At 56.4% G+C, this 57,671-nt stretch carries 49 protein-coding genes (2 of these 49 running past the window's edge); 26 read left to right on the top strand and 23 right to left on the bottom strand.

Features of this window, described 5'->3' with window-relative positions:
• From recQ to LMS44_RS19355, 6 genes are all read right to left on the bottom strand, one after another.
• On the bottom strand, positions 1-1,171 hold the 5' portion of the coding sequence (gene recQ, locus LMS44_RS19380; RefSeq protein ID WP_138799368.1) for a DNA helicase RecQ. Its footprint begins 659 nt before the window's first position; the window shows 1,171 of its 1,830 coding nt (coding positions 1-1,171); it begins with the start codon at positions 1,169-1,171; its stop codon lies off the left edge, out of view.
• A gap of 62 nt (positions 1,172-1,233) precedes the next feature.
• Positions 1,234-2,076, bottom strand: coding sequence for a carbohydrate ABC transporter permease (locus LMS44_RS19375; RefSeq protein WP_138799369.1), 843 nt, complete (start codon positions 2,074-2,076; stop codon positions 1,234-1,236).
• A complete protein-coding gene (locus tag LMS44_RS19370) occupies positions 2,073-2,957 on the bottom strand; it encodes a carbohydrate ABC transporter permease (protein WP_138799370.1) in 885 nt (294 codons plus the stop codon). The genes LMS44_RS19375 and LMS44_RS19370 overlap by 4 nt, the downstream gene beginning before the upstream one ends.
• Before the next feature lie 63 nt (positions 2,958-3,020).
• Positions 3,021-4,301 carry an ABC transporter substrate-binding protein gene (locus LMS44_RS19365; RefSeq protein WP_138799371.1) on the bottom strand — a complete coding sequence of 427 codons (1,281 nt, stop codon included), beginning with the start codon at positions 4,299-4,301 and terminating at the stop codon, positions 3,021-3,023.
• A 29-nt stretch (positions 4,302-4,330) separates the two neighbouring features.
• Positions 4,331-5,461, bottom strand: coding sequence for an ABC transporter ATP-binding protein (locus tag LMS44_RS19360; RefSeq protein ID WP_138799372.1), 1,131 nt, complete (start codon positions 5,459-5,461; stop codon positions 4,331-4,333).
• A gap of 114 nt (positions 5,462-5,575) precedes the next feature.
• The gene (locus LMS44_RS19355) at positions 5,576-6,994 is read right to left on the bottom strand and encodes a sigma-54 interaction domain-containing protein (protein WP_138799373.1); all 1,419 of its coding nucleotides are present in this window, start codon (positions 6,992-6,994) and stop codon (positions 5,576-5,578) included.
• A gap of 222 nt (positions 6,995-7,216) precedes the next feature.
• Between LMS44_RS19355 and speB the strand changes: the two genes are divergently transcribed.
• The 4 genes from speB to LMS44_RS19335 all read left to right on the top strand — a co-directional run bounded on the left by speB (position 7,217) and on the right by LMS44_RS19335 (position 12,779).
• Entirely contained in the window at positions 7,217-8,167 is a 951-nt protein-coding gene (gene speB, locus LMS44_RS19350; protein ID WP_039859507.1) for an agmatinase, read from the top strand.
• A gap of 103 nt (positions 8,168-8,270) precedes the next feature.
• Positions 8,271-9,653, top strand: coding sequence for a YjiH family protein (locus LMS44_RS19345; RefSeq protein WP_022521894.1), 1,383 nt, complete (start codon positions 8,271-8,273; stop codon positions 9,651-9,653).
• A 12-nt stretch (positions 9,654-9,665) separates the two neighbouring features.
• The gene (locus tag LMS44_RS19340) at positions 9,666-11,309 is read left to right on the top strand and encodes a 5-guanidino-2-oxopentanoate decarboxylase (protein ID WP_022521895.1); all 1,644 of its coding nucleotides are present in this window, start codon (positions 9,666-9,668) and stop codon (positions 11,307-11,309) included.
• A 9-nt stretch (positions 11,310-11,318) separates the two neighbouring features.
• Positions 11,319-12,779 (top strand): aldehyde dehydrogenase family protein, encoded by a 1,461-nt coding sequence (locus LMS44_RS19335; protein WP_022521896.1) that lies wholly within the window; start codon positions 11,319-11,321, stop codon positions 12,777-12,779.
• 28 nt (positions 12,780-12,807) lie between these two features.
• Here LMS44_RS19335 and LMS44_RS19330 read toward each other — a convergent pair whose 3' ends face one another.
• Positions 12,808-13,737 carry a hydroxymethylglutaryl-CoA lyase gene (locus tag LMS44_RS19330; protein ID WP_138799374.1) on the bottom strand — a complete coding sequence of 310 codons (930 nt, stop codon included), beginning with the start codon at positions 13,735-13,737 and terminating at the stop codon, positions 12,808-12,810.
• A 10-nt stretch (positions 13,738-13,747) separates the two neighbouring features.
• The gene (locus LMS44_RS19325) at positions 13,748-14,953 is read right to left on the bottom strand and encodes a CaiB/BaiF CoA transferase family protein (protein ID WP_022521898.1); all 1,206 of its coding nucleotides are present in this window, start codon (positions 14,951-14,953) and stop codon (positions 13,748-13,750) included.
• A 148-nt stretch (positions 14,954-15,101) separates the two neighbouring features.
• On the opposite strand from LMS44_RS19325, the gene LMS44_RS19320 reads away from it, so the two are divergent.
• From LMS44_RS19320 to hpaI, 5 genes are all read left to right on the top strand, one after another.
• Complete coding sequence (locus LMS44_RS19320) at positions 15,102-16,001, top strand: LysR family transcriptional regulator (RefSeq protein ID WP_022521899.1); 900 nt, start codon at positions 15,102-15,104, stop codon at positions 15,999-16,001.
• A gap of 309 nt (positions 16,002-16,310) precedes the next feature.
• Positions 16,311-17,291, top strand: coding sequence for a TRAP transporter substrate-binding protein (locus LMS44_RS19315; protein WP_138799375.1), 981 nt, complete (start codon positions 16,311-16,313; stop codon positions 17,289-17,291).
• 123 nt (positions 17,292-17,414) lie between these two features.
• Entirely contained in the window at positions 17,415-17,957 is a 543-nt protein-coding gene (locus LMS44_RS19310) for a TRAP transporter small permease (RefSeq protein ID WP_022521901.1), read from the top strand.
• Entirely contained in the window at positions 17,954-19,249 is a 1,296-nt protein-coding gene (locus LMS44_RS19305) for a TRAP transporter large permease (RefSeq protein WP_009287487.1), read from the top strand. Before LMS44_RS19310 ends, LMS44_RS19305 begins: the two co-directional genes overlap by 4 nt.
• Before the next feature lie 16 nt (positions 19,250-19,265).
• Positions 19,266-20,036, top strand: a complete 771-nt coding sequence (gene hpaI / locus LMS44_RS19300; RefSeq protein ID WP_498946149.1) for an aldolase/citrate lyase/malate synthase family protein — start codon at positions 19,266-19,268, stop codon at positions 20,034-20,036.
• 14 nt (positions 20,037-20,050) lie between these two features.
• Here the strand turns inward: hpaI and LMS44_RS19295 are convergent, their stop codons facing one another.
• From LMS44_RS19295 to LMS44_RS19285, 3 genes are read right to left on the bottom strand one after another with little or no spacing between them, the layout of a single operon-like run.
• Positions 20,051-21,475, bottom strand: coding sequence for an FAD-binding oxidoreductase (locus LMS44_RS19295; RefSeq protein ID WP_498946147.1), 1,425 nt, complete (start codon positions 21,473-21,475; stop codon positions 20,051-20,053).
• Positions 21,475-22,776, bottom strand: a complete 1,302-nt coding sequence (locus LMS44_RS19290; protein WP_498946145.1) for an L-fuconate dehydratase — start codon at positions 22,774-22,776, stop codon at positions 21,475-21,477. Before LMS44_RS19290 ends, LMS44_RS19295 begins: the two co-directional genes overlap by 1 nt.
• 46 nt (positions 22,777-22,822) lie before the next feature.
• Positions 22,823-23,986 (bottom strand): fumarylacetoacetate hydrolase family protein, encoded by a 1,164-nt coding sequence (locus tag LMS44_RS19285; RefSeq protein ID WP_190374597.1) that lies wholly within the window; start codon positions 23,984-23,986, stop codon positions 22,823-22,825.
• A 237-nt stretch (positions 23,987-24,223) separates the two neighbouring features.
• On the opposite strand from LMS44_RS19285, the gene LMS44_RS19280 reads away from it, so the two are divergent.
• From LMS44_RS19280 to nanR, 8 genes are all read left to right on the top strand, one after another.
• Positions 24,224-24,988 (top strand): SDR family NAD(P)-dependent oxidoreductase, encoded by a 765-nt coding sequence (locus tag LMS44_RS19280; RefSeq protein WP_022521906.1) that lies wholly within the window; start codon positions 24,224-24,226, stop codon positions 24,986-24,988.
• Positions 24,985-25,986, top strand: a complete 1,002-nt coding sequence (gene pdxA / locus LMS44_RS19275) for a PdxA family dehydrogenase (protein WP_498946142.1) — start codon at positions 24,985-24,987, stop codon at positions 25,984-25,986. Before LMS44_RS19280 ends, pdxA begins: the two co-directional genes overlap by 4 nt.
• On the top strand, positions 25,983-27,176 hold the full coding sequence (locus LMS44_RS19270; protein WP_476488529.1) for a four-carbon acid sugar kinase family protein: 1,194 nt from the start codon (positions 25,983-25,985) through the stop codon (positions 27,174-27,176). Before pdxA ends, LMS44_RS19270 begins: the two co-directional genes overlap by 4 nt.
• 199 nt (positions 27,177-27,375) lie before the next feature.
• Positions 27,376-28,377 carry a sialic acid TRAP transporter substrate-binding protein SiaP gene (locus LMS44_RS19265; RefSeq protein WP_009287493.1) on the top strand — a complete coding sequence of 334 codons (1,002 nt, stop codon included), beginning with the start codon at positions 27,376-27,378 and terminating at the stop codon, positions 28,375-28,377.
• Between the two features lie 128 nt (positions 28,378-28,505).
• Entirely contained in the window at positions 28,506-29,039 is a 534-nt protein-coding gene (locus LMS44_RS19260) for a TRAP transporter small permease (protein WP_498946139.1), read from the top strand.
• 38 nt (positions 29,040-29,077) lie between these two features.
• Positions 29,078-30,457 (top strand): TRAP transporter large permease, encoded by a 1,380-nt coding sequence (locus LMS44_RS19255; protein ID WP_022521911.1) that lies wholly within the window; start codon positions 29,078-29,080, stop codon positions 30,455-30,457.
• Positions 30,458-30,519: 62 nt separating this feature from the next.
• Complete coding sequence (locus LMS44_RS19250) at positions 30,520-31,596, top strand: Ldh family oxidoreductase (protein ID WP_498946137.1); 1,077 nt, start codon at positions 30,520-30,522, stop codon at positions 31,594-31,596.
• 64 nt (positions 31,597-31,660) lie between these two features.
• Complete coding sequence (gene nanR, locus LMS44_RS19245) at positions 31,661-32,383, top strand: transcriptional regulator NanR (protein WP_022521913.1); 723 nt, start codon at positions 31,661-31,663, stop codon at positions 32,381-32,383.
• Between the two features lie 56 nt (positions 32,384-32,439).
• Here nanR and LMS44_RS19240 read toward each other — a convergent pair whose 3' ends face one another.
• Positions 32,440-33,516, bottom strand: coding sequence for a TRAP transporter substrate-binding protein (locus tag LMS44_RS19240; RefSeq protein WP_498946134.1), 1,077 nt, complete (start codon positions 33,514-33,516; stop codon positions 32,440-32,442).
• Positions 33,517-33,843: 327 nt separating this feature from the next.
• On the opposite strand from LMS44_RS19240, the gene LMS44_RS19235 reads away from it, so the two are divergent.
• The 4 genes from LMS44_RS19235 to LMS44_RS19220 are packed head-to-tail and all read left to right on the top strand — an operon-like array spanning position 33,844 to position 38,396.
• Positions 33,844-35,646: an IlvD/Edd family dehydratase gene (locus LMS44_RS19235; protein WP_138799383.1), complete on the top strand. Its 1,803-nt coding sequence runs from the start codon at positions 33,844-33,846 to the stop codon at positions 35,644-35,646.
• A 17-nt stretch (positions 35,647-35,663) separates the two neighbouring features.
• Positions 35,664-36,608: a DMT family transporter gene (locus LMS44_RS19230; RefSeq protein WP_022521916.1), complete on the top strand. Its 945-nt coding sequence runs from the start codon at positions 35,664-35,666 to the stop codon at positions 36,606-36,608.
• A 31-nt stretch (positions 36,609-36,639) separates the two neighbouring features.
• Positions 36,640-37,410 carry a FadR/GntR family transcriptional regulator gene (locus LMS44_RS19225; RefSeq protein ID WP_022521917.1) on the top strand — a complete coding sequence of 257 codons (771 nt, stop codon included), beginning with the start codon at positions 36,640-36,642 and terminating at the stop codon, positions 37,408-37,410.
• A 35-nt stretch (positions 37,411-37,445) separates the two neighbouring features.
• Positions 37,446-38,396: a Gfo/Idh/MocA family protein gene (locus LMS44_RS19220; RefSeq protein WP_138799384.1), complete on the top strand. Its 951-nt coding sequence runs from the start codon at positions 37,446-37,448 to the stop codon at positions 38,394-38,396.
• Positions 38,397-38,444: 48 nt separating this feature from the next.
• Here LMS44_RS19220 and LMS44_RS19215 read toward each other — a convergent pair whose 3' ends face one another.
• The 5 genes from LMS44_RS19215 to LMS44_RS19195 all read right to left on the bottom strand — a co-directional run bounded on the left by LMS44_RS19215 (position 38,445) and on the right by LMS44_RS19195 (position 44,017).
• A complete protein-coding gene (locus tag LMS44_RS19215) occupies positions 38,445-39,341 on the bottom strand; it encodes an NAD(P)-dependent oxidoreductase (protein ID WP_498946131.1) in 897 nt (298 codons plus the stop codon).
• A gap of 67 nt (positions 39,342-39,408) precedes the next feature.
• Positions 39,409-40,464: an Ldh family oxidoreductase gene (locus tag LMS44_RS19210; protein ID WP_138799386.1), complete on the bottom strand. Its 1,056-nt coding sequence runs from the start codon at positions 40,462-40,464 to the stop codon at positions 39,409-39,411.
• A gap of 38 nt (positions 40,465-40,502) precedes the next feature.
• Positions 40,503-41,381 (bottom strand): NAD(P)-dependent oxidoreductase, encoded by an 879-nt coding sequence (locus LMS44_RS19205; protein WP_138799387.1) that lies wholly within the window; start codon positions 41,379-41,381, stop codon positions 40,503-40,505.
• A 112-nt stretch (positions 41,382-41,493) separates the two neighbouring features.
• Complete coding sequence (locus LMS44_RS19200) at positions 41,494-42,459, bottom strand: GntR family transcriptional regulator (protein ID WP_190374606.1); 966 nt, start codon at positions 42,457-42,459, stop codon at positions 41,494-41,496.
• A 28-nt stretch (positions 42,460-42,487) separates the two neighbouring features.
• Positions 42,488-44,017 carry a UxaA family hydrolase gene (locus tag LMS44_RS19195; RefSeq protein WP_159177375.1) on the bottom strand — a complete coding sequence of 510 codons (1,530 nt, stop codon included), beginning with the start codon at positions 44,015-44,017 and terminating at the stop codon, positions 42,488-42,490.
• Positions 44,018-44,568: 551 nt separating this feature from the next.
• On the opposite strand from LMS44_RS19195, the gene gbd reads away from it, so the two are divergent.
• The 4 genes from gbd to LMS44_RS19175 all read left to right on the top strand — a co-directional run bounded on the left by gbd (position 44,569) and on the right by LMS44_RS19175 (position 48,811).
• Entirely contained in the window at positions 44,569-45,702 is a 1,134-nt protein-coding gene (gbd, locus tag LMS44_RS19190) for an iron-containing alcohol dehydrogenase (RefSeq protein WP_498946127.1), read from the top strand.
• A gap of 188 nt (positions 45,703-45,890) precedes the next feature.
• On the top strand, positions 45,891-46,817 hold the full coding sequence (locus LMS44_RS19185; protein WP_498946125.1) for a tripartite tricarboxylate transporter substrate binding protein: 927 nt from the start codon (positions 45,891-45,893) through the stop codon (positions 46,815-46,817).
• Between the two features lie 9 nt (positions 46,818-46,826).
• A complete protein-coding gene (locus LMS44_RS19180) occupies positions 46,827-47,321 on the top strand; it encodes a tripartite tricarboxylate transporter TctB family protein (RefSeq protein WP_159177372.1) in 495 nt (164 codons plus the stop codon).
• Positions 47,309-48,811, top strand: a complete 1,503-nt coding sequence (locus LMS44_RS19175; protein ID WP_498946123.1) for a tripartite tricarboxylate transporter permease — start codon at positions 47,309-47,311, stop codon at positions 48,809-48,811. The genes LMS44_RS19180 and LMS44_RS19175 overlap by 13 nt, the downstream gene beginning before the upstream one ends.
• Positions 48,812-49,186: 375 nt before the next feature.
• Here LMS44_RS19175 and LMS44_RS19170 read toward each other — a convergent pair whose 3' ends face one another.
• From LMS44_RS19170 to LMS44_RS19150, 5 genes are all read right to left on the bottom strand, one after another.
• The gene (locus tag LMS44_RS19170; protein WP_498946121.1) at positions 49,187-50,761 is read right to left on the bottom strand and encodes an aldehyde dehydrogenase (NADP(+)); all 1,575 of its coding nucleotides are present in this window, start codon (positions 50,759-50,761) and stop codon (positions 49,187-49,189) included.
• A gap of 30 nt (positions 50,762-50,791) precedes the next feature.
• Positions 50,792-51,778 carry an AraD1 family protein gene (araD1, locus tag LMS44_RS19165; RefSeq protein WP_138799390.1) on the bottom strand — a complete coding sequence of 329 codons (987 nt, stop codon included), beginning with the start codon at positions 51,776-51,778 and terminating at the stop codon, positions 50,792-50,794.
• A 42-nt stretch (positions 51,779-51,820) separates the two neighbouring features.
• On the bottom strand, positions 51,821-53,122 hold the full coding sequence (locus tag LMS44_RS19160; protein WP_498946119.1) for a TRAP transporter large permease: 1,302 nt from the start codon (positions 53,120-53,122) through the stop codon (positions 51,821-51,823).
• Positions 53,122-53,733, bottom strand: a complete 612-nt coding sequence (locus tag LMS44_RS19155) for a TRAP transporter small permease subunit (RefSeq protein WP_159177370.1) — start codon at positions 53,731-53,733, stop codon at positions 53,122-53,124. The genes LMS44_RS19160 and LMS44_RS19155 overlap by 1 nt, the downstream gene beginning before the upstream one ends.
• Positions 53,734-53,830: 97 nt before the next feature.
• Positions 53,831-54,850 (bottom strand): TRAP transporter substrate-binding protein, encoded by a 1,020-nt coding sequence (locus LMS44_RS19150; RefSeq protein WP_022521929.1) that lies wholly within the window; start codon positions 54,848-54,850, stop codon positions 53,831-53,833.
• A gap of 238 nt (positions 54,851-55,088) precedes the next feature.
• Here LMS44_RS19150 and LMS44_RS19145 point away from each other — a divergent pair, with 238 nt between their 5' ends.
• Positions 55,089-56,834 carry an IlvD/Edd family dehydratase gene (locus LMS44_RS19145; RefSeq protein ID WP_498946116.1) on the top strand — a complete coding sequence of 582 codons (1,746 nt, stop codon included), beginning with the start codon at positions 55,089-55,091 and terminating at the stop codon, positions 56,832-56,834.
• Here LMS44_RS19145 and LMS44_RS19140 read toward each other — a convergent pair.
• Positions 56,831-57,671: the 3' portion of a LysR substrate-binding domain-containing protein gene (locus LMS44_RS19140; protein WP_138799392.1), read on the bottom strand. Its footprint extends 101 nt past the window's final position; 841 of the gene's 942 nt are visible here — the last part of the coding sequence; its start codon lies beyond the right edge, outside the window — the gene reads right to left on this strand; it ends in the stop codon at positions 56,831-56,833. The genes LMS44_RS19145 and LMS44_RS19140 overlap by 4 nt on opposite strands.

Here is a 57,671-nt window from a genome sequence, read left to right as displayed (position 1 = left end):
GATCGCAAAAGTAGTGCAACAGCGCCTGGCGGCGGCAACTGATGATCTCACACAGCCCCAGCATGGCGTCGAGCTTCTGCTGTTCGATGCGCTTTTGATGGTCGGCGGCGCTGGAGTCCTGCTGCATCTGGCGCAGCGTGATCACGTCCTGAAGTCCATAGGCCATCCAGGCATCGGCGGGCAGGCCGTCGCGCCCGGCGCGGCCGGTCTCCTGGTAGTAGGCTTCGATACTCTTGGGCAGGTTGAGGTGGGCCACAAAGCGCACGTCCGGCTTGTCGATGCCCATACCGAAGGCGATGGTGGCCACGACGACCACGCCATCTTCACGCAGGAAGCGGGTCTGGTGGTGCTGGCGCTGCTCGGGGGGAAGCCCCGCGTGGTAGGGCAGTGCCGTCAGCCCCTGGCGCTCCAGCCAGGCGGCGGTCTCCTCCACCTTGCGCCGGGAGAGGCAGTAGACGATACCCGCCTCGCCGTCGTGGTGCTCGCGAATAAAGCGCAGCAGCTGTTCCTTGGCGTTGCCCTGATTCTCGGCGATATGGTAGCGAATGTTGGGGCGGTCAAAGCCGCTGTTGTAAAGCGCCGCCTCCTGGAGCTGCAGATGCTCCATGATATCGCCCCGGGTGGGCACATCGGCAGTGGCAGTGAGGGCGATGCGGGGCACCTGGGGAAAGCGCTGATGAAGCTGGGAGAGCTGGCGATACTCGGGGCGAAAATCGTGGCCCCACTGGGAGACGCAGTGGGCCTCATCAATGGCGAACAGCGCAATTCGGGTCTGCTCCAGCAGCATTTGCATACGCGGCGTGGCCAGCCGCTCGGGCGCGATATATAAAAGGTCCAGCTCGCCTCCCCGCAAGCGGTTCTCCACCTCGACCGCCTCGTGATAATCGAGACTGGAGTTGAGATAAGCCGCCCTGACCCCGTTCTGCTGAAGTGCCGCCACTTGATCCTGCATCAGCGCAATCAGCGGCGAGACCACAATCGCGGTGCCTTCGCGCAGCAGTGCAGGGATTTGATAGCACAGCGACTTGCCTCCACCGGTGGGCATTAGCACCAGCGCATCGCCTCCGGCGATCACATGCTCAATGATAGCCTGCTGCGGACCGCGAAAGCTGTCGTAGCCAAATACTTCCTGCAGTACCTTGAGGGCTGCCGGGTGAGGGTCGCCGTGCATCAATGCTCTCCTTGTCTCGTGCTTGAGAGAGAATTGTCGCACGAAAACTCAAGGAATTTTGCCTAGCGAATCCCCGCACGCAGAAACGACTGAACGAACTGGCGCTGGAAAAGCAGGAAAGCCACTAACAGAGGGGCGATGCTAAGTAGCGTCGCGGCACTGACGGTGGCCCAGTTAACGCCGGTTTCGGGCGCGGAAAATACCCCTAAGCCTACCGTTAACGGGCGACTCTCTACCGAGTTGGTCACCACTAGCGGCCAGATAAAGTTGTTCCAGTGGTGGCTAATTGAGACCAGCCCGTAAGCAAGGTAGGTGGGCTTGGCGAGCGGTACGTACACCTTCCACAAAATTTCCAGCCAGTTGCAGCCTTCGATGCGTGCGGCGTCTTCCAACTCTCGGGGGATAGTTTTAAAGGTTTGGCGGAGCAGAAAAATACCCAAGGCGCTGGCCACGTAAGGTAAGCCAATCCCGGTGATGGTGTTGATCAGCCCCAGCTCACTGGCGATGCGGTAGTTCTCGACAATCAGCACTTCGGGGAACACAAAGAGCTGAATCAGCACCAGCATAAACAGAACGTTTTTGCCTGGAATCGGGAAGCGTGCAAAGGCAAACGCTGCCAGGGTACAGACCACAAACTGACCGATCACCACCCCTGTTACCAGCGCAAAGGTGTTCAAGTAGTAGCGGGCAAAGGGCGCTTGAGACCAGGCGTTAGTGAAGTTCTCCAGCGTCAGCGGGGCGAAGAACTCAAAGTTCACCATAAACTCGCTGGGGTGAAAGGCGGCCCAAAAGGCATACAGCAGCGGAAAAATCCAAATAATCGCCAGTAGCCACGCGGCCACTGTTTCCAGTGCTGGAATTGAGACGAAACGGGAGCGGGGCGCATAGGTAGTAGTCGACTTCATTGATAGTGCGTCCTGCGATCTAAAATCGTGAACTTAAGCGTGGCCACTACCGCGAGCACCAGCAGAATAACCACCGTAATGGTGGCTGCCGTGGTGCGGTCAAAGAACGAGAACGCATTCTCGTAGACGTAATAAAGCAGCAGGTTGGTGGCGTTGTTGGGCCCGCCCTTGGTCAAGATAAATAAGTGATCCACGACCCGCACCGAGTTAATCAGCGCATTGATCAGCACAAACAGCGTGGTGGGCATGAGTAGCGGAAAGGTGACACGCCAAAAGAAGCTCCAGCGGCTAGTGCCTTCTAAGTCAGCCGCCTCTTTCAACTCGGGTGGCATGCTCTGTAGCGCCGCCAGGTAGAAAATCATAAAAAAGCCGGCTTCTTTCCACACCGACATCACGATCACCGAGCTTAACGCAACGCTTGGATCGCCCAGCCAGTTCACCCCGGAAAAGCCCAACATGCCGAGCAGTTTATTGAATAGGCCAATCTGCGGCGCGTAGAAAAACATCCAGATATTGGCCGCGGCGATCATGGGTAGAATCGTCGGCGTAAAGTAAGCCATGCGCACAAAGCCTCGCCCGCGAAGCTTGCCATTGACGAACAGCGCCATACCCAAGGCCAGCGCGATAGACGTAGGAATCGTACCGACGGCGTAGATTAAGTTGTTACGGGCTACTTTCCAAAACGTCGGGTCATCGAACAACACCTGATAATTTTCAAGGCCTACGAATTCAGTGGGAGCACCGCGAAAGCCGGGTAAAAAAAGGCTGTTAATGACCGTTGTCACGGTTGGTAAATAAGCAAACGTCGTCAGCAGTACCGCAGCGGGCAGCAGCAGAAGCGCGCCATAGAGCTGCATTTTGCGGTGGTTAGTGAATGACATAGAGACGTACCGCACGTTGGAAAAGCCGGGGCATGCCCCGGCGAACAGTCAAATGGCTAACGATTAGCGGGCGTAGCGGCGCAACACGCTGTCGGCTTCCTGCTGCGCCTGGCTAAGCGCTTCTTGCGGCGTCATTTGACCGGTGAGTGCCGCCTGCACGGCGTTATCCAAGGCGCGGCGAATACGGCCACCCTGGTAGGTGGAAAGCTCCGCCGTGCCATGTTCAAGCTGGTCGCGGGCAACCGCGGCGGGTGGGAACTCTTTCACATAGCTTTGCAGCGCGTCGGTTTCGTAGGCGGCGGGGCTAACGCCCATATAGCCGGTTTCAATCGACCAGGCAGCGGCTCTCTCGGGAGCGGTCATCCAGCGAATAAAGGTCATCGCCGCGCGCTGCTCTTCTTCAGTGGCATCTTCAAAAATGTAGAAGTTGCCGCCGCCGGTAGGGCTGCCGCGCTGGGTTTTCATCGGCAGCATGGCGACGCCAAAATCAAAATTGGCTTCGCTGCGTACGGCGGTCAGGTTGCCCGTGGTGTGCCACATCATTGCCGTGGACTCTTCCAGGAAGTTCTGGCGCAGGGTGCCCCACTCAATGGTGCCGTCAGGCATGGCATTGTGCTCGGTGGCCAGCGATACCCAGTACTCCAGCGCTTCAACCGCTGCGGGATCGTCAAAGTAGACCTCGGTGCCATCTTCGCTCATTAACCGATGGCCGTTCTGAAAGGCGAAGGCTTGGAACATCCAGTAGGGGTAGCCAGTCGACGGCACCATCACGCCCCACTGCTCGCCGTTGGAGGCTTCGCGCACAGTCGCCGCCATCTCGGCCATCTCTTCCCAGTTTTCCGGGGGTGTTTCGGGGTCTAGGCCAGCGGCTTCAAAGGCGTCTTTGTTCCAGAACAGTACGATTGTGGAGCGCTGGAAGGGGATGCCGTAGGTTTTACCGTCCAGTTGGCCATTTTCCATCAGCCCTGGGTAGAAGCCATCGAGCCATTCGCGCTCTTCATCGGTTTCGATCAGGTCGTCAAAAGCGACGATGGCATTCTGCTCAATCAGCTCGTATAGATCGATGGAGAACATGACCGACAGCTGCGGTGTATCACCCGCTTCCATCGCCGACATGGCGCGCACGCGGGTGTCGTCGTAGTTACCGGCGTAGATCGCTTCCACATTGATATCGGGGTATTCGCTCTCAAACTCTTCCACCAGATTATCAACAACGTCGGTGAGTGCACCGCCCACCGCGACCGGGTAGTACATGGTCAGATCGACGCTATCCGCGTTTACCTGGGCGGCGCTTAACAAGCCCGCTGCCAGGGCGGTCATTGCAAAAGGGGTACGCAAACACATAAGAGACTCCGCAAGTGTCAATACTGCTGTCAGTGTTGGAAAGAGCCCACCGCCGGTGGACGAGGAACGCTTCGAGATGAGTTGGGAAATGGGGGCGGCGTCAGGTCATCCCGCCGCAGGCCTTCGGCATCGAAAAGGTGTGTATTCTGTGGAGTCCAATAGAGGCTGCATGGCTGGCCTGTCAGTGCCTGCTTGCCGCTAAGCCGCACGCGTAGGGTGTGCGATCCCACCGCGACATAAGCAATGGTGTCCGCTCCAAGATACTCTTCACTTAATACGTTAGCGGGTACGCCGGAAGCGGGTGCGATTCGCAGTTCGATATCTTCCGGGCGGATGCCCAAGTGTCCACCAGCGGCATCCAAGGGGGCTACGGGGGTACTTGGTTCGCCTTCGATAACGGCGCCATTCTCACCGGCCACTAGGGGCAGCAGGTTCATGGCGGGGCTGCCAATAAAACTGGCGGCAAAAGCGCTAGCGGGGCGGTTATAAAGCTCGTCCGGGGTGCCGTCCTGAACTATTTTGCCGTGCTGCATCAGAATCACACGATCGCCCATGCTCATGGCTTCCACCTGGTCGTGGGTGACGTAGATAACCGTCATATTCAGGCGGCTTTGTAATGCTTTGATTTCCCGGCGCATGTCGCTGCGCAGCCGGGCGTCCAGGTTGGATAGCGGTTCATCCATCAGGCAGATCGGGTGTTCGGAAATAACCGAGCGCGCCAAAGCAACCCGCTGGCGTTGACCGCCGGAAAGCTGGGCAGGTTTGCGGTTCAGATAATCGGTTAAATCAACCAGTTCGGCCACCTTGGCTAGCCGCTCGCGCTGCTCGGCTTTGGGTACCTTGCGGCTGCGCAGGCCAAACACGATATTGTCAGCCACACTCAAATGCGGAAACAGCGCGTAGGACTGAAACACCATGCTCAGCCCACGGTCGCCGGGCGGCAGGTGTGTGACGTCGCGCTCGCCGATATGTATACGTCCGTTGCTGGCCTCTTCCAGGCCCGCGATCATGCGTAGCGTGGTGGATTTACCGCAGCCTGAAGGGCCGAGCAGAATGACAAATTGCCCAGGCGTGACATCGAAGGAGATTTCATCGACGGCAGTGGTCGCGCCCCAACGTTTAGTGACGCGCTCCAGGCGAATACGCGATTGGTTTGACATAGCACACACATCACCGGCTGTTGGTTGTTATTGGTTCAGCTTGTGTTGAAGGTGTTGCCGTTTCATGACACTTACATGGATGGTTGATGACACCCGCTGTGTCAAGATAAAAATTCACTTGGTCACTTTAATGCCATAGCGCTGAAGCCTGCGCACCACACTGGATTGGCTGATGCCCAGCCGCTCGGCAATGGCATAGGTGCTGGGGAGTGTGTTGCACAGCTCTTCAAGCGTTTCACGCTCCAGCCGCGCTAGGTACTGCTTGAGGGTTTCCTGGGGCTCGAGTGCTACTGCCGACCTTGCTGGCGAGGCGCTCGGCAAGTTGGCCGGGAACTGTTCGGCGTGAGGGAGTGCGGCAGGCTCTTCGATTTGATCGGTGGGGCTGGAAAGCCAAGCTCTCTCTAGCCAGTTCTCCAGCTCGCGGACGTTACCCGGCCATTCGCTGCCCATCAGTGTCGACCAAACGCGGGTATCAAGAATTTTTTGCCGCCCGTAGCGCTGGTTGAGCCGGTTTAAACACGCTTCAACCAGGTCGGGGATATCCTCCCGGCGGTCACGAAGTGGCGGCAGGGTGACCGGGATCACATTGAGGCGGTAGTAAAGATCCAGACGAAAAAGTCCTGCTTCTACTTGCTTGCCCAAATCCTGGTTGGTCGCCACGACCAAGCGAAAATTGACTTTGCGTGATCGGGTGTCACCCAGTCGGGTCAAGCTACCGTCCTGAATCACCTTGAGCAGTTTGGTTTGCATTAGCAGCGGCAGCTCGCCTATTTCATCCAAAAACAGCGTACCGCCCTCGGCCTGCTCTAACAGCCCGGCTTTGCCCTGGCGGGCGGCACCGCTGAAAGCGCCGGGCTGGTAGCCAAACATCTCGGACTCAAACAGATTCTCTGGAATCGCCGCGCAGTTAACGTCGATAAAGGGGCCGTCACAGCGCTGGCTCCAGCGGTGTAGCTGCTTGGCAAAGGCGGTTTTACCCACACCTGATTCACCCAGCATCAGCACATTGGCATCCGAAGGGGCGACCCGCTTAAGCAGCAGCGCAATTTCACGCATCACGCTGCTACGCACCTGCAAATTGTCCAGGGCGTCATCCAACGCCTGCTCTTCCGCGTCTGGCGCTGCCTGACTGCGCTTTAAGTGTTCGCTAAAGCGTTTTTGCAGCAGCGCATATTCGTCCTGCAGTAACTGCAAGTCGGTTAAATCCCGCGAGCGGCTGATAATGCGCTCCAGCTTGCCGTCGACGAATACAGGATAGGCTTCGGCAATCACCCGGCGGCCTGTTCCGGTGACCTGCATAAGCTGTGCAGGCCGGCGGGTGCGCATCACTTCCATGGTGATGGAGGGTTTGAGCACCCCGGCCGCTTGCAGTTGCTGCACACTGCTGGAGAGCAGCTCTTCTCTGGATACCCCGTAAACCGCTTCTGCTCCTGGGCTAATATCCACTATTTGCCCATCGCCACTGACGATAAAGAAGTGGTCGTTTGCGGTCTCCACAATGGTTCGCAGCACACGCCTGTCTATTTCACTCATCGCAGCCAACTCCTCTGAGTGATTCATTTATGAATCTTTGATACAAAAATGAATTAAAAAAGCCTCTAGTTGATTCATTTTTGCATCGTTTGGTCGCTAATCCCACCACTTTATAGGCATCTACGACTTGGCATGGTCTGTGCAATGACTTTAGAAGAGTAGTGAAAAGAGCTAGGCCAATACCTACACCGTGCTCACCGCCAAAAATATAAGGAGATGTGTATGTCGGAGTTTAATCAGCCCTTGGGCGGAAACACCATGCCGCGCTTTGCAGGCCCTGCCACCATGATGCGCCTGCCCACCCAAGAGACAGCCGAGGGTTTGGATGCGGCATTTATTGGCATTCCCATGGATATCGGCACTTCAAACCGCCCCGGCACGCGGCTTGGACCACGCCAGATTCGCGATGAGTCGCGTATGCTGCGCCCTTACAATATGGCGACCCGCGCCGCGCCCTTTGAAAGCTTGCAAGTGGCCGATATCGGTGATGTGCCTATCAACACCTTTCATCTGCCGAAAAGCGTCGACATCATCACCGCCTTTTACGATGGCGTACTGAAACATGACTGCATTCCGCTGACCCTGGGCGGTGAGCACACCCTAACGCTGCCTATCCTTCGCGCCATGGCCAAAAAACACGGCCCGGTGGGGTTGATTCATATCGATGCTCATGCCGATGTCAATGAGCACATGTTCGGCGAGCCAATTGCCCACGGCACGCCGTTTCGTCGTGCCCAGGAGGAGGGGTTGCTGGCCCATGGCAAGGTAGTGCAAATCGGCCTGCGCGGTACCGGCTATGCCGCTGAAGATTTTGACTGGTGTCGCGACCAGGGCTTTCGTGTCGTGCCCGCCGAAGAGTGCTGGTATCGCTCGCTAGCGCCCTTGATGGCCGAGGTGCGTGAGCAGATGGGCGATATTCCGGTGTACATCAGTTTCGACATCGACGGCCTGGATCCTTCTGTTGCCCCCGGCACCGGCACGGTGGAAATGGGCGGGCTGACCTCTAGCCAAGGATTGGAGCTGGTTCGCGGTGCCGCTGGGCTGAATATTGTCGGCGGCGACCTGGTGGAAGTGTCACCACCTTATGACCCCAGCGGCAACACCGCGCTGATGGGCGCCACGCTGCTGTATGAAATGCTTTGCGTACTGCCGGGCGTTAAACACAGCGAGTGACGCCGACCAAATAGCTAACAAAGAAATAGCGACTAAATAAAAAAGTACTGACCTAGCTACGCCGCCAGCCACCTCCAAGAATCACTTCCAATGGGTGACCCCTATGTCGTATAGCAACGTTAAATCGGAACAGCCGACCTCGTCGGCACCGATACCCCGCGCGCACTTACTGAAATTTATCATTCCATCGCTAATTGGGGTGCTGCTGTTTCTCGTCCCTTTTCAAGTGGGCGATACCATTAACATCGGCATGGGCCTAATGGCCGATAGCCTGCAAACCCTGCTAGGCTCGGCGCTGCCAGCTATTGCGGTAGTGGTACTCTGCCTGTCGGTGGTAGCGACGATTTACGCCAAGCTAGCTAACCCTGCCTGGGCCAAAAAAGGCATGCTGCACGAAATGTTTCATGTCGGGCCAGTGTGGTTAGTGATGCGCGTTTTAGGCGCGCTGTTTGCTGTGATGACCTATTTTCAGTTTGGGCCAGAGTTCGTCACTGCGTCCTTTACCGGTGGGGTGATGCTCAATGATCTGGCGCCGGTACTATTAACGTTCTTCTTCTTTGCTGCGCTGCTGCTGCCGTTTCTAGTCGAGTTTGGCTTTATGGAGTTCATCGGCAGTATGGTACGTAAGCCGTTTCGGGTGATTTTTAATTTGCCGGGACGCAGCGCTATTGATGCCACCGCCTCATGGATGGGATCGGGCACCGTCGGTGTGCTGATCACCACTCAGCAGTACGAGCAGGGCTTCTATAACCGCCGCGAAGCCTCGGTCATTGCCACCAACTTCTCCGTGGTGTCGATTGCGTTTGCGCTGCTCGTCACCAGCTTTGTCGATATCAACCACCTGTTTGTGCAGTTCTACTTTACGGTGGTGGTTTCCGGGTTGATCGCTGCAGTGATTGTGCCGCGCCTGCCGCCGCTGTCGCGCAAATCCAATGACTATTACGAGCCCGTGGGCTGCCAGTTGAGCGAAGAGCGCACTGAAAAAGTGGGTCTGTTCCGTTACAGCTTGATTCAGGCCACCAATCGCGCCGCTGGAGCTCCCGGGCCCCGTGAGCTGGCACGTTTGGCGCTCCTCAACGTGATGGATATTTTCCTTGGTCTACTTCCCTTGGTGTTTGCCATTGGCACGGTGGCGCTGATTCTGGCGGAATTTACTCCGCTGTTTACCTGGCTCTCTTACCCCATGGTACCGGTGCTTGAGCTGCTGCGGATTCCTGAAGCAGAAGCGGCAGCGCCCGCCACCCTGGTGGGCTTTGCCGATATGTTCCTGCCCGCGGTGCTGGCGACCAATATCGAAAGCGAGCTTACCCGCTTTGTGATTGCCTGCCTGTCGCTCACCCAACTGATCTACATGTCGGAAATCGGCGCGCTGCTGCTCAAGTCAAAAATTCCCATCAAGCTCTGGGAACTGGTTGCCATCTTCCTGCTGCGTACCGCCATTACGCTGCCAATCATTGCCTTTATGGCCCATACGTTTTTCTTTTAAGGGGCCGAAACGATGACCAATAAAGCGCAGAGCCAGCAAGCCCCCATGACCTGTGCCGAACTGCTGATCCGCCTGCTGCGCGATACTTACGGCGTGCGGGCCCTGTTCGGCATCCCAGGCGTGCACACGGTGGAGCTTTATCGCGGGCTGGAAGGCAGCGATGTGCAGCATATAACCCCACGCCATGAACAGGGCGCTGGGTTTATGGCCGACGGCTATGCCCGGGCCAGCGGTCAGCCGGGGGTGTGCCTAATTATCACCGGGCCGGGGATGACCAATATGGCCACCGCCATGGGCCAGGCCCTGGCGGATTCGATCCCCATGCTGGTGATTTCAAGCGTTAACCGTCGCGATACGCTGGGCATGGGCCAAGGGCGATTGCACGAGCTGCCCAGCCAGCAACAGATGATCAGCGGCGTGGCGCGATTCAGCCACACGCTGTTGGACGCCAATACACTACCCGAGGTGCTGGCCCAGGCCTTTGCCGTGTTCAACGGCGCGCGACCGGGACCGGTGCACATCGAAATCCCCATCGACCTGTTCAATGCACCGGTGAAAGCGCCGGTGAGTTGGCAGGCGCCTAGGCTCTATCGGGCCGCGCCTGATCCAGAAGGGCTTACCGAAGCCGCCCGTTTGTTACATGCGGCGAAACAGCCCCTGGTGCTATTAGGCGGTGGCTGCGTTTCAGCCCCAGAAGCAGCGCGAGCATTAGTAGAAAATCTTGATGCCCCCACGGTAACGACCATTAACGCCAAAGGGTTGCTAGGACGTGACCATCCGCTGGATTTGGGCGCTAATGCCGCGTTGCCCGCAGTTCGTGAACTAGCCGCCAATGCCGATGTGATTCTGGCGGTGGGCACCGAGCTTGGCGAGACCGACTACGATGTTGTGTTTGATGGCGGCTTTCATCTCAACGGCACGCTGATTCGTATTGACCTCGACCCTGAGCAGCTGGTGCGCAATCAGCGCGTAACGCTGGGGCTAGTCGGCGATGCCGGGCGTAGCCTTGAACTTCTTCTTGGCTACTTCCCTGAGCCGCTATACCGCCACGGCAAGGCGCGAACCGCGGCCGTATTGAGCGCGCTGAGCCTTCACAACGACCCGGCCTTTAGCGACTTTGTGCCGCTGTATGCAACGCTTGTCGAGCATCTACCCGAGGCCATTCTGGTAGGCGATTCCACCGCGCCGGTGTATGCCGGTAACCACCTGGTCAGCCAGCCAGCGCCCAGGCGCTACTTCAATGCCTCAACGGGCTACGGCACATTGGGCTATGGGCTGCCGGCGGCGCTGGGCGCACAGCTTGCGCGAGCGGATCTGCCGGTGGTGGCACTGGTGGGTGATGGCGGGGTGATGTTTACGCTCTCGGAAATGGCAACCGCCGTAGAAGAGCGCCTGCCCGTGGTGATTGTGCTCTGGCACAACGCCGGTTACGAAGAGATTCGTCGCTATATGGATGCCAATGGTGTTGCGCGCCTGGGCGTGGATATTCAGGCGCCCAACTTCCTCACCCTGGCCGAAGGCTTTGGCTGCCCCGGCGTGCTGGTAGAAAGCCCCGCCGAGTTTGCTAAGGCGCTCGCCAACCGGGAAACCAACGGGCCTCTATTGATCGAAATTGACGCTGCTGCCTGGCAGCGTGCGTGCGCATTTTCTGACTAGGATATTTCCATGCAGTCACTCAGCCAGCAACTTATCAATCAACAATTCATCGACAACCAGTGGGTGCCCTCGGCGGGCACCCGACTGCTCGACGTGATGAATCCTTACCGCGAAGAGCGGATTGCCCAGGTTACGGCAGGTGACGCCGCGGATGTCGACGCCGCCGTCAAAGCTGCAAAGCTGGCGCAGCCCGCCTGGCAGGCGCTGGGCGGAACCGCACGGGCTAAATACCTTGAGGGGTTTGCCGATGCACTGGCAACGCGCCGAGACTCGATTATCACGCTTTCAGCGACCAACAACGGCAAGCCGCTTGCAGAAGCGGAGATCGATCTAGACGATGCCATTGCCTGCTATCGCTACTACGCCGGGCAGGCCAAGGCACTGGATGCCCGCCAGGGCGAGTTGGTTAGTGTGGAAATGGAGGGCGTTGAGGCGCGCACTTATCACGACCCCGTGGGCGTCGTGGGGCTGATCGCGCCGTGGAATTTCCCGCTGGTGACCAGCGCCTGGAAGCTGGCGCCCGCCTTGGCGGCCGGTTGTGCCGCGGTGCTTAAACCGTCCGAAATTACGCCGCTCCCCGAACGGGTGCTGGCAGAAATAGCCCTAGAGATTGGCCTACCTGCTGGGGTGCTCAACCTTCTAAACGGCGACGGTGAGGGCATCGGTGTACCGCTGACCAACCATCCGGATGTGGATAAAATTTCCTTTACCGGCAGCAACCGCGTCGGTGAAGCGGTGATGCAAGCGGCAAGCGCCCGTACCGCCAGCGTTTCTCTGGAACTAGGCGGAAAGTCACCGATTCTGGTGATGGAAGACGCCGACCCCGCCCAGGCCGCCGACTGGGTAATGGCCGGTATCTACTTCAATGCTGGCCAGATCTGCTCGGCAACCTCGCGTTTATTGGTGCACGAAAACGTGGCCGAAGCACTCTACACAGCCCTTGCCGAGCGTATGGATGCGCTGACGCTGGGCGACCCGCTTGCCGAAGGTACGGATTTAGGACCGTTGACCAGCGCCAAGCAGCGCGACGCCGTGCAGCGCTATCTGGATCTGGCCGAACAGGAAGGGCTAACGGTCGTGTGCGATGCGCAACACCGCACGTTGCCCGCTCAAGGCTACTTCCTGGCCCCCACGCTTTATCGCGATGTACCGGTGGAAAGCCGCTTGTGGAAGGAAGAGATTTTTGGCCCGGTGCTCTGCGGACACAGCGTGGCAAGCGAAGCCGAGGCGGTTCAGCTTGCCAACGACAGCGTCTTTGGTCTGGCAGCCACGGTGATTAGCGGCGACCCCGAGCGGGCAAAACGCATTGGGCGGCAACTGAAAGCGGGCAGCATTTGGTACAACAGCGAGCAGCTGGTGCTCCCCGAAACCGGCTGGGGCGGCTTCAAGCGCAGCGGCATTGGGCGTGAACTAGGCCCTTGGGGGCTAAGTGCTTATCTGGAAGTGAAGCATGTGATTGGGCCTGCCTAACGCTTAGGCGTGAGCTTTAGGCATGAACTTATGGCATCGCATAACGCCGAGTCGATTTCCCGGCTTTTACCACCTGCCCCGGCACATCATGGCCGATAAGGTCGGGAAGGGTGGCGGCGACTTCAAGCAGTGCATCCAGATCGACACCGGTATCGACGCCCATGGCTTCAAACATATGCACCAGGTCTTCGGTGCATACATTACCGCTAGCGCCGGGGGCGAAGGGACAGCCGCCCAGCCCACCTAGTGAGGCATCAAAGCGGCTAATACCTGCTTGCCACGCCGCCAGGGCGTTAGCCAGCCCCATGCCGCGAGTGTTGTGGAAGTGCAGAGTGAACGGCGTTTCCGGCCAGCGCTCAAGCACGGCTGCGCACAGGCGTTTGACCTGGGCAGGGTTGGCCATGCCGGTGGTATCGCAGAGCGTGACGCCCTGAATGCCAAGGTCGATAAGCTTCTCAACCAGTTCCAACACCCGTGCTTCGGGTACTTCGCCCTCAAACGGGCAGCCAAAGGCGGTGGAGAGCGAGGCGTTGATAAACTCACCGCTGACTTTGCTGACCTCCAAAATCGCCGCGAATTGTTCAAGGGATTGCTCTGGCGTCATGCGCAGATTGGCCAGCCCGTGGCTGTTGCTGGCGGACATCACCAGATTGATTTCATCCACCTGGCAGGCAAGGGCTCGCTCGGTGCCTTTTACATTAGGCACCAGTACGGTGATATCAACTCCCTCCCGACGCTGAATGCCGGTTACTACGTCGGCGGCATCGCGTAGGTTGGGAATTGCTTTGGGTGAAGTGAACGACGTTGCTTCAATACGTCGTAGCCCGGTGGCGGAGAGCGCGTCGATCCAGCGGATTTTGTCTTCTGTGGGCACAAAGCGTGCCTCTATCTGCAGGCCGTCCCGGGGAGCAACTTCGTTGATCTCTATCTTGGCGGGGCATGGTGATAACTGGCTCATAATAAACTTCCTAGATTATGCCCGCTTGGCGCAGTTTGGCTCGGGTTTCATGGTCAATGCCCAACTCATCCAATACGTCGTCGGTATGCTGGCCAAGCGTGGGGCCGCCGTCGCCGATTCGCCCAGGGGTAGCGCTTAGCTTGGGCAGTACGCCGGGTACTTTTAGCGGTTTACCGTTGGGGCGAGTAAAGGTTTGAATCATCTCCCGCGCCAAATAGTGGGGATCAAAGGCGATATCTTCCGCCGTGTAGGGGTAGCCTGCGGGCACACGGGCTTCATCCAGCGCCTGTAAAATGGCATCCCGTGGGCGCTCTTCTGTCCAGGACTGAATCGCGGTATCAATCACCTCGGCTTGCTGGCTGCGCCCATCGTTGTGGGCCAGTGCCGGGTCGTTGGCGAGATCATCACGACCAATCACGCCCATTAAGCGTTTGAAGATGCTGTCGCCGTTACCAGCAATCAGCACGTAATCGCCGCCCTGGCAGCGGTAGGCGTTTGAGGGGGTAATGCCGGGCAGGGCGCTGCCGCTGGGTTCGCGAACCTGGCCGCTGGCATCGAACTCCGGCAGTAGGCTCTCCATCATTGCAAATACCGACTCATATAGCGCGACGTCGATCTCTTGGCCCAGGCCGCTGCGGTTGCGCTCCTGGAGCGCCAGTAGCGTGCCAATCACCGCGTAGAGCGCGGAAAGCGAGTCGCCGATGCTCACCCCCACGCGTACCGAGGGTTCTCCCGGCTGGCCGGTGAGGTAACGCAGCCCGCCCATGGCTTCGCCAATCACCCCAAAGCCGGGCTTATCGCGGTAAGGCCCCGTTTGCCCGTAGCCGGAAATATGCACCATGATTAAGCGTGGGTTGAGTTGGGAGAGCGCTTCCCAGCCTAGCCCCCAGTTGTCTAAGGTGCCGGGGCGGAAGTTTTCCACCACTACATCGGCCTCGGCTGCGAGCTGGCGCACCAGGCCTTGCCCCTCTTCGCTGCGTAAATCTAACGCGACCGAGCGCTTGTTGCGGGTTTGGACGTGCCACCACAGCGAGGTGCCGTCTTCAATCATTCGCCATTTGCGAAGTGGGTCGCCGGTGCCGGGGGGCTCGATTTTAATCACGTCGGCACCGAATTCGCCCAGCAGTTTGGTGGCGAAAGGCCCTGCAATCAGTTGGCCAAGCTCAAGTACTTTTAAGCCCTGTAGCGGAAGCTGGCGCGCTTCGGAAGCATTCATTAAGGCTCTCTCTTATCATTGAGTGTTCACTATTAGCCAGCATGCGTGAGCTAATCAGGGGCGACAATTAGGCAATGGGTAACAAAGGGTTCGTGGCTGGCGAAGGTGTGGGCTACCATAGGGAGCTTGCTTTCAAGGAGTTCGTAGGATGCGCCGCTTTGATTTTGTCACCCTTAAACTGTTTATCTCCGTGGCGGATGAAGGTCGACTGACGGCGGCGGCGGAGCGTGAACACTTAGCTCTCGCCGCGGTGAGCAAACGCATAAGTGACCTGGAAACGTTGGTCGGCACCACGCTGCTCTATCGTCGCCCCAGAGGTGTAGAACTGACTCCCGCAGGTCAGGCGTTTTTGCATCATGCCCGACGTATTATGGATAACATTGAACGCCTGCAGGCCGAGCTCAGCGAGTATGGCGAAGGCGTCCGCGGCCATGTGCGTATCCACTCCAATACTTCGGCGATCATTGCCTTTCTTCCCCAGGATCTCAGCGCCTTCTCACGCCTCTACCCGGAAATCAAAATTGATCTTCAGGAGCGGGTCAGCAGCGAAATTATCGCTGCCGTTCGCGACGGACTGACCGATATCGGTATCTTTGCTGGACATGTCGCGGCGCCCGACCTTCAACAGCTCTCCTATCGACAAGATCGACTCGTGTTAATGACTCCTATCGATCATCCTTTGGCTGGGCGTGAAAGCATCGCCTTTAATGAAGCGCTAGCTTTCGATTTTATCGGCTTGCAGCAGGATGCCTCGCTGCAGTCGCTGTTGAACGAGCAGGCTAACCTAGCGGGTAAAGCGCTGCGAATGCGTATTCAGGTACGCAGCTTCGATGCCATTTGCCGCATGATCCACCATGGTATGGGTGTTGGCGTACTGCCTGAGCAAACCATCTATCGTGATCTGGGAGACTTACAGCTTAAAAGTATCCCGCTTAGCGATCCATGGGCTCAGCGCGAACTGGTGATTGGCATGCGTCGCTATGCCTCGTTGCATGTGACTGCCCGGCATTTGGTGGATCACCTTACCCAGAAAGAGGATGAGCAATAGCTCAAGAAATTCTCCTTATGGCTTCGTGGTTTGAGAAAGCAAAGCTCCAATAGCTACCCTTTCAATGGCCTAAAGCAAGCTAAACAGTGGTTGATTAAAGGAGCTCGGTATTCATCTTTGGTCGTACGGCCGTGATGGAATGGATTTAAAAGCCCGTTATAGCAGCGTTTCTAGCCATCGTGTTTTACGAAGTCAGCCTTCTTGAACGTCGATTTGAGCCCTTGGGATGCATGTTTCAAGATCACGTAAGCGTTACCTGAAAGTTACAAGAACCACACCCAATAACGACAACCGTAGAGAGTCTATCCCATGCGGAAACAACTGCTTGCCACGCTGGCTACCCTAGGCATGCTAACGACGGCGCCGTTCGTCTTGGCGAATCCTATCGAAATCCAAGTTAACAACACCATGAGTGAGGGCGGTTCGGAAAGCGCAGCGGTGGAGCGCTTTGCTGAGTACTTAGAAGAACAGGCACCGGGTCGTTTCGATGTTCGTCCCTTCCTGGCGGGTTCATTGGGCGGCGAAAATGCCGTTTTGGAACTACTGAACCTTGGTCAAACCCAGATCTCTATCACTGGCGGTAACTGGCGCCAGCAGTACGCGCCTGAATACGATGCCATTACTGTGCCCTTTGTGTTCTCAACCTGGGACGAAGTCGATGCCTATATGGAGAGCCCCTCTGGCCAGGCACTGATTGAAAAGGCGGAGAGTCAGGGCGGCCTTAAATACTTCGGCACCCAGCACCGCGGCCCGCGCCACATGACCGCCAATAAAGCCATCGAAACCCCGGAAGATCTTGATGGTTTCCGCATGCGCCTTCCTGCGCTGCCAGTATGGATGGAAGTGTGGGAAGAGATCGGCGCCCAGGTCGTCAATGTGCCCGCTCCCGAAATTTACCTTGCCATGCAGACCGGTCAGGTTGACGGCCATGAGAACTCGCTCTCATCGCCCTATACCCGCCGCCTGTGGGAAGTGCAGGATCACATCATTATGACCAGCCATGTGCAGTTCCCGTGGAACTGGGTGGCGAGTGCGCGCTGGTGGGAAGGTCTTGAAGCCGAGGATCAGGAACTGATCGAAGAGGCCATTCATGTGGCGCGTCAGCACGGTACCGAGCGTGAGCGCGAACTCGATGAGTACTACCTGGAAGCGCTGCAGGATGAAGGCATGACGGTTATTGAGCCTGATATTGCCGCTTTCCGCGAAGCCGCGTTACCGGCGATTGATCGTGTCATGGCCGAAATGGCCGACGGTGTTCGTGAAGATGCCCTGGGTAACCAGAGCGAGTAACACACCTTTGGCAAAAACAGCGGCGGCCCATTGGGCCGTCGCTGTTTTACAAGACAAGCCAGTTTTTCATGACAAATAAGTTTTCATAACCAAAAAAAAGACGTCAGGGTAAGGAGTTCTGCTGTGGAAGACGCTGTAGCGCCCAGCCAAGGGCCGGATCGAATCGCTTTCTATACGCTGCGCGGCGTCACCCGCCTGTGCGATGGGGTAGGCGTGGCGTTAATGGCGGCCATCCTGCTATTGATCGTGGCGGCGGTCATTGCCCGCGACTTGTTGGGGCTGGGCATGCCCTGGACCGAAGAAGTAGCGTCTATGTTGGCCATCTACGCGATTGGCTTTGGCTCGCTATCGGCGTGGGTGCGCAGTGAACACCTGGTAGTCGATCTGTTTAGTCACAAGCTTTCAGGCCTGGGTAAAAATATTCAGTACCGGTTTACTGCACTGATTTCCTGCGGTTTTTTTGCCCTTGCTGCCTGGGGGGCATGGATTATGTCGGACATGAGCGCCAACAATAAAACGGTCTCGTTAAGTATCAGCTTCAGCTATCTCTATTACGGCATCTTTTTCAGCTTTGTGGGCATGGCGCTGATTGCCCTTTGGCAAACTTTTCGCGGCCCGGTGGCGTGGTTGGAAACGTCCCATGAAGAGGAGGCTTCTCAACCATGACCGAACTACTGATTTTCGTCGGTGGCCTGTTAGTACTGATGGCCATTGGTTTGCCTGTGGTGGTCGCCATTGGCGTGACCTCCTTTATCGCCCTGGTGGCTACTGGTACCGGTGGGCTGCCCGTTGAGTTACTGCCGCTGCGCATGGTGCAAACGCTCAACAACTTTACTCTGCTGGCGATACCGCTGTTTATTCTGGCCGCCAATATTATGAATATCGGCTCCACTACCACGCGAATTTTTGACTTTGCCACTGCCTTGGTGGGCTTTACCAAGGGCGGCCTGGGTCACGCTAATGTGGTGGCCAGCTCCATTTTTGCCACTATGTCAGGCACTGCCGTTGCCGATGCCGCAGGGCTTGGCAGCATTGAAATCAAAGCCATGAAAGAGCGTGGCTATGCGCTGGATTACTCCACCGGTGTTACCGCTGCTTCCAGCGTTATTGGGCCGATTCTGCCGCCCAGTATTGCCTTGGTTGTGTACGGCTGGTTAGCCAATGTGAGCATTGGCGGGCTGTTTATGGCGGGGCTACTGCCGGGTATTTTGATGGCGCTGCTGCTGATGGGGATGACCGTGCTACTGGCTGCCAGTGGCAAGGTGGTGATGCCCAAGCCCACACCCTTTGATGCCTGCGAAGTCGCCCGCACCGGTAGGCGTGCCATCTTGCCATTAATGATGCCGGCGATTATCGTCGGTGGTATTTGGGGTGGTTTCTTCACACCCACCGAGGCGGGTGCTATTGCCTCGCTCTACGCGGTAATTCTAGGCGGGCTGATCTACCGTGACTTGAACTGGCGAGACCTCTATAACGCTTTCCGCCGTACCCTGATGTTCAGTGCAGTGATCCTGCTGATTATTGCGGTCTCCAGCTTTTATGGCTGGATCCTGGTGCGTATGGGGATCCCTCAGGCGTTGGCGGGGCAGGTGGCCAGCATCGATATGCCAACGATCCTGCTGTTGCTCTGCTTTGCGCTGTTCTTCCTGCTTATCGGCTGCTTTATGTCGGTGATTGAAAGCATCCTGATTTTCACCCCGATTGTGGTTCCCGCAGCGCTAAGCGCCGGATTAGATCCCGTTCATTTCGGTATTGTGATGGTGATCACGCTTTCAGTAGGGGTTATCACCCCGCCCTTTGGCACGGTGCTGTTCCTGATGGTGGGCATCACACGATTGCGTTACGGCCAGGTCGTTACGGCGATCATGCCGTTCTTACTGCCGATTATCGCCACCATTCTACTGCTCATCGCCGTGCCGGGGCTGGCTACTTGGCTGCCAGACGTTATGGGGTATTGATGTAAAAGGAAAGCGAATGAAAATGCCGCACAACACGTTTAAGCAGCAACTGCTGGCTGGACAGCCCCAAACGGGGATTTGGCTCGGCTTGGCGAGCGCCTACACCGCGGAGATTGCCGCCACGGCAGGCTTTGACTGGCTGCTGCTTGACGCCGAGCATGCTCCCAACGATGTATCGAGCCTGCTTGCCCAACTACAGGCACTGGCCCCCTATGGCAGCCACCCGGTGGTGCGCCCGCCCACCGGGGATACGGTGCTGATCAAGCGCTACCTGGATATTGGCGTTCAGAACCTGTTAATCCCCATGGTGGAAACGGCTGAGCAGGCTGCCCAGCTGGTGGTGGCCACACGCTATCCACCCCGCGGTAGTCGCGGCGTTGGTCATGTGCTGGCACGCGCCTCGCGCTGGGGGCAGGCAGAAGACTACCTCTCCCGCGCCGATGACGAAATCTGCCTAATGCTGCAGGTAGAGAGCCCCCAAGCACTTGCCAATCTGGAGGCAATCGCCGCAGTAGAAGGTGTCGATGGGGTGTTCATTGGCCCGGCGGATTTATCGGCCTCAATGGGGCACCTGGGCAACGCCAGTCATCCTGACGTCACCGCGGCGATTAGCGATGCTATCACCACAATACGTGCGGCAGGAAAGGCCGCAGGTATCGTGACGGTGGATGAGCAGGCAGCCCGCGGCTATCTTGCTGCGGGCTGCACCTTTGTTGGGGTAGGTATCGATGCCCTGCTCTATGCCAATGCCCTGCGCGGTCTGGCGGAGCGGTTCAGGCACGAATGAACAAAGCGTCGGGGTTACTCCACGGCAGGCAAGATCCTGCCTGGATTCATCAGCCCCTTGGGGTCGAACAGCGCCTTAACGCCGCTGACCAGTTCCCGCTCAACAGGCGATAGCCGTGCCAGGTAGGGTGCCTGCTTGGTGCGGCCAATGCCGTGCTCGGCGCTGATGCTGCCGTTGAAACCGTCAAGTACCTCAAACAGCCGCTCTTCCAGGTCGTGCAGGTGGGCTTTCTTATCGCTATCCGCCATTGCCGTGGGCGGTAGAATGTTGAAGTGCAGATTGCCGTCGCCCACATGCCCGTAGGCAATAATTTCGCACTCAGGCGACGCCGCCATCACCACCTCGCTTGCCCGGGTAACGAAGTCGGGTATCGCCGAGATAGGCACCGAGATATCGGTGCGCAGGTGCTCACCGCGTCGCCGCTGGCCTTCCAGCATGCTTTCACGGAACTGCCATAGCTGGGCGGATTGGGTGTCGCTGGAAGCCAGCGCGCCATCCAGCACCAGCTCGCGCTCCATGCCGGTTTCCAGCAGCGCTTCCAACATCGAACCCAGATCCACTGGCCCCGTGGCCGCGACTTCCATCAGCACGTACCAGGGGTACGCGTCTTCAAGCGGGTCACGCAGCTCTGGCGTTGCTTCAATCGCCAGCTCGATACAGCGGCGAGGAATCAGCTCAAAAGCGGTCAACAGATCGCAGCAGTCGCGGCGCGCCAAACCGTAGAGATCAATCACCGCCTGAACGGAGGGCAGGCCGAGCAGCGCGGTGCGGTTTTGGGTCGGGCGTGGTGAGAGCTTGAGCACCGCGCCAGTGACGATGCCCAGGGTGCCTTCACTACCCAGAAACAATTGTTGAAGATCGTAACCGCGGTTGTCCTTATGCAACGCGTTCAGGCTCTCCCAGACGCGCCCATCGGGCAGCACCACTTCAAGCCCCAGCACCAGCTCGCGCATCATGCCGTAGCGCAGTACGTTAAGCCCTCCCGCGTTGGTGGCGATATTGCCGCCGATCTGACAGCTGCCTTGTGCACCTAGCGAGAGCGGGAAGTCACAGTCATACTCAAACGCCGCCAGCTTGACGTTCTCAAGAATACAGCCCGCGTCTACCGTGATGGTGAAGTTAACCGGATCAATGGCGCGCACGCAGTTTAAGCGCTCCAGGCTGATCACCAGTTCTTGACCGTTTGCGGCGGGCAAGGCGCCTGCCACCAAACCGCTATGGCCACCCTGGGGCGTCATGGCGATGCCTTGCTCGTAGCAGCGCTTAACGACTTCGGCGACGTCCAAGGTACTGGCCGGGCGGGCCACCGCCAGCGGCATGCCCAAAGTGTCGCCTGCCCAGTCGCTCACATAGCGGGCCATGGCCTCCGGCTCGCGCAGCAGACCGCGCTCGCCGAGCAGGCTGGTGAGTTCATCTAAAAAGGTGGTCGTGTCGGTCATTAACTCTCTTCCTGCCAGGCAGCACCCTCGGGGAAGCGGTGCTGGGCTTGGGATTCAGTGTGCATGGCGATACTGTAACCCGGCGCCTCCGGTACTTGATAGCGGCCACGGTTGATGACTACCGGGTCGATAAAGTGCTCGTGCAAGTGATCAACATACTCAAGCACGCGACCTTCAAGGCTGCCGGATACCGCGATATAGTCGAACAGGGAGATATGCTGGGTGTACTCACACAGCCCGACGCCACCGCCGTGGGGGCAAATTGGCACGCCGAACTTGGCGGCCATCAGCGTTACTAAAATCACTTCGTTAAGCCCGCCCAAACGTGCCGCATCGAGCTGGCAATAGTCGATGGCATCCGCCTGGAAGAACTGCTTGAACATCACTTTATTGTGACAGTGCTCGCCAGTGGCGACGCCGATAGGCGCAACCCGGTGGCGGATTTCGGCGTGGCCGAGAATGTCGTCAGGGCTAGTGGGCTCTTCTATCCATAGCGGGTCAAATTCGGCCAGCCGACGCATCTTGGTGATCGTCTCGTCGACTTCCCACACCTGGTTGGCGTCCATCATCAGCACGTTGTCCCAGCCGATCTCTTCGCGCAGCAGCGCCGCTCGGCGGGCATCCTCTTCGATGTCGCCGCCAATCTTCTGTTTGAAGTGAGTCCAGCCTTCGGCCAGCGCTTCACGCGCCAGACCGCGCACTTTCTCGTCGCTGTAACCCAGCCAGCCCGCTGATGTGGTGTAGCCGGGGTAGCCGTCACTGCGCATTTCGGCTTCCCGTGCGGCCTTGCCGGGGGCTTGGCGGCGTAGCAGGCAGATCGCTTCTTCCGGCGTTAGTGCATCAGCCACAAAGCGGAAGTCGAGACAGCGAACCAGCTGTTCCGGCGTCATGTCCACCAGCAACTTCCAGACCGGCTTACCTTCGTTTTTCGCCCACATATCCCACACGGCGTTAACGATAGCGGCGGTGGCTAGGTGAATTGCGCCTTTATCGGGGCCGATCCAACGCAGCTGGCTGTCGCCAGTAATTTCTCGCCAGAACGTGCCCATGTTGTCGGTTATCGACTCAAGCGTTCGTCCCTCGATCAGCGGCGCTAGGGAGTGCAAAGCGGTCACCACAATCTCGTTGCCGCGGCCAATGGTAAAAGTTAAGCCGTGCCCCTCGGGGCTGCTGTCATCGGTGTGCAGGATGACGTAGGCGGCGGAGTAGTCCGGCGCGGCATTCATGGCATCCGAGCCATCCAGAGAACGCGAGGTGGGAAAACGAATATCCTGGATCTCGACGCGAGTGATGGTTGTCATTGTGCGCTCCTAGGCTGTGATATGAGTGGCGTATTGATTGTTAGAATCAGCGGCGCGCTAAGTGGCGCATCAGTTCGCGAATACCGTAGGTCCAGGGCGGCAATTGATCGCTTCTGCCTACCCGGTTGACCAGGGCGCCCAGGGCCGGGGTGGTGATGGTGACGCGATCACCCAGGTGATGGGTAAAGCCCTGGCCTTCCCCGTCGCGATCCTGAATGGGCGAAAACATGGTACCGAGGAACAGCATAAAACCATCCGGATATTGGTGGTGGTCGCCGATGGTTTGGCTTACCAAGTCCAGCGGGTCGCGGCTGATTTCGCGCATATCGCTCTCACCCTGGAGTAGAAAGTCATCATCTTCACCCTCAATACGCAGCGATACCTGGCAGTTGCGCACGCTGTCGATATCGAAGTGGTCATCAAACAGGCGAATGAAGGGGCCAATGGAGCAGGAGGCGTTGTTATCTTTTGCCTTACCTAACAGCAAAGCGCTGCGACCTTCCACATCGCGCAGATTAACGTCGTTACCCAGAGTCGCGCCGCGCACTTGGCCGCGGCTATCTACTGCCAGGACAATTTCCGGCTCGGGATTATTCCATTGAGATGATGGGTGTAAACCTACCGGGGTGCCAAAACCTACCGAGGAGAGCGGCTGGGCTTTGGTAAATACCTCCGCGTCGGGGCCGATGCCAACTTCCATATATTGCGACCAGCCGCCGCGGGCCTGTAGCGCTTTTTTAAGCGACATCGCCTCTTCAGAACCCGGCGCAATCTTGGAAAGGTCGGTGCCGATCAGTGCCTGCAGGTCGTTGCGCAGCTCCACCGCTCGTGCAGGGTCGCCGCCCGCTTGCTCTTCGATCACTCGCTCTAACAAACTCACAGCGAAGGTGACGCCGCAGGCTTTAACGGCCTGAACATCGCAGGGGGCTAGCAGGTAGGGCGCTTGTGGTAGGGGTAACTGAGAGTTTTCCAGCAGTGCCTCGACACTACCTAGGTTGGGGCCTTCCGCTCGCTGCACTACCGCTTGTAGGTCGTCGCGTTCCAGCAGGTCAGCCATGGTGGGCCCATAGGCGGTAATGTCGATCACCTGACCGTTGTTGACGGTCACTAGCGCGGGGCCAGGATGACTGCCCTCCAGCCAAACGCGGCCAACCAGCAGCGCGTTACCCAGGTCGGCGGGAAGTGTGTCCGTCGATGAAAGTGGATTCATGTACTTCTCCATTCGCTCTTAGAATTAGTTTTAATCGTTGGCAGTGGTAGGAGACTGGCGCTAAACACGCCATCGCCTATCATGTTATAGATGTCGCTTTGTATGATAGGTATGCCAGTTCATTGCTTACTTTAGCGCACCGCTCCATTTCGGGTCGATAGTTAAATCTATCTAGAGGACGACGGTTTCGCTAAGTGTGGCTCTCAAAATAAAAGCAAAAGTGTTAAGGAGAATTTCATGTTAGACGAGTGGAACGGTAAGCGAGTACTTATCACCGGCGCCAGCCGTGGCATTGGCGCGGCGGTTGCGAAACAGCTGGGGGCGTTGGGAGCCCACATAGCGGTGCATTATCACAGCAGTGAAGCGCCCGCGGAGGCAGTGGCCAAGGCGATTCGCGATGCGGGTGGGGACGCCTTTACCGTTAAAGCAGACGTCAGCCACACCAGCGAGACCCAAAAACTCGTCGACGATGCCGCCGAGCGTCTGGGCGGTTTAGACCTGTTGATCAATAACGCGGGGGACATGCTGGGCCGGGTTGGCTTAGATGAGATGGACGATGACCAATATGACCGGGTCATGGATCTCAATGTCCGCTCGGTGATCATGGCCAGCCGCGCAGCGCTACCGCATTTTCGCCACGCAGGCGGTGGCAATATTATTCACACTACCTCGATTGCCGCACGTAATGGCGGCGGGGGAGGCGCTGGACTATACGCCTCAGCAAAAGGTTTTGTGAGCACGATAACGCGAAATATGGCCAAGGAGCTTGCCGGGGATAATATCCGCGTGAATGCTGTGGCCCCCGGTACGATTGCGACCGATTTTCATGAGCGCCACTCAAGCGATGCTCATCTAAACGCAGCTCGGGCATCGATTCCCATGGGGCGTTTGGGCACGGCGGAAGAGTGCGTGGGCGCGTACGTTTTTCTGGCGACCGATACGCTCAGTGGCTATGTCACTGGTCAAATCATCGAGGTCAACGGCGGGCAGTTAATGCCATGAATAGCTCCCCACGCTGTTATGAAATTGCTATCACCATGGGCGACCCTGCTGGCATCGGCCCTGAGATTATTTGCCGCGCGCTGAGTGCTATGTCCGCCACCGAACGTGCCACGGCGATGGTCATCGGTGACCCGGCTATTTATCGCCGTGCGGCGGCAAGTGTTGGTGTTGTGCTTGAGTTCGTGCCATTGGAGCAGGCAGAGAGCGATAAGGATTGTGTGGCGGTCGGTGTGGTCGAGGTGCCGAAAGGCGTTGAGATTGCTGATGGTCAAATTAGCGCCGGTGCGGGTGATATGGCGTTTCGCTGCGTTCATAAAGCCGTGGAATTGGTGCAGGCGGGGCGGGCGCAGGTGATTGTCACCGCCCCGCTGAACAAGGCGGCGTTGCATGAAGCTGGGCACCATTACGATGGCCACACCGGGATGCTGGCATCGCTGACCGGTGCGCCCTCGTCGTTTATGCTGCTGGCATCTGAGACGCTTTCGACGCTGCATGTTTCCACTCACGTGTCGCTACGTGATGCGATCGACCGGGTGACCCCTGAACGCATCATTGCCACCGTTGAAGCAGGACACGCGCACTTGCTCGCGTTGGGCATGAAGGCTCCGCGCATTGCCGTGGCAGGCCTTAATCCGCACTGCGGTGAAGGGGGGATTTTTGGCGACGAAGATAGTCGCTGTATCGCCCCAGCGGTGGAACGCTTGCGGGAACGGGGTTTTGATGTGAGCGGGCCGATCTCTGCGGATACGGTGTTTTACCGCGCTTCGAAAGGCGAGTTCGATTTGGTTATTGCCCAGTATCACGACCAGGGCCATATCCCCGTCAAACTGATTGCTTTTGATACCACGGTCAATGTCAGCCTTGGCTTGCCGCTTCAGCGCACCTCGGTGGATCACGGCACTGCCTTTGATATTGCCTGGCAGGGCAAAGCCGATGCCACCAACATGGGATCAGCGATTGCCTATGCGCGACGGTTAGCCAGTGGCGCCAAGATATGAGCGGCTGCCGATTGGCGATTATTGCCGATGATCTTTCGGGCGCGCTGGACACCTCAGCACCCTTTGCCGCGCGAGGCGCAGATGTCCGCGTGGTGGTTAGCCTGGAGGCATTAGCGACAACGCTAGAGGCATGGCAAGGTCAGTGGCCAGAGGTCATCGCCGTGAATACCCAGTCCCGCCACCTGCAATCTGAGGAGGCGGCGCTTCGGGTAAGCGAAGCAGTGCGTTTGCTCACGCGAGTCGCGCCGCAGGAGTGGTTCAAGAAAGTCGATTCAACCCTGCGTGGCCAAGTAGTCGCAGAGTGCACGGCACTGCGGGAAGCGCTTGGCTTTCCCCTGCTGCTGGCTCCCGCGGTACCGGCCCAGGGGCGAACAGTGCGTAATGCCGAAGTGTGGGTGGACGGCATTCCACTGGCTGATACCACCTACCAACAGGATGCCCTCTCAACGCCTCTGATCGGCCCCATTGATCAGGCATTTGCCGTCAGCGGACAACCGCTGCAGCGCTATCGCTTTGGTCAGGGCGTTCAACTCCCTAACGGGGACTGTATCGCCGATGCCCAAAGCGACGAGGAGCTTGCTGCGCTCTATCAGCTCGTGTCGAGTGCTGGCTGCCGTCGAGCGATGGCGGGGGCTGCGGGGCTGGCAACGGCTATCGCCCAGCGCTTTTTCGGGTGGCCTGATGCACCGTTTCGAGCGTTGAATAGCGTCAATGCAGTGCTTTATGCCATCGGTTCTAGAAGCCCTCGTGCTGCCGAACAGCTCCAACAGTTGCGACAATACGTGCCCGGTTTGGCCGTGATTAAAGCGTGTACCGAGCCCTCTGCTACACCCTGTAATAGTAGCCCGGCCTTAGGGGCCTATGTGGTCGTGCCCGGAGAGAGTGAGGAACGCACGGCAAACCAAGTCGCCGAGTCGATGGCTTCCAAAGTGGCCGACATTGCGTCTGCCTGGCGGGACGATGATCCGTGTTTGCTATTTTTAACCGGCGGGGATATCGCCATGGCCGTATTGACCCAACTGGGGGTGAGTTATATCTCTGTCGAGACGGAGTGGTCACCCGGGGTGGCACTAGGGAGTATGGATGGCGATAGGCGAAAGCGAGTGATGACTAAAGCAGGTGGCTTTGGCGATCCTCAACTGCTGGTGCGCTTATACCATCAGTTCGCTCCACGGCTTGAATCATCATAGGCACTACTAAAATCGTTACCTGGATAGTTGCGCGATTGCGGGCAGCCAACTAAGTTTGAAGCTGGTGGTATGACACGTATATAGCACTATGATCGGTTACGTTGGTTGCCGCCGCTTAAAAAATAACCAAATACATCACAATAAATAGCAGCAAATCACACTATCCAACAACAAATCCAATGGTTGTGAGGAGTACACGATGAGTCACAAACGCCAACACTCGCTTAAGATGGCCCGCCTGCTGACCGCTACGCTTATCGCCGGTGGTCTCTCAGTGACCGGTGCTGTGCATGCGCAAGAAGAACTCACCTTTGCTCACGTCTATGAGACATCCGAGCCCTACCACGAGTGGGCACTGTGGGCGGCAGATGAAATTGAGGAGCGTACTGATGGCCGTTATTCGATCAGTGTCCACCCGGCGTCGTCACTGGGTAAGGAGTCGGACATCAACGAAGGCCTACAGCTTGGCACGGTTGATCTGATCTACACCGGCAACCAATTTGCCGGTCGTTTCTATGGCCCGGTGGGTATCGCTGGCGCGCCCTATATGTTCCGCGATTTTGACCATTGGCAGGCCTATGCCGATAGCGACCTGTTCAAGGAAATCGCCCAGGGCTACCAGGATGAAACCGGTAACGTACCGCTGGCCATGAACTACTACGGGCGTCGCCATGTAACCTCCAACAAACCGATCAATACGCCGGAGGACATGCAAGACCTGAAAATTCGTACGCCCAATGCGCCAATGTACATGATGTTCCCCGAAGCGGTGGGCGCCAACCCCACTCCGATCGCATTCTCCGAGGTTTATCTGGCGCTGCAGCAAGGTGTGGTGGATGCTCAAGAAAACCCACTGCCGACCATTCGCGCCAAAGCGTTTCATGAGGTGCAGGACTATATCAATCTGACCGGGCATATCACCGATTCGCTAATCACCATCGCCGGTGGCCCATTGTGGAATCGCCTCTCCGAGGAGGATCGTGAGGTTTTCCGTGAGGTCTACACCGAAGCCGGCGAGCGCATCACTCAAGATATCTTGAAATCCGAGGAAGAGCTGGTGGCTTGGTTCGAAGAGCAGGGTGTGACCGTCAACGAAGTCGATATAGAACCCTTCCGCGAAGCCACGATTCCTGCCCATAACGGTGAAGCGGCGACTTGGGATCAGGAAACCTATGATCGTCTGCAGGCTATCGGCCAGTAATCAGACTATCGGACGGTAATGCCGTGAGGCCTGAGTTTTCCAGAATCCGTACGTTTCCGGGATCGTTTTTTTCGTAGACCAAGACTCGCCCCGCCCAAGCCTCGGGTGGGGCGAAGCGGGAGCCTTCCATGAGCCAAACTGACTCTACTGACGAGACCAGCCTTGCAGGTCTCGACGATGATTCCTTCAACATTCACGACTATGCCCTGGAGGATTTCCTGACGCTTGGGATCTTCTGGCTACTGGCACTGGATGTCTTTATGCAGTTTTTCAGCCGCTATGTGCTGGGTAATTCCATCGCCTGGACGGAGGAGATGGCGCGCTATCTATTGGTTATGGTGGGCTTTATGGGCAGCACCATGGCCGTGCGAAAGGGATCGCATATCGCAGTGGAATTTTTCTATCGCTACATGCCGGGGTGGCTGGGGCGCGTGATGTCGACGCTGGTAGACCTGATCAATATTGCCTTCTTCGCCAGCATGGCCTGGATCACCTTCAAACTGGCTGATCGTACCAGTGCCATGATGACCTCTGTGGATATTCCTAAAAGCTGGCTTTACTACTTGGTGATGGCGGGCTTTATCATCATGCTGGTGAGAGGGGTGGAGGTGGCTATTCGTCACTGGCGCTCGGGCACCAGTGAACTGCTCAATACCCAATAACAACACGCCAACACGCTACTCTCTCGGAGATCACCCCAATGCCCAACATTCTGGCTGTGAGGCGCGGCGGTGCGATAGTACCGCCATTGGTCGCGGCTGTCGCGATACTCGGCTGTATCGCATTGGCCGCCACCCAGCACTATTTACTGTTCCTGTTTGCGGCGCTCTTTACCCTGCTGGTGATAGGGGTGCCGATCGCCATTAGTCTTGCCGGCTCGTGCCTGCTGTATGTGCTGCTGACCGGCAGAGTACCCGATGTTGTCGTGATGCATCGCATGATCAACGGCGTCGACAGCTTTCCCCTGTTGGCGATTCCGTTTTTTATACTCGCCGGTAACCTAATGAACAATGGTGGCATTACCGTGCGGATATTTGACTTTGCCAAGGCATTGATGGGCTGGATGCGTGGCGGTCTGGGGCACGTCAATGTAGGCGCCAGCATTGTTTTTTCCGGCATGTCAGGAGCCGCAGTCGCCGATGCAGGGGGGCTAGGTACCATTGAAATCAAGGCCATGAAAGATGCCGGTTACGACGAGGAGTTCTCGGTGGGTATCACCGCGGCATCTTCGACCATTGGCCCGATTATTCCGCCGAGTCTGCCGATGGTTATCTACGGTGTAATGGCCTCGGTGTCGGTCGGCCAGTTGTTCGTCGCCGGCCTGGTACCGGGCCTGTTAATGGGGCTGGTACTCATGGCCATGATCACGATCATTTCACGGCGGCGCGGCTATACCCGCGATGCGGTGTTCTCGTTTCCGGTGCTTGGTCATACGTTCAAGCGCGCCTTCCTGTCACTCTTAACACCGGTCATCATCGTCGGCGGCATAATGTCGGGGGCCTTCACGCCTACCGAAGCGGCGATTGCTGCGGTGGTCTACGCCTTGGTGCTGGGGGGAGTGGTTTATCGTAGCCTGACCTGGCGCCGCCTGCTCAAGGTGAGCATGGAAACTATCGAAACCACGGCCGTGATCCTGCTGATCGTCGCTGGTGCCTCGATATTTGCCTGGATATTGACCAGCAACCAGGTTACTCAGCATGTGGTAACCCTACTTGGGCCATTTGCCGATAACCCCATTGCCACGCTGATCATCATCAACCTGGTGCTGATCCTGGTGGGCTGCTTTATGGAGACCATCGCGGCAATCACTATCCTGGTGCCGGTATTGTTGCCGGTGGCCATTACTGCGGGTGTCGATCCGGTGCACTTTGGCGTGATCATGGTGCTAAACCTGATGATCGGCTTGTTAACGCCGCCGGTAGGCATGGTGCTGTATGTACTGTCGCGAGTGTCCGGAATTTCCTTCGAGAAATGCATGCGTGGCACGCTGCCGTTCCTGGTGCCGCTGGTCATCGCATTGCTATTGGTTACCTTCATTCCAGCTATCTCGCTGTGGCTGCCAACACTGATTTATCGTTAAGCATTACCGGGGCTGGCCAATGGTCAGCCAGTAGCCCGACTGAAACCAGGAGCTATCGATTAATGAGAGATACGTCGTCAAATTTTCGCGTCGCTCGCGAAGACCTTGCCCGCTTCACGCAAGCCGTTCTGAAGGCGGCAGGTGCTGATCAGGCATCAGCTAACGCGGTCACTCGCGCGCTGATTACCGCCTCACGTATGGGCACCGACAGCCATGGCCTGCGTCTGCTGCCCCACTATCTGCAGGCGCTCAAGGGGGGGCGGATCAACGGCGCGCCCGACATGCAGTTCCACCAGCGCCTGGCGGCGACCGGTTTTCTGGATGCCGACGATGGGTTGGGGCACCTCGCGGGTTATACCGCCATGGAGCACGCCATGGCGATGGCCGAGACGGTGGGGATGGGCGCCGTTGCGGTGGGCAACTCGTCGCACTTCGGTGCGGCGGGGTGCTATGCGTTGGCAGCGGCTGAGCGCGGTTATCTCGGCATGGCGTTCTGCAATTCGGATCCTTTCGTGCTGTTGCATGAGGGCGCCAAGCCCTTTCACGGTACCAACCCCATCGCCTTTGCGGCGCCGGTGGCGGGCGAGTCGCCTTACCTGCTGGATATGGCGACCAGCTCGATTCCCTGGAATCGCGTGCAGCAGTACGGGGCTATTGGGCGTGAACTGCCTGACCAGGTCGCGGCGGATGCTGCCGGGCAGGTAAGCCGCGTTCCTGGTGAAGTGGCCGCACTGTTACCGCTGGGTGGTAGCGGCTTCGGCTTCAAGGGCGCGGGGTTGGGTGGCATGGTTGAGGTTCTGAGTTCGATGCTGTCGGGTATGCAGCATGGCTTTAAGCTGCTGCCCATGGGTGGGCCAGACATGGCGACGCCACGCGGGGTAGGGCACTTCTTCCTGGTCATGCAACCGGATGCGTTTGTGGATGCAGGCACTTTTGCGCAAGGAATGGCCGAGTATCTAGCCGACCTACGCGCCCAGCCTGCTGCACCCAATACCCAGGTAATGGCACCTGGGGATCGCGAATGGCGCTGCCAGGCCCAGCGCGACGCCGAAGGCATTCCGCTCGATTCTGCCAATCAAGTAGCCTATGCCGAGATCGCCGAGCAGTACCAAATAGCGCCGCTCTCTCGGCTGGTTTGAAGGATAATGATGAGAAATGCAGTAAAATGGCGGAAAATTCCAGGTTAACCAGGGGTGACTGCCTATGAGCAGATACCGGATCGAGCGTAAAACGCTATCGGAACAGGTCGCTGAGCAGCTTGAGGCGGAGATTCTCGAGGGGCGGCTGAGTGAAAACGATCAACTGCCTTCAGAGAGGGAGTTGATGGAGCAGTTTGGTGTTGGCAGACCCGCGGTGCGTGAAGCATTGTTCCACCTGCAACAGCTAGGACTTATCGCCATCAACAGTGGTACCCGTGCCAGGGTAATTCGTCCCACCGCTGAGGCGGTGATGGCCAGGCTTTCTGGGGTAACCCGACAGCTACTTTCTAAGCCCGATGGTCAACAGTATTTCCAGGAAGCGCGGGCCATGTTCGAGATATCTTTGGCTCGCTACGCGGCGCGTAATGCCAGTGAAGAGGATCTAGCGAGGCTGCGCGATGCATTAGCGGATAATCGCGATGCAATAGGTGATGAAGCACGCTTTAAACGCTCTGATAATGACTTCCATGGCGTGTTGGCCAGCATTGGCCGTAACCCCATTTTCGATGCTATCCATGTGGCGCTCTCTGAGTGGTTGGACGATCGCCGCGCGCTGGTACTGCAACAGAAGGACGAAGACAAAGCGGCTACCGCTGCGCATACCGAAATCATCGCAGCGATAGAGTCTCGTGACCCAGATGCGGCCGAAGCAGCCATGCGGCGCCACCTAGACCGTCACTACGGCACCTATATGCAGCTTAAAAAGCGCCTCTCGGACGCTTCTTAATTCTCATGCTACCCAATTAATCCTGCCGCCTTTTTTATTCGGCGGCAGGGATGGGATCACTCGGCCATTGTCGATTCAGCAATCTCTTGGAATTCAGTCACGAGATCTTCGCCGATGCGTGGTGCCCACTCTTCGTAAACCGGCTGCACGGCTTCCTGGAAAGCGGCAATCTGCTCGTCATTAAGACGGGTAATTTGCATGCCGCGCTCTTCAAGCTGATCTCGTGCCCAGTCGTCGTACTCGCTGGAAAGCTGGATTTCGTAATCCGCTGCTTGCAGCGCGGCTTCCTGAACAAGTTCCTGATACTCTGGATCGAGGCGATCCCAGGTACGCTGAGAGATCATCTTGATGAAGGGTGTATAAACGTGACGGGTTTCGGAGCCGTAATCCTGCACCTCATAGAAGTTGGAGGTCAGGATGGTGCTCCAAGGGTTTTCCTGGCCATCGACAACGCCTTGTTCCATGGCGGAGAAGAGTTCACCAAATGCCATCGGGGTCGGGTTGGCGCCCAGCGCTTCCCAAATAGCCAGGTGCACTGGGTTCTCCATGGTGCGAATAGACAAGCCACGAACGTCCAGGCCCGCCACATCTTCTGGTGAAGCGACTTCACGAGCACTATTGGAGAGCTGGCGGAAGCCGTTTTCAGAGAATGCCAGGGCTTTTAGACCAGTGCCATCGAAGGCATCAAGCATCTCCTGGGCAGCATCGCTACGCATGGCCTTTATAGCCGCTTCCCGAGTAGGCAGTAGGAAAGGAAGGTCAAAGACTGCCAGCTCCTCGACATAACCTGTGGCGGGTGAAGAGGAAGGGTAGGTCATATCCAGCGTACCGGTTTGCAGCATTTCCATCATCTGCACGTCATCGCCAAGCTGGCTGTTGGGAAAGATATTAACGCTGATACGCCCTTCGCTGCGCTGGTCGAGAATATCCGCAAAGTATTGGCTAGAGATATATTGAGGCGAGTTTTCCGCCAAGCCCAATCCCATGCGCAGAGTGACGCTGCCGTGGTCACCCACGGTGCCACCCTCTATCTCTGGCGGATCGGAAAGGTCAGGCGTTTGCGCGTAGGCAATGCCTGAGCTGAGCAGTGTAGCGCCGGTCATTAATAGGGTGCGTTTCCAAAGATGGTGCATAGTCGTCACTCTCCTGGCGTGCTGCAGGTCGCTACGCTAAGGGGATATTCCTAGCGAGCTGCAGCGTGGTTGATTGTTGTTGTGTGTAAGCGGCACTCGCTTATAGAGGTGTAAGTGCCGCTCCCTTAGGTGAATGTCTAACGTTTTTAGTATATGTTCAACATATACTTTTGTATGTATCGACGCCGCGGGTAAGAACGCGTACCGTCATGGCAACTCTTCCCTACATTTTAGGAAGCTTTCTTCATCGTTAGTGTTGGTGGGCAGTTTGAGTGCCTAAAGCGCGCCTGCCGACTTGTATATTTACTTTAGGCGTGGAGCGGAACCATGGCCAATTTTCAGCGAATAACTCCTGAGCAGTTGCGTTCACGCTACTGGTTCGATAACCCTGATCACCCCGGAACCACGGCGCTATGTATTGAGCGCTACCTCAATTACGGTATTACTCTGGATGAGCTGACCAGCGGTAAGCCGATCATTGGTATTTGCCAGTCGGGCTCTGATTTAACCCCGTGCAACCGCCACCACATTGACTTGGTCAAGCGGGTTAAAGACGGTATTCGCGCCGCAGGTGGCGTGCCGTTTGAATTTCCCATGCATCCTATTCATGAGAACGTGCGCCGACCCACTGCTGCGCTGGATCGGAACCTTGCTTACTTGGGCATCGTGGAAGTGCTCCATGGCTACCCGCTAGATGGCGTGGTATTGACCACCGGCTGTGATAAAACCACCCCGGCTGCGCTGATGGCCGCAGCAACGGTGAATATTCCGGCCATTGTGCTCTCCGGTGGTCCGATGCTAAACGGCTGGCGCGGTGCCGAGCGGGTGGGCTCAGGCACGATTATCTGGGAGCTTCGCAAGCGGCTGGCAGCTGGGGATATCGACTACGCAGAGTTCCTTTCCCGCGCCAGCGATTCAGCGCCTTCGATAGGCCACTGCAACACCATGGGCACCGCCTCTACCATGAATTCCATGGCGGAAGTCCTGGGCATGAGCCTGCCGGGGTCGGCGGTGATTCCTGCGCCCTATAAAGAGCGCGCAATGGTGGCCTACGACACGGGTACGCGGATTGTCGATATGGTGTGGGAAGACCTGCGCCCGCTGGATATTCTGACCCGGGAAGCGTTTGAGAACGCCATCGTGGCATGCTCGGCACTGGGCGGTTCATCCAATGCGCCGGTACATATCAATGCGATTGCCCGCCATGCAGGCATCGAGCTGGATAACGATGACTGGCAGCGCCTGGGCCATGAAATTCCACTGCTGGCCAACGTAATGCCTGCCGGTGCTTTCCTATGCGAAGAGTTCTACCGTGCCGGCGGCGTTCCGGCGATCCTTCACGAGCTACAGTCGGCGGGTAAGCTGCACGGCGATGCGCTGACGGTCAATGGCCGCTCCATCGGCGATAATCTGCAGGGCCGCGAAACCCAAGACCCCGATGTGATCTGTCGCTATAACGACCCCTTGGTGGATCATGCGGGCTTCCTCAATCTCAAGGGCAATCTTTTTGATTCGGCACTGATGAAAACCAGCGTGATTTCCCGGGATTTCCGCGAGCGCTTTCTGAATGACCCCAGCGACCCGGAAGCCTTTGAAGGCAAGGTGGTGGTATTCGATGGCTCCGAGGATTATCACGCCCGTATTGATGACCCAGCGCTCAACATTGATGCACGCACCATTCTGGTAATGCGCGGTGCAGGGCCGGTAGGGCATCCCGGTGGTGCCGAAGTGGTTAATATGCAGCCGCCGGAGGCGCTGATCAAGCAGGGCATCGAATCACTGCCCTGCTTGGGCGACGGCCGCCAGTCGGGCACTTCCGGCTCACCGTCGATTCTCAATGCTTCCCCGGAAGCCGCTACCGGGGGTGGCTTGGCGCTGCTGGAGAGTGGCGACCGTCTGCGGGTCGATCTCAAGCGCGGTGAGGTGCAACTGCTGATCGAACCCAGTGAACTGGAAGCCCGCCGGGAGCGTTTAGCCCAGCAGGGCGGTTACCGCTACCCTGGCCACCAGACGCCTTGGCAGGAGATCCAGCGCAGCATGGTCGAACCGCTGGACCGCGGTATGACATTGGAACCCGCCACCAAGTACCGCGATGTGGCTCGCCAGCATCCGCCCAGGGATAATCACTGAAGAGGCGAATACTAAAGATGAGTCGTTGGAGTACCTTATCGCATCGCCAGCAGGGACTACTATTAACCGCTGGCGGGGCGCTGATCATGGCCCCGGATGCCCTGCTGATTAAAGTGGCCGATCTGCCCGATGCCGAGATATTGATGTGGCGTGGCTTTCTTTCGGGCTTAGGTTTTCTACTGATCGCCCTGATGCGCTATGGACGTGGCACGCTGGCAGCCTACCGTCGCTGCGGCTGGACGGGTATCGCCGTGGCGCTGCTGTTCAGCCTGACCACCTGCGGTTTCGTGCTGGGCAACCAGTACACCAAGGCGGGCAACGTACTGATGATACTGGCCAGTTCGCCGTTAATCGCTGCCGTGCTCTCCTGGATCATCCTCAAGGAGCGTCTGCCAAGGCGTACCTGGTTAGCGATATTGCTGTGCATGGTGGGTGTCGCCATGATCGCCCTCGATGACGCGGGCGCAGGTTCTTGGGTCGGAAACGCTTTCGCTTTGATGGCGGCAACGACCCTGGCGATTAACTTTACCCTCTGCCGTACGCGGCCGGGGGTGGATATGAGCCCGATGCTGGTGTTCAACGGCCTTATTGTGGGTAGCACTGCAGGGCTGTTTTGGCTGGCGGGCAGCGAACCAACCCTGCCTGCAGCCAACCAGCTTGCTGTCGTTATCCTGCTCTGCCTGATTATTGTGCCTTGCGGCGTGACGCTACTGCAGCGTGGGCCGCTCTATCTGCCCTCCGCCGAAGTGGGCCTGCTAATACTGCTGGAAGTGGTGATAGGCACGCTGTTGGCCTGGTGGATTCTGGCCGAACAGCCCGCGCCGATGGCCATGGTCGGCGGCGTTCTGGTGCTGGGCACATTGAGTGCTAAGGGCCTCTATGAACGGCGGTTAGAGCTGAGGGTGCGGGCAGGTCTCGAACCTTCGCCACCGGTAACAGTGGACCGGTCAAGTACGTTATGATTGGCAGGAATCGAAATAGGGTCTTATCGCAGTGACGTCATCTCTCAGTAAGTCAGCCGTTCGTCCCAGTATCGCCGAACATCTCGCCGAGGAGATCTTCGGTGGTCGCTATCACCCTGGTGACCTGGTACCCCGGGAAATGGATCTATGCGAACGCTTTGCGATCAATCGCTCAGCGGTGCGTAGCGATCTTCGCCAACTGGTCGATGCCGGGATTATTGAGCGGATTTCTGGTCATGGTTCCAAGGTGCGCGAATACTCAGAGTGGCATATTCTTGATGCCCAGGTGACTGACTGGCTGACCCGCTACGCTGCCCCCAACCCGGATATTCAGCGCGAGATTCTTGCCTTCCGTCTGGACGTTGAGCCCTATGTGGCGATGACCGCCGCCAAGCGGGCCAAGGCGCGTGATTTAGTCGCCATCGAAGAAGCCTTTGAAGGGCTAGGGCAGAATCTACGCAATGCCACCTGCGAAGAGGAGCGGCGGCTGCACAGTGAGTGTGATGTCGCTTTTCACGAGGCGATCTTCAAGGCGACCCACAATATTGTCTGGGCGCAGCTATCACATATCCTGCGACCCTCCATCTACATGCTGATCTCCATGTCCAACGAGAACGCCCCAGATCCTGAAGAGAGCCTGGAGCGTCACCGTCAACTGATGGAGAGCATCCGGCTGCGCCGCCCCCGGGAGGCGTTTTTAGCGTCCCAAGCGGTGTTGGCAGGTACCGCCGCAGCGCTAGGGCTTGAGCACAGCGTTAGCTCATTAGGGCGCAGCGTTGAGCTGCCCCACACCACCCCCTGAACCCATTTTCAATGGTTAAAAACAAAGGCAAGCGTATGTCTGACTTCAACTCTGGCTTTAGCTCTGGCTTTAAGTTAGGCCTAGTGGGCGTGGGTAAAATTGTCCGCGACCAGCACCTACCGGCAATCGCCGCTACTCCAAACTGCCATCTTGTCGCTACGGCGGATCCTCACGCCTCGCTGCCGGAACTACCCGCCTATCAAAACCTGGAAGCGATGCTCGACGCCCACCCTGAAATTACCGCTGTCTCAATCTGCACGCCGACCCATCTGCGCTACTCCCAGGCGCGGGCCGCACTGATGCGTGGCAAGCACGTGCTGCTTGAGAAGCCACCGGGGGCAACGTTAAGCGAAGTGGAGGACTTGATTGCCTGTGCCAAAGAACAGGGCGTTAGCCTGTTTGCCGCCTGGCACTCGCGGTTTGCCCCTGGCGTTGCCCAGGCCCAGCAGTGGTTAGCCGAACGGCAGGTGCAGCGGGTAGAGATCGAGTGGAAAGAGGACGTGCGGGTATGGCACCCAGGCCAAGCGTGGATCTGGCAGCCCGGTGGCATGGGAGTGTTTGATCCCGGTATTAATGCGCTGTCGATTGCGACCGCCATCTTGCCCCAGCCGTTTTTTCTGCAACAGGCGCGACTGCTGGTGCCGAGCAATGCGCAAACTCCGATTGCAGCGGATCTCACCTTTACCGACCCACAAGGCGCGTCCATTGAGGCGGCGTTTGATTTTCGCCAGAGCGGCCCGCCCACCTGGGATATGCATATCCACAGCGATGGCAGCCGCTTGAGTCTCACCCAAGGCGGCTGTCGATTGGTCATCGACGATGAACTGATCATTGAAGAGGAGGAGCGCGAGTATCAAGGTTTATATGCGCGCTTTGCCGAGCTGATCGCAAACAAGCGCAGCGAGGTGGATGTTGCCCCGCTGCGCCAGGTCGCCGATGCGTTTCTATACGGCCATCGTGAGCCTACCGAAGCGTTTATCGAGTGAAGGCTTTATCTGGAAATATGAGGTAGCCAAGAAGCTATCTTAGTGGCCTTAATCGGATACGATCTTATTGCGTTTTATACAGCTGTCGTACGCTTGGGGAACGAAGCTATCTTCCCCCACGTCGTCTCGAGCTAACGTAAGAAACTCGCAAAGCGGTGGCAGCATATGGGGGGCTAGCTGATAGGCGTTTAACGTTTCAGTCAGGTAGCGCATATCTTTTTCAGCATTACCAAGACTGAACTGTAACTTTGTGCACTCCTTCTGCAGTACCCACTCCATAACGGGAGCTAGCATCGCGCTGTTGGCTCCCCCTTGTGAGCAAATTTCCAGAAGTTTGTCTTGTGAAACGTCCATGCCAGCCGCCATAGTGGCCGCCTCACTGACTAGGGCAGCAGCCCCTAACGAGAGAAAATTATTAATCAGTTTCAGTTTATGCGCTGAACCAACCTTACCCACATGAAAGATGTTTTCTGCGAAACTTTCCATGATCGGCGTAATACGCGCCACTGTGGAGGCATCGCCACCCACCATGACATTTAGTCGTCCATCTCTGGCTTCACGAGGTGTTCGTGCTAAAGGCGCGTCAACGAGTACCCCCCCTTGATGTTCTACGTTTTTCGCAAGGCGCTCAGTTGATTCGGGATGAGCCGTAGAGCAGTCGACGATAATAAGCCCTTCGTGGCTTCCGGCCATTAAACCGTCAGCCCCGCTGACGATTTCGTTGACCTGTTCGGATGTCTTTACGCAGATAAAAACAATATCACTATTTCTTGCCATCTCTGCGGGAGTGCTAACTTCCGTCGCGCCTTCCTTGCATAGCGCTTCAAGGGGGGATCGATTCCTATGGGCCATCACCGTTAGCGGATAACCGTTACGTACGATATATCTGGCCATTTCCTTGCCCATTAAGCCGAGCCCAATGAATCCGATGCGTTCTTGTTTCATAGTCGCCTCTGATGAGTTGGTTCACCACACCTGAATATCGCCCACTAGACCTATGCATGAGCGGCTGTTATTGCAGCGCCCGAGGGAAAGTAACCCCCAGACGTTCCGACCAATCGGCTAGAGCTTCGGGAACACCGTCTGGAAGGGGCACGCCCTCCTGCGCATAACGCTTATGGAGGGCAAGTCCGCGCTCGCCAGGAATCCGTACTGGAGGGCTACCTTCCGCAACAGGATTGTTACGGCAAGCATCCACCAAAGCGCCAGTTTCGCGTTTGAAGGCGTCAAGCCCACCAAAGGCTTCGGGATCCATGATCTGTACCATGACCGAGGCACCCCATTGTGCAGGCGCCTGCACACGGCCAAATCCAGCGAGCCCAGACGTTAAGGCTTCCACCATTAGCCCCAGCGCATATCCCTTGTGGCCGTGGTCAAGCCCACCAATTGGCATGATGCTCCCCTTAGGCTCATCGAACAGCACGCTAGGTTGATCGGTCGCATTGCCCTGGTGATCCTTGAGCCACGGATACGGCAGTTGGCTGTTTTGTTTGTGCAGTCGGCCGACCATGCCATTAGTGGTAATGGATGTGCTGACATCTAACAGAACCGGGCCTGAAGCCGTCGGGTAGCCCACAGCGATAGGGTTAGGAGTATGGGTCGCTTGCAAACCGCCATACGGGGCAACCGACTTAGTCGCCGGATCGGATGATTCGATCACCACCACGAGGTCTTGATCAGTGGCACGTTTCAGATAGGCCGCCAAGCAGGCGATATGATTTGAGCATCGAATCACGACTGTCCCCGTGCCGCAGGAGCGAGCCATCAATTCGGCGGTTTCCATTGCTTTAATGATCAACCAGGGGCCGGGAAGATAACGACCATCCCATGTCTGCACGGCAGCGCGTTTGGAGATTACCTCATACTCACCTGACACAGGCATCCGGCCAGACTGAATCTCGCCAAGGTAAGGGGATAGTAGCTGAAGCCCGTGAGTCGTGTGTCCCATCAAATCGCCTTCGACGAGTATCTCGGCAACTGCTTGAGCCTTTTCTTCATCGAGCCCGGCTGCCACAAGTAAAGCGGTGCTGAATTGAGTCATTTCCTGAACGTCGTAATGGTGGCTCATTGTATTTATTCTCCTAAATTTGTTGTTGTCAGGCTCTCTTAATCATTACGCCGTCTGAGTTGATTGATTAAGGCGCTATGGTCTAACTCGCCATCCCCTTGATCGACGAGCTCTTCAAAAAGTGTGTTGACCAATGACGAAACCGGTAGCTTAAGATGTAGCGTGTCGGCAAAAGCCATCGCGGTCTGAGTATCTTTCAATTGCCATTTCGCTGGCCCACCCGGGGTAAAGTTTTCCTGAATCATACGCTGCCCGTGTATACGCAAAATGGTCGAGTCAGCAAACCCACCTTCAAGCGCACTGAGCATTCGCTCGGGGTTTGCCCCGCCCTGTTCTGCCAATAGTATGGCTTCTGCCACGGTAGCAATGGTGTTGGCCACAATCATTTGATTGGCGAGCTTAGCAAGTTCCCCGCTACCTGCAGGGCCAACATGGACGGGCCTGCCGAGAGATAAGAGAATGGGTTCTACTGCTTTAAAACTTACGGCATCGCCACCCACCATAATGGCCAGCGTGCCGTCGATCGCTCCCTGCTCACCGCCGGAAACCGGCGCATCAAGGTAATTAATCTGGCTCTTGGCGGCTTCTTCTGCTTGACGGCGAGCGGTTTCGACAGGTATTGAACTCATGACAATAAGTGTGGCGTCACGCTGCATGGCATTGAGTAGGCCGCTAGGGCCCAACAGCATTTCATCACACACAGGCCCAGAGCTAAGCATAACGATAACGACATCGCTTTCGGCAACGGCTTCTTCGGGCTTTTCTACGATGGTGGCACCCACCGACTCTAAACGGTTGGCTTTGCTTTTTGTTCGATTCCAGACAAGCACTTGGTGTCCTGCATGTGCCAAGCGTGCTGCCATCGGCGCACCCATAATGCCCGTGCCAATAAATCCGATAGTACGTGACGTTGTCATTATTCGTTCCTCTATCTAGATGAGCCCGTCAAGGCTTCCCGTAATCCTTGTTTAGCAGGTCGATACATTGCTTCAATTGAGAGATGGGGCATCCACGTTCGTTATTTGATTATTAGCGTAGGTAAAGCGGTATATCGATATCACCTGATTCTCGGAAGTTAATTAGCCGGTCGAGCACCTTGGATTCTGAACGCTCTAAATGGGTTGCCAAGGCTTTGCCTGCTTGTGCAGGTTGTTGCAGGCGCATTTTTTCAAATATCCATAAATGTTCATCGAAGAAAGGATCTTGATCGGGAAGCTTTAGTACTCGTCCAAGCAGGTGTTTACTGACTAATAAGATAGGATGCGTGCGCCGGAGCATATTCATGACCTCCTGGTTATCACCTAAACTAACGGCGGTATGATGGAGATCATTTTCTAACTCATCCAGTAGCTCCCCCTTTATATCAGGATAGCTCTCAGCAGCGTGTTTGAGTTTGGTTATATAGCCTTTAATGGCACTTTCTGGCATATGTTCTGTAGCTCGCGCAATCATATAAGGTTCTAATTGGCGACGTGCTTCATAAAGATTATGTAACCGCTGATCATTCAGGGGCACCACGCTCCAGCTATTATATTTAATCTTCTCGACTAAACCGATAGACTGTAAATAGAGCAAGATTTGGTGAGTGACCGTACGGCTGACATTGAGCGTTTTGGAAAGCTGCAGCTCATTGAGTTCAAACGCACCCTTAATCGAACATAAAACGATGTCATGTTCAACGCTGTCGATATGCGCCCGCCAAGAAACGATACGATCTACTTTTGGGGCATGGCCAAGTTGTTTGAAATCATGCTCACTGAGCGCACGTCGCACTACCTCACCTGGCGATGAGCCTACTAAATAGCCGCGCCCCTCGAAACGGCAGATATACTGCTCTTCGTGCAACCGGCTTAATGTTTGCCGAACGGGCGAGCGACTAATACCAAACAGCTCCGCTATATTTCCCTCAAGCAGTACTAAACCGGGTTCAAGACGTTTCCCAACAATACTCTGCTTAAGAGCCGTGTAGAGTTGGTCGCGCAGCGTTTTTGTCATAGTCAGTTAATGGCTCTCTAATGGAAATTTAGGTGACGGCACCTACCAGCCAGGGAACGAATTCATTATTACCGTAACCCAGTGATTCGCTGGCGCTCATATCGCCCGAAGCGATGGCAATAATGCGCTCAAAAATCTGCTTTCCAACACTTTCTACACTGTCAGTGCCATCAACAATAACGCCACAGTTTATATCCATGTCTTCATGCATTTTCTCATACATGGAGGTATTCGTTGCGAGCTTAAGGCAGGGGGCGGGTTTGAAGCCTGAGACTGAACCTCGTCCAGTGGTAAAGCAAACTACGTTAGAACCGGAGGCGATTTGACCCGTGACCGAAATCGGGTCATAGCCAGGGCTATCCATAAAGTTAAAACCGCGCGTGGTCATCTTCTCAGCATACAGCAGCACGTCGTTAAGGCTCGACGTTCCGCCTTTAGCTACTGCGCCCAATGATTTCTCAAGGATAGTTGATAGCCCACCCGCTTTATTGCCTGGGGAAGGGTTGTTGTTTAGCTCAGCACCATTTATCTCAGTGTAATGTTTCCACCAGGTAATCCGGTCGAGTAGTTTCTGGGCGACGTTCTCATTAATGGAGCGGTCTATCAGGAGGTTTTCAGCGCCATAGATTTCGGGGGTTTCGGCGAGTATAACGCTGCCACCATGTTGCACGATAAGGTCGGCGGCATGGCCCAAAGCTGGGTTCGCGGTAATACCTGAGTAGCCGTCTGACCCGCCACACTGCAATGCAACCACTAAGTGCTCAAGGGGCGCAGGTGCACGCTGCTGTTGGCCGTGTTGGGTGGCCATTTGCATGATGTGATCACAGGCCGTTTTGATACTAGTGCGTGTCCCTCCCGCGTCTTGAATATTAAAGTAAGCTAGCCGCGAGGCATCTTCCAACCCCTTTCTTTTGACTAATGTTTTGACCTGGTTGGTCTCACAGCCCAGGCCAATGATGAGTACAAAGGCAAAGTTGGGGTGCTGGGCATATCCTGCGATAACACGCTCAAGAAAGGCAAAACCTTCTGAGTCAGTATTCATGGCGCAACCAGAACCATGGGTAATGGCCACTACACCATCGAACCCCATTTGGCTTAATTCCCCAGACTGATTGAGCACGTCCGCAGCGGCTTTAGCCACCGTGGCAGAACAGTTCACGGTAGAGAGAATACCAATATAGTTACGCGTTCCCACGCTACCATCAGCCCGTTGGTAGCCCTGAAACGTCCGTGAATGGCTAACGGTGACGGTTTTTTGATGAGGCTGAAAATCTTCTAAAGAAGAGCTGAGTTCAATCATGGTGAGGTTGTGGGTGTGCACATGCTCACCAGGATTAATATCCCGTGCAGCCAGCCCAATCAGTTGGCCATATTTAAAAACGGCCTCACCATTTTTGATATGCGTGAGCGCAACTTTATGTCCCGCATCAATATTTTCTTGAGCAAGCGTGCCCTTTTTATCAATGGGAAGATCTTTTGGAACTGCTTTTGAGGCAACGCCTACGTTATCCCGCGGATTGAGATGAATAATAACTGACGGGGAATTAATGAGATTCATCGTTTACCTCAAGCTGATTATTGGGCTTTTGTTGCAAGGGCCAGACGCAAGCTTAAAAGCGATCATTGTGGATGCACTCTAGCAAGTCGGCCGCGTACGTCGATTAGACTATTGTTCTATATAATGTTCATTGAGCGCAATGGTCATCTAGTCTAGATTGCTTTCATACACGCGGCGCACAAAGCTAATTGCCGATTGCGGCTCAGTTGGAAGGCCAGCTCACGATTACGCCGCAGATGGATGATGGTGCTTTGGATACCGCGCGGCCATCCATCGCTTCTTACGGCCTGTGTGTTACCAAGATCTCCCCATGGTCTTGCTGCCGGAGGCGCTGAAGGAGAGCAATCCCCTGAAGGTAATCCGCTTGGTGGATGGGCAGCGTGAACATGCCCATATTTGAGCCGCCGTTCACCGTTTTGCTAGGCGTTTTTTGTAAAGGCCTTGGCAGTTGCAAAATACATTACTAGACTGTTGTCATGCAGTCATACTATATGACACCTTGAGTGAAGAGATTGCTGGGTTCACGAGCAAAACAATAATGAGAAATGACAATGCCCCACATAATCAATTATTTAACAAAAATTCAGTTCGGTGAAAGCGCTATTGCGGAATTAGCCAATGAGCTGCAATTGCTGAAGATAAAACGACCGTTGTTTGTGACTGATAAGGGGCTCAGTGCTACCCCTCTTATCACACACGTTATTGAGTCTGCTCAGCTTGATGATGGCGCATGTGTTTTCGATGATACGCCGTCCAACCCTACGGAAGTAGCGGTAGAGCAAGCGCTTACTTACCTGCGTGAAAGCAAATGTGATGGCATTATTGCCATTGGCGGTGGTTCCAGCATTGATTTAGCTAAAGCGGTCGCCTTACTTTTTAATCATCCTGGGCCGTTACGCCAATACGCTGCGATTGAAGGCGGCGTGACAAAAATTAAAGCCGATGTGCTGCCATTAATAGCAATACCGACAACGGCGGGAACCGGTAGTGAGGTGGGAAGAGCCTCATTGATTACCATGAAAGACAATCGCAAACTTGGTTTTCTTTCTCCTTATCTGATTCCTTCGGTCGCTATTTGTGATCCTCGTTTGACGCTAGGTCTACCACCTTTTTTGACCGCCGCCACGGGGATGGACGCGATTGCTCACTGCGTTGAAACCTTTTTAAGCCCCAAAGTGAATCCTCCGGCTGAAGCGATTGCTTTGGATGGACTGACGCGCGCTAGCAAATATCTAGTAGAGGCAGTTGAAAACGGCGAAAACTTAACAGCTAGAAATGAAATGATGATGGCAGCCCTTGAAGGCGCTATGGCTTTTCAGAAAGGGCTGGGAGCAGTGCACTCCTTATCCCATGCGCTAGGCGGTCTGCACGAGTTAAAACTTCATCATGGCACGCTCAATGCTGTGTTGATGCCGACTGTGCTTAGATTTAACCAGCCCGGCTGTGAGGAAAAATATGCTTGCCTCAAAGACGCGATGGGTCTCAATCCTAACGACGATTTAGCTGAAGCATTTGAAAAGCTCAATGTGAAATTGGGGATGCCTGCTAGCTTGAGCGAAATGGGCGTCATGGAAGAGCACTTGGATCAACTAGCTCAGTGGGCATTGGAAGATCATTCCACGGCGACCAATCCGCGCGCGCCTTCTAAGGAAGACTTTTATGACATGCTCAAAGAGGCTTTCTGATAAATAGAGTTCTGTCCACTTAATAGTCCGTGAGGAGGTCTTTGACAAGAAAAACGTAAAGTAATAAAGCATGCAGTTCCAAAAATGATAATCAATTGTAAGCAATACATTACTAAAGGAAAATGAATATGATAATTACAAACCATTCCCTTAAAACTATTTTTGCTTCAAGTATAGCAGCAGCTGTTATGACTGCGTCTGGCTCTGCCCTTGCGGATTACCCCGAACGCCCCCTTACGTTGATTGTGCCTTGGGCTGCTGGGGGTGGCACTGATGCGACGGCGCGAACTATCGCCCGTGCTCTGGAAGAAGAGCTGGGGCAGAACGTCAATGTTGTCAACCGCACAGGGGGCAGTGGCGTTGTTGGTCATACCGCCATGATTAATGCTGAGCCGGATGGTTATACGATTGGCTTGGCTACTGGCGAAGTTAACATGATGCATTGGTTGGGTTTAACTAACCTGACGTATGAAGATTTTACGCCTATTGCTCAAATCAACTATGACTTTCCAGGCATACAGGTAGCAGCCGACTCTCCTTATGGAACCCTTGAAGAGCTCCTTGAAGCGATACGCTCTGAACCTAAAGGCACGTTTACTGCTTCGGGTACTGGCCAAGGCGGTGTGTGGCATCTAGCCTTTGCTGGCTTTTTGATGGATCAAGGTATTCCCGCCGACCAAGTGATTTGGATTCCTAGTGAAGGAGCAGCACCAGCGATGACTGAGCTGGTGTCTGGGGGGATTGATATCGTACCAAGCTCGGTGCCTGAAGCCCGCTCAATGATCGAGGCCGGTCGCGTGAAGAGCTTTGCGGTAATGTCTCCAGAGCGTATACCCAGCTTCCCTGATGTTCCCACCACTAATGAGTTAATCGGTAGTAGCTATCAAGTGGGCGAGTGGCGTGGAATTGCAGGGCCTAAAGGCATGGATCCAGAGGTAGTAGCAACACTTGAATCAGCACTAGAGACTGCTTACAACAGTGATACTTATCAAGGGTTTATGAGTCAGCAAGGTTTTGGTACCGAGTGGCGTAACGCGGAAGAGTTTGGCCAACTCATGGAAGATATGGATAGCGTATTCGGTGAAATTGTTGAACAAGTTGGCTTAGCTAACTGAGGAATGACAATGCGGGATTTTTTCGCCGGAATAGCGTTCGTTATTGCTGGGATTGTTACGATCATTACTGCCCAGCAGTTTCCTACCCTACCAAGCCTGCAGTATGGACCTTCGCTTTTCCCCTCCCTCATAGGGGGGGGATTTTGCCTCGGCGGGGCTGTACTTGCCTTGAATGCATTATGGCTTAGAAAAAAAGTTGTCGCGCAAGAAGCACACGGTAATCCATCCCTAGCTGGCTCATTGCCTGAGAAAAAGAATTGGGCAATGTTGTTGCCACCAGTATCGATTGTCTTTTATATCCTGGCAAGCGACTACCTTGGTGCAATGTTGACGATAATGATCATTATGTTTTTGCTGATGTTATTAAGAAAAACATCACCCTACATAGCATTGGCAACATCTCTGGCAGTGTCGTCAGCTATTTATTTTATCTTCTCGCGCTACTTGCTCGTTCCATTGCCGCAAGGTCTTCTATTAGGGGGTAGCCTGCCATGGATATCTTAATGAATGGGGTTGGGCTGGTTTTAAACTTTGAAACCTTGCTGGTTATTTTAGCGGCTTCACTGTTTGGTATATTTGTAGGTGCAGTCCCCGGCCTTACTGCGACAATGGCAGTAGCGCTATTAGTACCTTTGACTTTCTACATGGATACCATCCCGGCTATTGCTGCCATTGTAACGACATCGGCGATGGCGATCTTTGCGGGTGATATTCCGGGTACCTATCTAAATATACCGGGCACGCCTGCATCGGCTGCTTATGTAGGGGAGTCCTACGCATTAGCGAAAAAAGGCAGGGCAAGAGAGGCCTTAGGTATTAACTTAGTATGTTCTGTTTTTGGCGGTATTTTTGGCACCATCGTTTTAATTGTTGTGGCTCAATCCCTTGCTGAGGTAGCGCTGCAGTTCAGTGCATTTGAGTACTTTTGGCTTGCGGTGCTTGGGTTAAGCTGTTCAATTTTTATTTCAGTTGGTTCTAGAACAAAAGCATTCCTCTCACTTCTTTTTGGCATTCTGCTTTCAACCGTAGGGCTTGATATGATGAGTGGTGCTCCACGTTTTACATTTGGAGTGCCCGACCTTATGGCAGGTATTAACTTTATACCCGTTATGATTGGTATGTTTGCTCTAAATGAACTGATGAGCTATTACGCTTCAAAATCTGAGAAGAAAACAATCAGTATCGTCGATAACGATAGTGTCTTCCACAATGTGCCTGGGCATATTAAACGTTACTGGCGTAACATGGTACGTGGTAGCTCAATCGGCACGTTGATTGGTGCACTGCCGGGCGCGGGTGCAGATATTGCGGCCTGGATCTCGTATGGTGTGGGAAAGGGTAGGTCAAAAGAAAGTGCCAAATATGGTACCGGTAATATAGAAGGCATCATGGATGCAAGCTCCGCTAATAATTCCGGTATCAGTGGTGCATGGGTGCCCGCTTTAGTCTTTGGGATTCCAGGTGACTCTATTACGGCCATCGTCATTGGCGTTTTATACATGAAAGGGATGAATCCTGGGCCCACTATTTTTATGGATGGGAGTGGGTTGATCTATGCGCTGTTTATGGTGTTTATTTTAGCTAATTTGATGATGCTACCTATTGGCTATATGGCTATCCGACTTTCAAAGTTTTTCATCCTAACACCCAGCCGGGTACTAATGCCCATAATATTATGCTTTTGCATTGTGGGGGCTTTCGCTATCAATAATAGCGTTGTGGATATTTGGTTAATGCTTATTGTAGGGCTAGTGGCTTATGTATTGGCTGTGAATGACTTTCCAATGGCGCCAGCCATTCTTGGGTTAGTGTTGGGTTCCGTTGTTGAGAATAATTTCATGAGCGCAATGTTGCGTACTGGTGGTGACTTAACGAGTTTCTTTGCGAGACCTATCAGCGCGGGGCTTGGCATTGCGGTGATTCTACTATGGTGCTCACCGCTTTTGATTAAAGCTTATCGCTATCAGCAGCATAAATCAGGAAGTGTATATTAGGGCCTGTTGACGTTTCATCGCGAACCGCGTTGCCCCACAAAGCGCGTCAGACAAGGCGCAAAACGCTGGGAAGGGTGGTTCCCTTTTCAAGTTTTGCAACGCCGTATGGCGCGCTTTGTGGGGCAACCCGAAGGGCTGGGCCCGTTTTTATCCGCGGCGGCGTTAGTCGTCGTTCATTTGGAACCACCAAACGTCTCTCCTCCTGCCTTGCCGCGAATAAAAACGGGCTCCAGCGCGGCCGCGAGTGAAACGTCAACAGGCCCTAGTCTGTCAGTTACTATGAAATAAGCGCAGCGAGGCAAATATGGCCTCGCTGCGCTAGTTCGTAAGTCTGTTTTATAAGACTATCGTGAAGCCATCGCTGGCTTTATTACGTTATTCACGCTTGCCATCGACTAGGCGCGATACTCCTGCAGGATTGCCATCACGAATAGCGTCGGGCAGTAGCCCTTCCGGCAGTGCCTGATAGCACACTGGGCGCAGGAAGCGGAAAATCGCAGCGCTACCTACTGAGGTCGTGCGTGAATCCGAGGTGGCAGGATAAGGGCCGCCATGCACCATGGCGTGGCACACTTCTACACCCGTTGGCCAGCCGTTGGCCAGGATACGTCCAGCCTTGCGCTCCAGCGTCGGCAGCAGTTGCTTGGCAGTCGCCAAGTCACCGTCATCCATCTGCAGCGTAATGGTGAGCTGGCCTTCCAACTGAGCCGCAACGCGTGCCACTTCCTGGGTGTCAGCACAGGCGATCACCAATGAAGTCGAACCGAACACCTCTTCCTGTAACGCGGGGTCACTCAGAAACGCCTCGGCTTGGGTAACGAACAGCCCGGCCTGGCAGGGGTGAGCTGTCTCACCTGCCTGGCCGCGTGCCACCTCGGTCACCTTGGCGTGGCTGGCGAGTCGGCCTACGCCCTGTTGGTAGGCATCATGGATACCCGGCGTCAGCATGGTCTGGGCAGCACTGCCCTTAACTGCTTCACCGGCCGCCGCAACAAAGGCGTCCAGTTCAGGGCCCTGAACCGCAATGACTAGCCCCGGGTTGGTGCAGAACTGCCCGGCACCCATGTTGAGTGAACCGACAAATCCCTCCGCAATCGCTTTACCGCGTGCCTTGAGGGCTTCCGGAAGTAGAAACACCGGGTTAATGGAGCTCATCTCGGCGTAAACCGGGATCGGCTGCGGCCGCGCCTGGGCGGTAGCCATGAGCGCCGTGCCGCCGTTACGTGAACCGGTAAAGCCTACTGCCTGGATGCGAGGGTCGGCAACCAGCGCCTGACCGATTTCGCGGCCCGAGCCAAACAGCAGCGAGAAAACGCCCTCAGGGAGTTCGCACTTGGCAACCGCGCGTTGAATGGCGCGCCCCACCAGCTCAGAAGTGCCGGGGTGGGCAGAGTGGCCCTTGACCACTACCGGGCAGCCGGCGGCCAGTGCGGAGGCGGTATCGCCACCGGCAACGCTAAAGGCGAGCGGGAAGTTGCTGGCACCAAACACCGCCACCGGGCCCAGGCCGATATGGCGCTGACGCAGGTCGGCGCGGGGCAGCGGCTCACGATCGGGCATGGCTGGATCGATACGTACATCCAACCATTCACCTGCGCGCACTACCGAGGCGAACAGCCGCAACTGGCCGCAGGTACGACCACGTTCGCCCTCTAAACGCGGGCGGGGCAGGCCGGTTTCGGCCATGGCACGCTCGATCAGCTCATCGCCGATCCCTTCGATCTCTGCGGCAATGGCTTCAAGAAAGCTGGCCCGCGCCTCTAAGGAGGTCTCGCGATAGCTATCGAAAGCCGCCTCGGCTAATGTGCAGGCCTGTTCGACCTCGGTCTTGCTGCCGCCGGGGTAGGCGGGCGCCAGCGTTTCGCCGGTGGCGGGATTTACCGCATGAATGTCAGCCTGTTGGCCGCTAATGGCCTGCTGACCGATCAGTAGTTTACCTTCCAGAGTCATACTTCCTCCTGCTGGGGTGGTTAGAGTACGTTAAAGCGACTTTACGCTGATGGGCGGTGCGTCTGCTTCCACCCGTAGAGGGTTGCGCAGGGCGCGACCAAACTCATTGATTTTGATTTCAAAGCGATCACCCTCGCGCACCTTGATGCCGTCGGCGAAGCTCAGTGTCGCGGTACCGAAAAAGTGCACATGCACATCGCCGGGGCGGCGGAAGCCCGGGTATTTAAAGTGGTGATACTCCAGGTTGGCCAGGCTATGGGCCATGTTGGCCTCGCCGGTGAGAAAGGGCTTCTCCCACACTGTTTCACCACTGCGATGAATAGCGCTGGTGCCTTCCAGATGAGCAGGCAGTTCGCCGATCAACAGTTCGGGACCAAAGCTGCAGGCGCGTAGCTTGGAGTGAGCTAACCACAAGTAGTTGAAGCGCTCGGTCACGTGATCAGAAAATTCGTTGCCGAGAGCGTAGCCGACCCGCCAGGGCTGGCCGTCATCACCAATCACATAGAGGCCCGCCAACTCAGGCTCCTCGCCCGCATCTTCGGCGAAGGCGGGGGATGGAATCTCTGCTTCTGGCGCCACCACACACTGGCCATCGCCTTTGTAGAACCACTCCGGCTGTGCACCTACCTGGCCTGCATCGGGTTTGCCGCCCTCCACACCCAGCTTGAACATGCGCATGGAGTCGGTCATATCTTCTTCAGCAGCTTGGGCTTTAGCGTGCATCGCCGAGCGGGTGTCGGCACTGCCCAGGTGGGTAAGGCCGGTGCCGGTGACCAGGCAGTGGGCCGGGTCGGTATGGGTCAGCGGGGGTAGCAACTGCTTAGTGTCGACCAACGCTTGATAATCCAGGCGTGTGTCGGTCAATGCTTCCGTCAACATGTCGCTAAGTGGCTTGCCGGCGGCAATGGCTCGATTGGCCAGGGTGTAGGTATCGCAGTCGAGCAGCCTGACCTGCTCTTCGCTTTCGACCAGGGCGGCGCGAACCTGGCCCTGATGGTCACACTGAATCAGTCGCATGGCGGTCTCCTTATGCAGAGTCAGTCAATAGTGTAGCGGTCATCATAGTGGCCAAATGGCCAGTTGCGGCCACATCAATAGCGCCGCGAGTACGCACAGCTGAATGGCAATAAAGGGTAGTACGGACAGGTAAATATCCTTGAGGCTGATATCCGGCGGTGCCACGCTTTTAAGGTAGAAGGCGGCGGGCCCAAAGGGTGGCGACAGGAACGATACCTGCATATTCACGGCGAATAGAATGCCGAACCAGATCGGATCGAAACCGAGCTGAATAACGATGGGTAGAAAGATCGGCAGAGCCAGCATGGCGATCCCGATCCAGTCTAGGAATAGCCCCAGCACGAGCATAATCGCCATCATCACCAGAATGATCACAATGGGCGCTACATCGAGTCCCAGGATCAAGCTCGAAACAAAGCGGTTGCCGCCCATTAAATTATAGACGCCCACCAGGGCGGCGGCGCCGATGCCGATCCAGATGATCATGCCGCAGGTATTCATGGTCTGCCCAAGGCTATGGTGCAACATACCCGGGGTGAATTCGCCGCGAACAATAGTGGCGAGCAGTACACCGAAAACACCCATGGCCGCGGCTTCGGTGACCGAGGCGATACCACCGTAGATAGTGCCCAGCACTAAAAAAGCGATCAGCCCTGGTAACAGAATGGCCTTGACCGCGTCCAGCTTAGTGGCGAAAGGGTTATCCTGGGTATCTCTATCTAACGGCGGGCCCAGTGCGGGATTTCTCAGGCAGCGCACCAGCACATAGGCAATGTAGCAACCCATCAAAATCACCGCTGGCGTCACGGCTGCGGCGAACAGGTCAGCAATCGATACGCTGGCGATCAGACCGTAGATAATCAGCACGATTGAGGGCGGCATCATGGTGCCCAGGGCGCCCCCGGCACACACCACCCCAATAGAGAGGTGTTTGTCGTAGCCCAGGCGGAGCATTTGGGGCAGCGCCAGAATCCCAAGCAGCACGATCTCACCACCGATAATGCCCGAAAGAGCGGCCAGGAAGAACGCTACCACGATGGTCTGCACCGCCACGCCACCCGGCAGGCGGCCGGCGAAGACGCGCATGGCGTTGAACAGGTCTTTGGCGATTCCGGAGCGATCCAGCAGTGATGCCATCAACACGAACATGGGCACCGCCACCAGCGAATACTCGGTAATAAACCCATAAACGCGGCTGGTGACCAGGGGTAGCGCCGCCTCGCCGAACCAGCCGAAGGTGAACGCCATCGCTACCAGGCCGGTGATAAACGCCAGCGGCAGACCGGTGACCAGTAGCGCGAAAATGGCCCCGACCATGAGGATCGTTGCGGTTGAAATATCCATCAGCGCGCCTCCTCGATGTTGGCAGCGGGTTTCGCTTTAATCGATTCCCACAGATGCAGGCAGGCCTGTAGCGTCATCAACACCAGAGCAAACAGAATCATGCCCTTGACCATAGCGGGAAAGGGCGGATTCCAAGAGGTGCCGGAGCGCTCCAGCGACCACTCACCGAGCGGGTTATGCGAAGCTCCCCAGAACATATGAAAGGCGGCATAGCTCATCGTCAGGCAGAAAATCAGAGTGAGTAGGTCGTTGAAACGATCCATCCAGCATTTCAACCTGGGCCCGGCGCTGTCGTAAAGCACCTTGACGCGGATATGGCTATTGCGCGCCATGGCCGCTGGGCCGCCCAGTACAAAGATAACGGCGATCAGAAACACGACGGTTTCGTGTACCCAGGAGGTGGGGTTGTTGAAACCGTAGCGCATAAAGACTTCGACGACGCTGATGCCCATCGCGACCAGCACGAGCCAGGAAACGGCACGGCCGCCCCGTGCAATTAAGCGGTCTAAAGCATTACGTTCGGGAGACACCTCCTCCACCGTTTCGAGAATCTCGGGGAGATCCTGGGTATTCGGCGCAGGGGTTTGATTGTCAGGCGTTTTTTGGGACATGGCGCGACTCTACGCGCAACGCTCGGGGTGTTTGCCCGAGCGCTGCGTTGGTTAGATTAATGAGGCCGGTTGTGAGCAGAGAGTTGAGAGCACAGAGTTAGAGCAGATTGCGCGAGCGCAAAAAGGCGGTCGCCGAGTCATAAATCTTCTGAGTCATCTCATTTTCACCCGCCCACTCTTGCCACTCCTGCTCAGCCGCGGTGCGGAATTTCTGACGCTCTTCTTCGGGCAAGTTGAAGGGGTGAACGTCTGGGTCATCCTGAAGCCGCTGCAGGGTCTCAATATCCTGCTCCTTGAGGCGGGCAATCAGGTCGTAGGCCATGCCATCAAAGGCGGTATTGAGGGTCGTCTGTAGCTCCTCGGGCAAGCCATCCCAGATGTCTTTATTGATCGACACAGCGATCATGGGCATGGAGTGAAAGCCAGGGTAGAGCGGGTAGGGGGCGAAAGCGTGCAGACCCATGGCGTCGTTATTCGAGAGCACCGTGGAGTCCGCGGCGTCGATCACGCCTTTTTCCAGACCGGTATACACCTCAGAGCCCGGCAGGTTGACGGGCGTGGCGCCAATGCGCTCGAAGATGTTGTACACCATGCCTTGAGGGGCACGGATTTTTAACCCTTCAAAGTCGGCGATGGATTCGATGGGCACCGTGGAGGGTACCGACTCCAGCGGAAAGGTCGCTGCGCTGATCAAATGGGCGCCATAGGGTTCGACCAGTTCGTTGTAAAGCTCTTCACCGCCGCCGTATTTCATGTACTCCAGGAAATCGTAGGGGTTCTGCCAGGCACCGACAAGGTTGCCGAGCATACCAAAAGCCGGATCCTGGCCAGAGAAGTAGCTTGGGTCGGTCATATGACCCTGCAGAATCCCTGAGCTAACGGCGGTCAATGTCTCAGTAGGGCCAACCACGGAATTAATCGGCATTACCTCGATTTCAACACGGCCATCAGTCATTGCCGTAATGCGCTCGGCCCACTCTTGTTTGATCTTAAAGCTGGGTTCGCCCGAGGTTTCTGACGCCTGAAATTTCCATTCGTACTCGGCTGCCTGGGCCGCAGAGAGGCCCAGCAGTAGCACGGAACCAGTGAGTAGCGAGCTGTATTTCGATTTGAGCATAGCACTATTCCTCAAGTTTTTTGTTGTGGAGAGCGTGGTGGTTAACGCTGTAATGCAACGGGCCAATGACCCACGTGGGAGGGTAATGTTGAACATTAAGAGCAATTGTTCAACATATACTTTTGTATGGTCGACTAGATTGACGGGGTAGTTTAGTGTCTTGCGCATTCGGCACCCACTCTCGACGCCAACTCTCAGGTCGTCAGCCGTCACCGAACTAAAACAAGGAGTTAACCTCATGGGCCAACGTCAACGTCCGCTGCGCAGTGCTGAATGGTTTGGCACGGCTGATAAGAACGGTTTTATGTACCGCAGTTGGATGAAAAACCAGGGCATTCCCGACCATGAGTTTCAGGGCAAACCGATCATCGGTATCTGCAACACCTGGTCGGAGCTCACACCTTGCAATGCGCACTTTCGTAAGTTGGCGGAGCACGTGAAGCAGGGCGTGCTGGAAGCGGGGGGCTACCCGGTGGAGTTCCCGGTGTTCTCCAACGGCGAATCCAACCTGCGCCCCACGGCGATGTTTACCCGCAACCTGGCCAGCATGGACGTGGAAGAAGCGATTCGCGGCAACCCCATCGATGCGGTGGTGCTGCTGGTGGGCTGCGACAAAACTACCCCGGCGCTACTGATGGGCGCGGCGAGCTGCGATATTCCCACCATCGTGGTCACTGGCGGGCCGATGCTCAACGGTAAGCACAAAGGTAAGGATATCGGCTCCGGCACCGTGGTCTGGAAGCTCTCCGAGCAGGTCAAGGCGGGTGAGATTTCACTTCACGACTTTATGGCCGCCGAGGCGGGCATGTCCCGTTCTGCGGGCACCTGCAACACCATGGGCACCGCCTCCACCATGGCCTGCATGGCCGAGTCGCTGGGCACCTCGCTACCCCATAATGCCGCCATCCCTGCGGTGGACTCCCGCCGCTACGTGCTGGCGCACCTTTCGGGTAACCGGATTGTCGAGATGGTCAACGAAGACCTGCGGCTCTCCAAGATCCTTACCAAGGAAGCTTTCGACAACGCCATCCGTACCAACGCCGCCATTGGCGGCTCCACCAATGCGGTGATTCACCTCAAGGCGATTGCCGGACGGATTGGTGTGGATCTGACCCTGGACGACTGGAGCCGAGTGGGGCGCGGCACGCCCACGGTGGTCGATCTACAGCCCTCGGGGCGGTTCTTGATGGAGGAGTTCTACTACGCCGGTGGCCTGCCCGCGGTGCTTAGACGCCTGGGTGAGGCCGACCGGCTGCCCTTCAAAGACGCCTTGACCGTCAACGGCAAAACCCTGTGGGAAAACGTCCAGGACGCCCCGCTGTACAACGACGAAGTGATTCGCCCGCTGGATAATCCGCTCACCGCGGATGGCGGCATCTGCGTGGTGCGCGGCAACCTCGCCCCTAATGGCGCGGTGTTAAAGCCCTCGGCAGCCACGGCCGAACTCATGCAGCACCGAGGTCGTGCGGTGGTGTTCGAGGACTTCGACGACTACAAGGCGCGCATCAACGACCCGGACTTGGACGTGGAAGCCAACGACATACTGGTCATGAAGCACTGCGGCCCACGTGGTTATCACGGCATGGCGGAGGTGGGCAATATGGGCCTGCCGCCCAAGATCCTCGCCCAGGGCATTACCGACATGGTGCGCATCTCCGACGCCCGCATGAGCGGCACCGCCTACGGCACCGTGGTACTGCACGTAGCGCCCGAAGCCGCTGCCGGTGGCCCGCTAGCGGCGGTACGCAACGGTGACTGGATCGAGCTCGACTGCGCAAGCGGCCGGCTGCATCTGGAACTCAGCGATGAAGGACTGGCCTCGCGCCTGGCCGAAAGTGACCCCACTGCCGCCTCAACGCTGATTGCCAGCCAGGGCGGCTACCGCCAGCTGTATATCGAGCGGGTGCTCCAGGCGGACGAAGGCTGCGACTTCGACTTCCTGGTCGGCTGTCGGGGTTCTGATGTGCCGCGGCACTCGCATTAACTGGACTGAGCAATCACTTCCCGCAGAGTGCTCATTAATGCGGCGGCACCGGGGGAGAGTCGCTGGTGGCGTAAGCTCACCAGCCCATAGGGCTGAACGCTTAGCGCCTCGCTAAATGGCAGTAGATGAAAACGCTGCGGTGGGCAGAGCAGGTCAGCGGCTTCCCGTGTAGTCACCGTGATGGTATCGGATTTGTCGACGAGGGCCAGCGACAGCAGCAGGTCAGCGGTATCGACGATCTGGCGGGGCGGCGCGACCTGATGGTGCAGAAATAGGCTATCCACCCGCTGGCGCATCAACGCGCCAGCGGGCTGCAGCGACCAAGGGAAGCACGCCATATCAGCAAGGCTCAGCGTTTGTTTATCGGCTAATGGATGCCCTTGGCGGCACACAAAGCAGAGTTCCTCCTCGCCAATCTCCTCGAAGACAAAGCGCTCGGCATCGACGCCTGCGGGTATGCGAGTAATCGCGAAATCCAGTTCGCCTTCCAGTAGGCGTGGTACCAGCACTTTGCTGACATCCACATCTACGCTGATTTTTAGCCCTGGCCGGTCGCGGTGCACCCGTTCGATGGCGCTGGTGAGCAGCGTAACCGCTGGCGCCATTACCGTGCCGACGGCTACCGTGCCGGCACTGCCCTCGCCGAGAGCGTTTAGCTCCTCACCGGTGTGGCGTAGCGCTGAGAGCATGCTGTGGGCGTGGCGAATCATAATTTCGCCATACCAGTTAGGCGTTAGCCCACGGGGGTGGCGATCGAACAGCCGAATACCCAAGTTGGCTTCCAGGTCGCTGAGCAGTTTTGAGGCGGCGGGTTGGCTCATATTGAGCTGAGCCGCC

This window comes from Halomonas profundus (genome assembly GCF_020865425.1).
Classification (GTDB): domain Bacteria; phylum Pseudomonadota; class Gammaproteobacteria; order Pseudomonadales; family Halomonadaceae; genus Vreelandella; species Vreelandella titanicae.
Note: the sequence above shows the minus strand (reverse complement) of the source record. Positions and strands in the feature narration are given on the sequence as shown.

Coding starts and splice junctions, on each gene's coding strand:
- LMS44_RS19375 (WP_138799369.1), bottom strand. CDS start 2,076: ATGAAGTCGACTACTACCTATGCGCCCCGCTCCCGTTTCGTCTCAATT.
- LMS44_RS19370 (WP_138799370.1), bottom strand. CDS start 2,957: ATGTCATTCACTAACCACCGCAAAATGCAGCTCTATGGCGCGCTTCTG.
- LMS44_RS19365 (WP_138799371.1), bottom strand. CDS start 4,301: ATGTGTTTGCGTACCCCTTTTGCAATGACCGCCCTGGCAGCGGGCTTG.
- LMS44_RS19360 (WP_138799372.1), bottom strand. CDS start 5,461: ATGTCAAACCAATCGCGTATTCGCCTGGAGCGCGTCACTAAACGTTGG.
- LMS44_RS19355 (WP_138799373.1), bottom strand. CDS start 6,994: ATGAGTGAAATAGACAGGCGTGTGCTGCGAACCATTGTGGAGACCGCA.
- speB (WP_039859507.1), top strand. CDS start 7,217: ATGTCGGAGTTTAATCAGCCCTTGGGCGGAAACACCATGCCGCGCTTT.
- LMS44_RS19345 (WP_022521894.1), top strand. CDS start 8,271: ATGTCGTATAGCAACGTTAAATCGGAACAGCCGACCTCGTCGGCACCG.
- LMS44_RS19340 (WP_022521895.1), top strand. CDS start 9,666: ATGACCAATAAAGCGCAGAGCCAGCAAGCCCCCATGACCTGTGCCGAA.
- LMS44_RS19335 (WP_022521896.1), top strand. CDS start 11,319: ATGCAGTCACTCAGCCAGCAACTTATCAATCAACAATTCATCGACAAC.
- LMS44_RS19330 (WP_138799374.1), bottom strand. CDS start 13,737: ATGAGCCAGTTATCACCATGCCCCGCCAAGATAGAGATCAACGAAGTT.
- LMS44_RS19325 (WP_022521898.1), bottom strand. CDS start 14,953: ATGAATGCTTCCGAAGCGCGCCAGCTTCCGCTACAGGGCTTAAAAGTA.
- LMS44_RS19320 (WP_022521899.1), top strand. CDS start 15,102: ATGCGCCGCTTTGATTTTGTCACCCTTAAACTGTTTATCTCCGTGGCG.
- LMS44_RS19315 (WP_138799375.1), top strand. CDS start 16,311: ATGCGGAAACAACTGCTTGCCACGCTGGCTACCCTAGGCATGCTAACG.
- LMS44_RS19305 (WP_009287487.1), top strand. CDS start 17,954: ATGACCGAACTACTGATTTTCGTCGGTGGCCTGTTAGTACTGATGGCC.
- hpaI (WP_498946149.1), top strand. CDS start 19,266: ATGAAAATGCCGCACAACACGTTTAAGCAGCAACTGCTGGCTGGACAG.
- LMS44_RS19295 (WP_498946147.1), bottom strand. CDS start 21,475: ATGACCGACACGACCACCTTTTTAGATGAACTCACCAGCCTGCTCGGC.
- LMS44_RS19290 (WP_498946145.1), bottom strand. CDS start 22,776: ATGACAACCATCACTCGCGTCGAGATCCAGGATATTCGTTTTCCCACC.
- LMS44_RS19285 (WP_190374597.1), bottom strand. CDS start 23,986: ATGAATCCACTTTCATCGACGGACACACTTCCCGCCGACCTGGGTAAC.
- LMS44_RS19280 (WP_022521906.1), top strand. CDS start 24,224: ATGTTAGACGAGTGGAACGGTAAGCGAGTACTTATCACCGGCGCCAGC.
- pdxA (WP_498946142.1), top strand. CDS start 24,985: ATGAATAGCTCCCCACGCTGTTATGAAATTGCTATCACCATGGGCGAC.
- LMS44_RS19270 (WP_476488529.1), top strand. CDS start 25,983: ATGAGCGGCTGCCGATTGGCGATTATTGCCGATGATCTTTCGGGCGCG.
- LMS44_RS19265 (WP_009287493.1), top strand. CDS start 27,376: ATGAGTCACAAACGCCAACACTCGCTTAAGATGGCCCGCCTGCTGACC.
- LMS44_RS19260 (WP_498946139.1), top strand. CDS start 28,506: ATGAGCCAAACTGACTCTACTGACGAGACCAGCCTTGCAGGTCTCGAC.
- LMS44_RS19255 (WP_022521911.1), top strand. CDS start 29,078: ATGCCCAACATTCTGGCTGTGAGGCGCGGCGGTGCGATAGTACCGCCA.
- LMS44_RS19250 (WP_498946137.1), top strand. CDS start 30,520: ATGAGAGATACGTCGTCAAATTTTCGCGTCGCTCGCGAAGACCTTGCC.
- nanR (WP_022521913.1), top strand. CDS start 31,661: ATGAGCAGATACCGGATCGAGCGTAAAACGCTATCGGAACAGGTCGCT.
- LMS44_RS19240 (WP_498946134.1), bottom strand. CDS start 33,516: ATGCACCATCTTTGGAAACGCACCCTATTAATGACCGGCGCTACACTG.
- LMS44_RS19235 (WP_138799383.1), top strand. CDS start 33,844: ATGGCCAATTTTCAGCGAATAACTCCTGAGCAGTTGCGTTCACGCTAC.
- LMS44_RS19230 (WP_022521916.1), top strand. CDS start 35,664: ATGAGTCGTTGGAGTACCTTATCGCATCGCCAGCAGGGACTACTATTA.
- LMS44_RS19220 (WP_138799384.1), top strand. CDS start 37,446: ATGTCTGACTTCAACTCTGGCTTTAGCTCTGGCTTTAAGTTAGGCCTA.
- LMS44_RS19215 (WP_498946131.1), bottom strand. CDS start 39,341: ATGAAACAAGAACGCATCGGATTCATTGGGCTCGGCTTAATGGGCAAG.
- LMS44_RS19210 (WP_138799386.1), bottom strand. CDS start 40,464: ATGAGCCACCATTACGACGTTCAGGAAATGACTCAATTCAGCACCGCT.
- LMS44_RS19205 (WP_138799387.1), bottom strand. CDS start 41,381: ATGACAACGTCACGTACTATCGGATTTATTGGCACGGGCATTATGGGT.
- LMS44_RS19200 (WP_190374606.1), bottom strand. CDS start 42,459: ATGACAAAAACGCTGCGCGACCAACTCTACACGGCTCTTAAGCAGAGT.
- LMS44_RS19195 (WP_159177375.1), bottom strand. CDS start 44,017: ATGAATCTCATTAATTCCCCGTCAGTTATTATTCATCTCAATCCGCGG.
- gbd (WP_498946127.1), top strand. CDS start 44,569: ATGCCCCACATAATCAATTATTTAACAAAAATTCAGTTCGGTGAAAGC.
- LMS44_RS19185 (WP_498946125.1), top strand. CDS start 45,891: ATGACTGCGTCTGGCTCTGCCCTTGCGGATTACCCCGAACGCCCCCTT.
- LMS44_RS19180 (WP_159177372.1), top strand. CDS start 46,827: ATGCGGGATTTTTTCGCCGGAATAGCGTTCGTTATTGCTGGGATTGTT.
- LMS44_RS19175 (WP_498946123.1), top strand. CDS start 47,309: ATGGATATCTTAATGAATGGGGTTGGGCTGGTTTTAAACTTTGAAACC.
- LMS44_RS19170 (WP_498946121.1), bottom strand. CDS start 50,761: ATGACTCTGGAAGGTAAACTACTGATCGGTCAGCAGGCCATTAGCGGC.
- araD1 (WP_138799390.1), bottom strand. CDS start 51,778: ATGCGACTGATTCAGTGTGACCATCAGGGCCAGGTTCGCGCCGCCCTG.
- LMS44_RS19160 (WP_498946119.1), bottom strand. CDS start 53,122: ATGGATATTTCAACCGCAACGATCCTCATGGTCGGGGCCATTTTCGCG.
- LMS44_RS19155 (WP_159177370.1), bottom strand. CDS start 53,733: ATGTCCCAAAAAACGCCTGACAATCAAACCCCTGCGCCGAATACCCAG.
- LMS44_RS19150 (WP_022521929.1), bottom strand. CDS start 54,850: ATGCTCAAATCGAAATACAGCTCGCTACTCACTGGTTCCGTGCTACTG.
- LMS44_RS19145 (WP_498946116.1), top strand. CDS start 55,089: ATGGGCCAACGTCAACGTCCGCTGCGCAGTGCTGAATGGTTTGGCACG.